Source organism: Halomonas borealis (assembly GCF_004798905.1).
In the GTDB taxonomy this organism is placed as follows: domain Bacteria; phylum Pseudomonadota; class Gammaproteobacteria; order Pseudomonadales; family Halomonadaceae; genus Halomonas; species Halomonas borealis.
In genome coordinates, this window is sequence record NZ_SDMO01000007.1 from 1 (window position 1) to 56,373 (window position 56,373).

Below are 56,373 nucleotides of genomic sequence, written 5' to 3' on the forward strand. Positions count from 1 at the left end.
GCGCGGCTGGCGAAACGCACCCGCAGGTGGAAGGGCGCCGACAGCGCCTCCTCATGGGTGAAGTCGATCACCGCCGGATCGGCGTCGCCCTCGGCATCGATGCCGGTGAGGCTCAGGGTGAACTGTAGTCCGCTACGATCGGCCATGTCAGCTGCCCTCCCCGCTGGCACTACCGATCACCACGCCACCGCAGTCCACCGCGTGATCGGTGAGCGCCACCGGTATGCCATCGACCAGAATGCTGCCCGAGCCGCCGGCGATGGCCCGCGGGTGCTGGCTGTGGTTCGGCTTGTCGTGAGGGGCCAGGGGATCGCCCTGGCGGGCCACCGGCTTGCCATCGATCATCACCGTGGGGCTGCCGGCGGTCACCGGCGTGGGGGGAAAGCCCTCGTGGTCGGTCCCGATATCCCCCAACAATACGAACTTGCGTCCCATGCGTCGTCCTCCTGCCGATGCGCGGCGCCGTTCAGGCGCCGTGCTTACGTTCGCGTTGATCGTTCCACTGCGCGGGGGCCTCGAAGCTGGCCACCCCGCCGGCGTCCACGTGCATGCGCTGGAAGCCGGCCGCCTCCAGGCTGGCCGGCGCCGCCCCAGTCAGCGGCATCCGGGTCTTGAGCGGCGTACCGCGTAATTCACGCCGGGCGGCCATCAGCAGCCGGGCGCCATGGCCACGGCCCTGCCACTGCGGTGCGATGAAGAAGAAGCGTAGCTGCCAGGCGGCCTCGTCATCGCGGCGGCACACCAGCAGCATGCCGAGCACCGGCCCGTCGCCGTGACGCAGCGCCAGCAAGCGGCCCTGCCAGTGTGCCACCTGCCCCGCCTCGCGCTGCAGCCAGAGCCCGCGATGGACCACGAACTCCAGCGAGCGACGCAGGGTCTCGAGGCGTGCCTCGTCGCGCAGCACCCAGGGAGAGAGCCCCTCCCCCTCGGCGCGCCGGGCGGCCTCGAGCAGCAACGCGACATCGTCCTCGCCGGCATCCACCAGCTCCGGGGCCGCGTCCTGCGGCGCGGGCTTGGCGCCGGCTGTTTCCCCGGGCGCGGCGTCGGCCGCGCCCAACCAGCGTTTCAGCGTCGTCAGCATCGCCCTACCCTCCTTCCGCGTAGAGGGCCGTGGGCAGACGGAAGCCCGCCACCAGCGGCCGGGTGAAGGGGTTTCGCGGCCCGTCGGCGATCAGCCGATAACGCATGCTGCCGCCATCGACCTCGAAGCTGATCTCCAGCTCGCGCTCGCCGGCGCCGGTGAGCTGGGCCTCGTCGAGCAGACGGAACCAGGCCCAGGGGCCGTCGCGACGCAGGGTGCGCGGCGAGTGATTGACCTGGCTCGGCACCAGGGTGACGCGGCTCTCGTTGCTGTCGCGCAGGCCGTTGGGCCAGATCATCGGCACCCGGCGGCTGGCGCCGTGGGCGTAGTCGATCAACTGGCCGTCGACGCTGATCACCCCGCGGCGCCTGTCGGCGCTCAGGCTCAGCGGCTCCAGGCTGAAGGCCACGTCGAGCACGCCGTCACGGTTGAGGTAGGCCTCGCGGATGCGCTCGGCTCGCTGCACGGCATCGAGCACCCCCTGGCGCAGCAGGGAATCGCCCTCGGCGTTGCGCAGGGCCTCCGGCGCGCCTTCGATGAAGGGCTGGAGGTTACGCTGATAGAAGGTGTCGAGGGTGCCGTCCGGGGCGAAGAATTCCTCGAAGTCGGCCAGTGCCACCTCGCGAGAGGCCTGGGGCGAGAGCGGATAACGGCCGGCCAGGCGCTGCTGGAAGGGCACCACGACCTCGTCCATCCACTGGCTTTCCAGGTGGCGTACCGCGCTGGCCATCAGCAGCTGCCAGCTCTGGTCGGCCAGGCTGTCGAGCATGCCGCCCACCGGCGCCGGGGCATCCTCGGCGATGCGCTGCAGCCGGGCGATGGGGTCCTCACCCTGCAGCGAGAGTCGGTCACGCGCCAGCAGGAAGGCCCGCTGGCCACGGTTGCTGGCCTCGTCGACCTGGCGCAGGTAATCGCGCAGCTCGGCAATCGCGGCCTTGATCTCGTCGAGGTTGGAGGGATTGTCGCCCCGCGCCTCGCTGAGCTCGTTGAGCGCGCTGAAGTGGCGCGCGATCTCGCTGGCCAGATCGTAACGCGGCGACTGCTGCAGGGCCTGACGGGCCGCCTCGTCGTCTTCCGGCAGTTGCGGATAGAGCTGGGTCTGCTCGCTCACCTCGCCGAGCAGGCGATCCAGCGGGCGGCTGGCCCCCAGCAGGCCGTCGGCGACCACCACCGCCTGATGGAGGTCGGGCAGCGGCACCAGGCGGATATCGGCCAGCGCCTCGCGCCAGGTGACGTGGTAGTCGCTGATGTAGCGCTCGCGCAGGGCATCCTGCAGGCGGCGACGATCGGCCTCGCTGAAGTCGATGTCGTCACGCTGGCCGAGCACCCAGGTGTCGATCAGGGCCAGCTCGGTGGCCTTATCCAGCCGGTCGAGGAAGTAGCCCTCGAAGCCGTTGCGGGTCAGCAGGCCCGGAATACGCACCTGCTCGGCGTCGTCGTTGCGCGCCATGAACACCAGGCTGAAGGCCGGGCCGACGCTCGAGCGCAGGTCCATCGGGGCGGCGCTGCCCTGCGAGATGCCGGCCTTGAGCGAGGCATAGACCCGCTCGGCCATGGGCTGGCGGGCGAGCTCGCGCTGAGCCGCCGCGATGCTGCCCTCGAGCGGCGCCATGGCCTCGCGGGCACCGGGTTCGTCGGCCTCGACATGCCCCGCCAGGTCGGTATAGGCCAGGGCGTAGTCGAGGTGCGAAAGCAGGCGGCGCTGGACATCCCCACGGCCGGGGAAGGCCTCCTGCCAGCGGTCTTCCATGAAGTCGTGGACGCGCTGGGCCTGGCGGCCGCTGGCATCGGCCATCATGCGCAGGATACGCAGCAGCGCCAGCTTGTCGTTGCTGCCCTCCGGGGCGCGGTTCATGTCGTCCATGATGCCGATCATCAGCGCCGGCAGGAACTGCTGCTCGAGCAGGCGCAGGTAGGCGTTGTCGACCTCGACGCCCAGCTCGTGGCCCTGGTAGAGACCCATGTCGGCCAGCAGCCAGGGGCGCGAACGGTAGTCGCCGAACTCCTGGGTGGCACCCAGCAGCCGGTCCAGCGGCTCGAGCAGTGCCTTGCCGGTGGGGTCGTCGCTCTGCCAGTTGCCGGGGCGCACGGCGAGGAAGGCCTCGGCCTTGTCTTCCACCGCCGCCAGGGCCTGGCCGTTCTTCTCATAGAAGTGGTACCAGCCGCCGACCAGCGCCGCGCCGACGAACAGGCAGGCCAGGGAACTGACGCTGCGCACCCGCCGCCGTCGGCGCGCCGCCCGGGCGTTGTCGCCGGCCAGTCCCGATTCCGGGTAGATGATGCGTTCGAACAGCTCCTCGGTGAAGTAGAGCGCCGAGCGGGTCGCCCGATGGGCCGGCTGGACGCCATCGTTCATGCCATAGCGCCGTGCGGCGGCATCGACGAAGGGGTCCTCCGGCACGCCCTGCTGGTAGACCGAGGTGAAGTAGGCGCCGCGCACCAGCGCCGCGGTGGAGAAGCGGTCGCTGGACAACGCCTCGCCGACGAAGCCCAGCAGCACGTCACGCAGGCCGGCCAGCTGGCGCACGAAGCGGAACACCGCCTCGCGCTCGTCGCGGTCGCGGCACTCGGCGAGCAGCGTCGGCAGCGTCTGGTTGAGCCGCTCGAGCATGCCGTCGTAGGCCTCGGCGAACTCCGACTCCCAGCGGCCGGGCTTGTCGAGCGACGCCGCCGAGAAGGTGAAGCCGAGCGGCGCCCGACGGGCGGCCCGGGAATAATGCCGGAAGAAGTCATCGAAGCCGTGCAGCAGGTCCATCTTGCTGAAGGTGACATAGACCGGCAGGCGGCTGCCGTGGCGCTCCATCAGCTCGCGCAGCCGCGCACGCAGCAGCGAGGCATAGGCCTTGCGCACCGCCACCTCGGCATCGCTGAGCCGCGCCAGGTCGAGCACCAGCACCACGCCGTCCAGCGGGCGCCGCGAGCGATGCCGCTCCAGCCAGTCGACGAAGTGATCCCACAGCCGGCTCTCCAGCTCGGCCGGCTCGCCGCCCTGCAGGGCGCCCTGGGTCAGCAGCTCGCCATCGGGATCGATCAGCACCGCCTTGTCGCCGATCCACCAGTCGAAGCCCAGCCGGCCGCGCTTGCCCTGGCCGGAGGCCTTCATCACGTGGGTCAGCGCGAAGTTCTGCCCCGAGCGATTGATCAGGCTGGTCTTGCCGGCATTCTCGACGCCCATGACCAGGTACCAGGGCAGCTTGTAGCGGGCATTGTGGCCGCCACCCAGGCTGTCGGTGAGCTCATGCAGGGTCGCGTCGAGGCTCTCCTCCTGACGCTCGATCTGGCCGAGCACCGGGTCCTGCTGACGCTGCTGCTCGTCATGGCGCTCGTCGTTCAGGGTGCGCAGGCGGCGCGCCAGGCGAATGCCCCACACCACCGCCACCACCCCGGCAAGCGCCAGGGTGGCCAACAGACGATTGACCCAAGGCCCCAGCGGGCGGCTATCGAAGGCCTGCCATTGCGGCCCCAGCCACCAGATCGCCACCAGCAGGGCGACCACCAGCAACCACCATAGCCAGGCGCCCAGGCGCTTCAGGCCCTTGGCCTTGTTGGCGTGCCCGCGCGCCTGGTTGAGCTGGCTGTCCGCCTGGGACATGCCCGGCACCCAGCGGCTCAGCCCCGCCTTTATTCGTCTCCACATGAGCCTTGCTCCCTCGTCCCTGTCGATTCCATCGGATCACCGTGATTCATGCCTCGAGCGCCGCCGCCAGCCGTGCCGGCAGGGCCGGTTCCCAGTGCTCCAGCTCGAGATTCGCCACGGCATCGTGCAATGCCTGATAGTGCTGACGGGCCAGGGCGGCGAGCCCGGCCTCGTGCAGCAGGTCGGCGCTGGCCAGGCGCCAATAGATGTTCTCGCGGGGCGAGGCGGTCGCCGCCAGCCCCTCGTCGAGCACCGCCAGCGCCGGCGCCAGCCCCTCCTCGGCGAGGCGCTCCCGGGCCGTTTCCAGTCCGGCCTGCCAGGGGTCGCCACCGCCCATCACCGCGGCCGGCGCCCCGGGGCCCGCCACGTCCGCCAGCCAGGTCTGCGTCTCGGCGTCGAGGAAGGCGGTGCCGTCGCTGAAGGTCAGCGCCTCGATGCCCGGCAGGCGGCCGATGAAGCGTGCCGTCTCGTCGCGGATCGCCTCGGCGCAGCGCGGATGCTCGAGCCGCCGCGCCACCTCGGCGCTCAAGCGATGCCCTTCCAGCCAGTAGGGGGCCAACGCCAGGCTGTTCTCGATGCGCCGCCAGTCATCCAGCGTCGGGCGCCCCGCCGCGGCCTCGCGATACTCCGCGATCCGATCGCCGGCCACCGGCGCAAGCTCGGTGCGCGCCCCGTCACGGGTCATCGGCAGCCCTTGAATGGCATGCCAGACCGCATGGCGACGCAGCCGGTAGCCCAGCGCCTCGCCGGGTGACTGCTCGTTGAGGAAATCGGCCATCTTGAGCAGCGCCTGACGATTGCCGCGATCGTTGCCGGACTCGAGCCGTGCCTCCGGGGCCCGAGCCGTCGCGGGCTCGGCCTCGGCCGAGGGCGTGGCGGTCGCCTCGCCGCCGGCGGCCTGCGGCGAGGAAGCGGGCGCGGGCGCCGATGCCGAGGGCGTGGCCTTCTCGAACAGGCGAGCCAGATCCGCCAACGGCTCGTCCGGCAACTCGTGGCCGGTCGCCCGCTCGCGTAGCCGGGCCAGCCCCTGGCGACAGGCGGCATGCTCCTCGGCGGCCCCCAGGAAATCCAGCCCTTCGGCGAGCGTCAACGCGCGCTGGGCGAACTGCTGGAACAGCTTGGGCCGGGCCCGCTTGCCACGCGGCCCGGCGAAGGGGTAGGCCTCCTCCCACCAGCCCTCGAGGGCGCCGGCCAGCAACTCCAGCGACAACGCGAATCGTGCCGGATCGCCGTCGTGCTGCAGGCAGTGCAGTAGGTGACCGAGCACCTTGAGATCCTTGCCGTGCTCGGCCAGCAGCCGCGCGGCCCGCGTCTCGGCGCCGTGCCAGTCGACCTCGCCGTGGCGCAGCGAGCCGACCTTCATCATCTCCTCGTCGAGCCAGTCGTAGTCCTCATGGTCGACGACCGGCTGCCCGACACCCTCGGCGATCGGGTCGAGCAACGCCGCGAGCTGGTGGTATTGGGTGATCTGCATGATGACTCCGTTACCAGCGACACATGGCGCGCAGCGGCTCGATCGCCGTGCGCCAGCCATCGAGATCGAAACGCAGCCCGTCGATGGCGGGCTGCTCGCTCGTCAGCCGCAACCGCTCGCCGCCGAGCAGGCGCTTCAGGGTACCGATGGCCGGCAGGCCCCGCCCGCCGCTGATCACATGGCCGTCGTCCAGCACCCGCCAGGTCTGCTCCAGGGTGGCGCCCTCGCCGTGCAGCGTGAGCGGCGCCCGCGAGGCCTCGATAGGGGCGTTCAGATGCAGCTGGAAACGGGTGATGGCGGCGTCGCAGCTGATCACCAGCAGCGGGCGCGGCGGCAGCGTGCCCAGTGCCGGCACGCTCATCAGCACCGTATCGGCGGTCTCGCCCACCCGCACGCCGAACGCGGCATCGTCCCGCCCGGCCTCCTGATCGGCGACCGCCTGCCACAACGGCGAGCGCGTCGGCGACGATTCGGCCACCCCCGAGCGCTCGAGGAACAGCGTGTCGTAGCACTCGAGCCGCCCCAGCCGGGAGGGCTGCTCGGCACACGCCTCGGCCGCCTGCAGGCGGGTGTCCTGAGCCGGGGTCGGGGCCGATGACAGCCCGGCGCCGAGCAGCAGGGCCAGGCCGGCCAGCCAGCGGGGGCGCGGGGCGGGAAGAAGGTCGATCGCGTTCATGGGCTATCCAGTTGCAGCAGTCGGCACTTGTGGGCCAGGGTCCGCTTGGGCAGGCCGAGGCTCTCGGCCGCCAGGGTACGGTTACCGTCGAAACGGGCCAGGCGCTGGCGGATCAGCGTCGCCTCGTAGTCGCGCAGCGCCCGACGCAGGTCGGCGACCTCCTCGTGGTCGGCCGCCGGGGTCGCGGCCGGCGCCGCAGCCTCGTCGTCGGCGGGTGGCGCCACGGCCTCGTCGGGCAAGGTCTCGGGGGCGATGTCCTCGCCGTCGTGGGTCATCGCGCAGGCGTAGTCGATGAGGTTTCTGAGCTCGCGCACGTTGCCGGGGAAGTCGCGCTCGGCGAGCGTGCGCAGCACCGCACGGCTCAGCCCCAGGTCCTCGCGCCCCTCACGCCGGCAGAAGTCGTCGATGAAGGCCTGGGTCAGCGCCGGGATATCGTCGCGGCGCTCACGCAGGGCGGGCAGCGTCAGCGGGAACTGGCCGAGGCGGTAGTACAGGTCGGCGCGGAAGGCACCCTCGCGGATGCGGCGATGCAACGGCTGATGAGTCGCCGCGACCAGTCGCAGGTCGACCCGCCGCTCACGGTCGTCACCCAGCGGGCGATAGCGCCCCGACTCCAGCACGCGCAGCAGCTTGGCCTGCAACGCCAGCGGCATGTCGCCGATCTCGTCGAGGAACAGGGTGCCGCCATCGGCCTCGCCGAACAGGCCTTCGCGGCTACGCTCGGCGCCGGAGAAGGCGCCCCGCGCGTGGCCGAACAGCTCGGCCTCGAGCAGGCTCTCGGGGATCGCCGCGCAATTGATCGCCAGGAAGGGGCCCGCGTGGCGCGCCGAGACCTCGTGGATGCCCCGCGCCACCAGCTCCTTGCCGGTGCCGGTTTCGCCCTGCAGCAACACCGCCAGGTTGGTCTCGGCGGCCCGCACCAGCTGGTCGCGCAAGGCGCGGATAGCCGACGACTCGCCGAGGATTCGCCGCCCGAGGCGTTCGCTGAGGGTGCGCCGGCGCGCGCCGTCGTTGAGCTCGGCCAGCGAGTCACGCAGGCGCGCCTGATGGCGGCGTTCGTCGTGCTGGCGGGCCAGCCAGGCCCACAGGCGGCACAACAGCGCCTCGAAGGCCTGGAAGTCGTCGCACTCACCGAGCGCCGCGATGCGCTCGGCGGGGCCGGCGAAGGCCAGCACGCCGAGCCATTCGCGCTTGCCATCGCGGGCACGCAGCGGTCGCACCGCCAGCCGCCAGGCCGCGGGCAGCCCGCCGATGGCCGCCTGGAAGGCCTCGTGGTCCAGCCGCGAGCGGGCCTCGCCGAGGCCCAGCACCAGCGGCCGACCGCCACGGATGGCATGGGCGTAGGGATGGCGGAAGTCATCACAGGCCAGGCGCGGCGCCTCGCCCTCCTCGCTCAGCCAGCGGCCGCTGGTATCCAGGCCGAGGCAGCGTGCCCAGGGCAGTGCCAGGCGCTCGCGCAGCAGCGTCACGGCGCGCCGACGCAGCTCGGCCGGCGAATCGCCCTCGACCAGCCGCAGCGCCTCAGCCATGCCGACCAGCGCCGGGCTCGGCGCGCACGCCTCGCCCCCTTCGAGCACGCCATCGCCTCTCACGTCACCCGACCTCCGCGGTGAAGCCCTGCGCGTCCACGCCGAGGGCGACATGGGTCACCGGCTCGTGACGCGCCAGGCGATCGAGCAACGCCCGCGATACCGGCGGCAGCAGCTCGCCGTCGATCACCGACTCGAGCATCCGGGCGCCGTTCTCGCTGCGCGTGGCGCGCTCGCAGATGGCCTCGGCCAACGCCGGCTCCAGCACCACCTCGGCCTGGCGGTGGCGATCACGGATGCGCCCGGCCAGGGTCTCGAGCTTGGCGGTGACGATGTCGTGGAGGATCTCCCGCGACAGCGGCAGGTAGGGAACCGTCTCCATGCGCGCCAGCAGCGCCGGCTTGAAGAAGTCGGCCAGCACCGGGTAGAGCGCCTCGTCCATCGCCGCGCGGTCGTCGGCATGACGCACCACGGCCTCATAGCCGAGGTTCGAGGTCATGAAGAACAGCACGTTCTTGCAGTCGATGGCGCGCCCTTCGCCGTCGGCCAGCTCGCCCTTGTCGAAGGCCTGATAGAAGAGGTTGAGCACGTCCGGGTGGGCCTTCTCGACCTCGTCGAGCAACACCACCGAGTAGGGCCGCTGGCGGATCGCCTCGGTCAGCAGGCCGCCCTCGCCGAAGCCCACGTAGCCGGGCGGCGAGCCGATCAGCCGCGAGACGGTGTGCTTCTCCTGGTACTCGGACATGTTGATGGTGGTCAGGAACTGACGGCCGCCATACAGGCGCTCGGCGATCTGCAGCACGGTCTCGGTCTTGCCCACGCCGCTGGGGCCGACCAACAGGAAGGCACCCAGCGGACGGCCGGGGCGGCGCAGGTCGGCGCGCGCGGTGAGCAGGTGGCGGTGCAGGCGCTCGATGGCCAGGTCCTGGCCCTTGACCTGCCGGCCCAGCTCCTCGGGCAGTTCGGTGAGGCGCGCCAGTTCGTCACGGGTCATGCGCTCCACCGGCACGCCGGTCCAGTCGCCGATCACCTGGGCGATCTGCGCCTCCTCGACGCTTGAGTTGACCAGCGCGAACTCGCTCTGCAGCTCGGCCAGGCGGGCCTCGTGCTCGGCCAGCGCCGCCGTCTGGCGCTCGCGGGCCTCGGCATCCTCGTGCTCGCCTGCGAGCAACCCGCGGTGTAGCGCCAGGATGGCGTCGACGGCGTCGCGCTGCTCGCGCCAGGCGGCCTCCAGGGTCGCGCGCTCCTCATCCAGGCCGGCCAGACGCTCGGCCAGGCCATCACGGTGCGCGGCATCGGGATGGCGACCCAGCAGCGCCTCGCGTTCTAGCTGGTCGTGTTCACGCCGGGCGGCCAGCTGCTCGCTCATCAGGTGGCTGAGCCGGCGCGGCGGGGTGTCCAGGGCCTGGGCCAGCCGCGTGCCGGCGGTATCCAGCACGTCGATGGCCTTGTCGGGCAGCTGCCGGCCGGCCAGGTAGCGCGCCGAGAGCTCGGCGGCGGCACGCAGGCCGCTGTCGCCGATCAGCACGCCGTGGGTCGACTCGTAGACGTCGCGCAGGCCACGCAGGATGACCAGCGCCTGCTCGACGTCCGGCTCGCCCAGGGCGACCGGCTGGAAACGCCGCGACAGCGCCGGGTCCTTCTCGATGTGCTTCTTGTACTCGCGCCAGGTGGTGGCGGCGATGGTACGCAGCTCGCCGCGGGCCAGCGCCGGCTTGAGCAGGTTGGCGGCGTCGGCGCCGCCCTCCGGGTTGCCGGCACCGATCAGGGTATGCGCCTCGTCGATGAACATCAGCGTCGGCACGGCCGCGTGCTTGACCTCCTCGATCACCGCCTTCAGGCGTTTCTCGAACTCGCCCTTGACCGAGGCCCCGGCCTGCAGCGCACCGAGATCCAACGATACCAGCTCCACGCCGGCCAGCGCCTCGGGCACTCGCCCTTCGACGATGCGCGACGCCAGGCCCTCGACCACGGCGCTCTTGCCGACCCCGGCGTCGCCGACCACGATCGGGTTGTTCTTGCGCCGCCGACCGAGGATGTCGAGCATCTGGTCGATCTCGGGGTCGCGGCACAGCACCGGGTCGAGCTCGCCGCGGCGCGCCTGCTCGGTCAGCGAGGTGGCGAAGCGCGCAAGCGCGCTGTCGTCGCCCGTCGGCGTCGGCGCGGCGGCCGCTCGCTCGCCTTCCGGCGCACCGGCCTCGGCGGAATCACCGGTCAACCGGGGGAAGTCGCGACGCAGCCGTTCGCGGTTGATGCCGGCCAACAGCCGCTCGCCCCGGGGGCCCAGGTAACGCTCGGCATGGTGCAGCAGGGCGGTGAAGATCACCCCGCTGCGCAGCTCGTGATGCCCGAACTCGGCGCTCGCCAGCAGCCAGGCATCCTGCAGCAGCTCGACCAGCAACGGCGAGAAGCTCGGCGTGGCCACCTCCAGGTCGCGGGGCGGGCGGGCATCCTCGGTGAGCGCACGGCGCAGCGTGTCGGGCGCGATATCCTCGCCGTCGAGCAGCACCCGCAGGTCGCACAAGGGCTGGTCGAGGAAGGCCAGCAACAGATGGGACACACCCACCTCGGGCGCCTGCTGTTCGGCGCACAGCGCCGCGGCGCCTTCGAGGCCCTGGCGGGCGATGGTGTTGAGTCGGCCGATCAGTGCCGATAGCTCTACCCTGAGCATGGTCTCTCCCGTGATGTCATAAGCGAAGCGGTTGTCCGAGCAGCCGAGCGGCTAGTCGATGATGCGTTCCAGCAGCAGGCCGAGCTGATCGGCCTGCTCCTCCAGCGACAAGGAGAAGCCGGCATAGACCACCGCCATGGCCAGGGCGAAGAGCGCGAAGATGCCCCACAGCGGCAGGCCATCGCCCTGGCGGCGCGCGGCGACGAGCACGTTGTCCAGCGGGCGGGTCAGGCCGTCCTCACCGGGCTCGTCGAGGGCCACCAGCTGGTCGCCCAGCTCGCGCAGCACCTGCTCGTATTCCTCGCGGCCATGCGGCATGACCTTGTAGCGGCCCTCGAAGCCCAGGCACAGGCACAGGTAGATGAAGGCCAGCAGGTCGCGGTAGCGACGCGGTTCCTGGCGCAGACGGGCGAGGATCGAGAAGACCTTCTCGCCGCCCCAGGTCTCGTTGTGGAAACGCGTCAGCAGCGAATGCCCCGCCCACTGACTCTGCTGGCCCCAGTCGGTGCTCATCACCGCTTCGTCGATGAACGAGCACAACACATAGCGATAGGCCAGCAGGGCCGGCCGGTCGTAGCCCTGCTCGGTCAGCTCGATCTCGATGGCGGCGATCTCGTCGACCACCTGGCGATAGAGGCGCTCGATGTCGTCGAGCCGCTCGAGCTGGCGGACCCTCACCACCATGCCGAGCAACGAGCTGGCGGCATCGACCAGCGGGTTGAGGTTGTGGCCACGCAGGCGAAACCAGTAGTCCTCATCGGCATCCAGGTGGCCGGCATGGCTATGGATCAGCCGTTCCAGGCCCTGGACGTCGATGCTGTCCTCGTGGCGACGGGCCGCGTCGCGGGTGGCGAGTTCGTTCATGGCTTAGCTCCTGATCGCCCAGAACTGCATGGCAAGTCCCGGGAAGTCGCCGGCGACGTGGAAGGCGAAGCCGCTGGCCCCGTTCAGCATGCTCCAGGCCTCGCTCTGGCGGTCGAGGCGGAAGTAGGTATAGCCGGCATGGAAGGGCAGCTGGCGCGGCGCCACCGGCAGCGGTTCGAGCGGAATGCCCGGCAGCTGCAGGCTGATGAGATCGCGGATGCGCTCGACGCTGGCCACCTTGGTCTGCTGCACGAACAGCTTGCGCAGGCGCTCCGGCGGCAGGTCCGCACTCACCGCGAGGATGAAATCGGCGTCGTCGAGCAGGCTGCGGTCGGCCAGGGTCGCGACCTTGAGCCCGAAGCGCCGCGACTGCAGCTCGATGGCCATGGCGCGCGGCTCGAGCACCGTCGACAGCGACTGGCGCAGGCTCTGCATCAGCGGCCGGAAGGCGGCGTCCGGGCGATCATGATCGTAGGCCGGGAACTCGGGCGGCAACCGCGACTCCGCGGTGAAGGTGGTCAGCTCGCAGCAGGTCTCGTGCATGTCGGCATACAGCCGCTCGGGATGCAGGTGGCCGAGCCGTGCCAGGTGTTGGAAACGCGGCTGGGCACGGTTGAGCGACTGCAACAACATGAAGTCGGCGACATCGGCGACCCCCGACTGATTGGGGGTGGCCAGGCGCTGCGCCAGGTTGCGCGCGCGCTCGCGCATCAGCCCGGCCATCTCACCGACGAAGCGCTGCAGCACCGGCGCCGCCTGGACGTTGAGCAGGGTCGGCAGGAAGGTCTCGTCGAGCACCAGGCTGCCATCCGGGCGCCGCTCGAGGATGCGCGCCACCGCCAGGCAGGCATAGGCACTGCGGTCCTCCTGCTCGAGCAGCAGCCGCGGGGCGACGCGCGCCAGGTCCAGGTCGGCCAGGTCGCCGACCCGGGAGTGCAGGTCACGCACGCCACGCGATTCGGCCCGATAGCGCGAAGGCAACGACGAGGTCTCCCAGTTCACCTCGGCGACGCCGTCGGTGGCCAGCGGCACGCCCAGGTAGACGACCTGGTTGGCCACCGAGGCATCGTCGATTTCCAGCGCCGGGGGCTCCAGATCGTCGTCGGGCAGGCGGAAGGGCGTGCCGTCGGGGAGCACGCCGCTGGCGTGGCTCAAGGCGATGCGCCCGAAGCTCAGATACTCGGTGTTGAGGGTCAGGGTCAGAAAGCCGTGCAGGTAGCCACCGACGCCGCGCAGGCGGGTATCGACCAGCCCTTCCAGGCTACGACGCTGCTGCTGGAAATGCTGAGGCTTGATGAACAGCCCCTCGCTCCAGACCACGGGATTGCGACTGGCCATCAGGTCTCTTTCCTCAGCGCGGCTTCGCGCTCCAGCAGGTGCACCAGCAGGTGGTAGTCGCGCCCTCGGGCGTCGACCTCCACCACCTTCTTCCACTGCGCCTGGTTGGGGCTGGCGTAGAAGGCGATGATGCCAATGTAACGAGTGTCTTCCTCGACCTCGAAGGGCTCGTAGAACTTGAACTGACCGGGCAACAGAGTGAAGTCGTCATGCGCCAGGTAGTTGGTGCCGAGCGCCTCCTCGAGATCCGCCTGCAGCTGGAAGTGATCGGCCGACATCAGCATCGAGTCGTCCTTGAGCTGCAGGATCTGGAAACGTAGCGGCGTGCCCTTGCCCTCGACATTGGGATTGATATTGGGGGCGGCCAGCATGCTCAGGTCGACCCGCGACGGGCGATCCTCCGGGTAGCCCACCGGGATCGAGGGATCCTTCAGTACCTGATAGGTCTTGTCGGCGGCCTCGAAGGTCGAGGCACAGCCGGCCAGCGTCACCAGCAGGCCGCCGAGTACCAGGCACCGCGCCAGCGACGCGGCCCCGGTCCAGCGGGGGATCATGCCTCCTCCCGCTGCTGGCGACGCAGCGACTGGTCGTAGGCCTGTTCGAAGACTTCCCAGAACAGCTTCTCGAAGCCTTGCTGACGGCCGGAGTTGAGCTCCTGGTAATAGTGGCGATACATCTCCCAGGCCCAACCGTTCTCGTCCTCGCCCTGGCGACCCGCCCCGCGATAGGCGTGGAAGCGCTTGAGCAGGGCGTCCGGCGAGAAGGCATCGAGGATCGAGCGCAGGCCACTACCGATGGCTTCCTCGATCGCCGCCTGGTGCTGCTGCTGATGCTCGAGGCATTCCGCCACCGCCGACGGCGCCGAGAGATGCACCGGGCTGCGCTGGGCGGAGAACAGCGTGGTCAGGGTCTGATCATAGGGCTGGCCGAGGCGCAGTGGGTTGTCCTCGATGGGCTGCAGGCGGCGATCGCGCAGCGGATAGCGGCTGCCGTCGTGGGACTGGTGCAGCGCCAGCAGGCCATCCACGGCGGCCTTGAGGGTACGCCCCGCCTCCTCGAGGAAGGCATGCTGCTCGGCGCTGTCGCGAAAGCGCAGCTCGCCACCCAGGGTCGTGAGCAGCGGCGAGGCGCCGATGTGGCCGCCCTCCCCTGCCGCCGGCTCCTGCCAGCGGTCCTCGAGCTGCTCGCCGACCGAGCGTTCCAGATCGTTCAACAGGCGTTCGTCCATGTCAGGGTCCTCGTAGCGTCGGTGACTCGGCGCGGCCGGTGCGCCGGCGGTAGCGCCCTGCCCATCCAGGGCATCGAGCAGTTCATGATGGTCGTCCTCGCCGGCGGTGCTCTCGTCGGCCAGCGCGGTCATGGGGTCCTGATGGCGCCGGGCCGGCGATGCCTCGCCCAGCGCCTCCAGGGGGTCGTGCTGGGGCCGCGGGACCACGGCGCTGGCCGGTGTCGGTTCCGCGCCGTCCAGCATGTCGTGTTCATCGTCGACCAGGGTCGCCAGCGGCTGCACCCCGGCGACATCGGCCTGGCGGTCGCCCAGATGCACCCGCAGGCGGTATTCGCCGACCTGCAGCTCGTCGCCATCGCGCAGCGCCACGCGGCGCTCGCGGCCGACCGGCAGGGTCGCTCGATTGACGAAGGTCCGGCCGCTGCGATCGATCAGGCAGAAACGCCCGTCCAGGCGCTGGATCTCGGCATGCCCGGGGCGTACCCGGCCGGCGTGGTCCTGCAGCAGCCAGTCGTCGCCCCCCGCACTGCCCAGGGTGCCGCCCTCGGCCGGGAAGACGTGGCTGCTGGTGGAACGACCCTCGAGCCGTTCGCTGTTGGTGACCACCAGGGTGATGGCCTGCTGCTGGGAGAGCGTCACGTTCATGGGGTTCACCGTGTCATCTGAATGCGTACCCGGCGGCGCCGGGCCGCCGCATCGGCCTCGGGCTTGACGAAGGTCGTCCAGCCCAGTTGGCAACTTCCCCCCTCGCCCAGGCGCATGGGGGTCACTTCGCGTTCCAGGAGCTCGAGCTCCAGGTCGTAGGCCAGGGGCTCGCGCAGCACGAACTCCATCAGCGTGCGCAGCGCCTGGTGGTCGCGACCATCGGGCAGGAAGTCGCGGAAGCGGCTCAGGTCCAGGCCGCGCAGGCAGAGCGCGAACTTGCCGCTGATGTCGTCGACCCGGCTGCCGACGACCATGTCCTCGCCCAGGGTCGAGCCACCGAGGCCGGTGCGGCTGCGCTGGTCGGGCGGAATCTCGACCCAGCGATGCACCCAGGACTCGACCTCGACCCCGTCGAGGTCGAAGCAGTGGCCGACGATGCCCGCCACCACGTCCGGCGAGCGTGAACGACCGGCCAGCAGGCCGGCGTAGGCCAGCATCTTGCTCCAGTTGATCGGCGTCTCGCCGCGCAGCCGCTCGTCGGCGAGCCCCACCAGGGCGAAGATCGCCGCCGAGAAACCATCCTCGGCGCCGTCCTGGTAGCGCACGTGATGGCGATACTTGCGCCAGCCACGATGCAACAGCGACAGCACCCGGTGGTTGAAGAGGTCCAGGAAGTCGCCGGCCGCGCCCTCGCGATGGGCCTCGGCGTGGGCCATCGCCTCCAGGTAGTAGCCGGGCAGCGGCGACTGGGCGCCCTGCAGCCCCAGGAAGCTGACACGCATGGTGTAGCGCCCGGCATCGAGGGGCGTGAGGGACACGATGTCGCTGCCCGGGAAGCCCAGCGATGCCGAGGCCTGGAAGCGCACCCGCTCGGCGGCCGGATCGGCCTCGCGGTCGCCCTCCAGGTCGTCGCCATGGTGCCGGTGGAGCAACTCCACCAGCTGGTAGAAATCGTAGCGCCGGGCCCTGTCGACCAGCGGAGCGAGCGCTACATCAGGGGCTGCTGGCCCGACTGCAAGGTCCATGCGTAGCGCTCACGGTTATGAAGATTGATGACGTGCAACTCGTGGAAGGAGTTGATGCTGGCGTACAACGAGAAGAACCGGGACAGCACGCTCGAGAACAGGAACAGGCTGCCCTCGTCGCCGAAGGCCTCCTGGTCCAGGGTCATCTCGGAACGCAGCCCGCGCACCGGCAGCCCGCGGTACAGCCGGTCCACCGGCTGGGTCTGGATGTCGATGATGCCGGCCAGACGCTTCTGGGCGATGCGCTCGGCCTGGCGGTCGACCAGCGCGCGGAAGTCGTAGACCCGCAACACCGAGCACAGCGCATCGCGGTCGAGCAGCGATAGATAGTTCAGCGACAGGTTGGAGATCAACGTCCACAGCAGGCTGCCGTCCAGGGTCGGCCGCATCGCCGGGGTCGGCCTGGTGATGTTGCGAAACTCGGCGAAGGCCGGGCTGTCTTCGGTGGGCACGCAGATATCGCCCACCGCCAGCCGCTCGGGCAGCTCGCGGTTGCTGCAGGTCAGGCTCAGCGAGATGGTCTCGCGCAGCCCCAGGCAGGCCTGCTCGTCGCCGCGCACGAAGCCGATGTCATGGTCGAAGCCATCGCCACGCAGGCTGTCGCGGACCCGCACCCGGTAGTAGCGCGCCTCGCGGTTGCGGTCGCGCTCGATCTGGTGCTCGAAGCTCTCGAACGGCACATAGCGACGCGGCTCGCCGCGAATGCGGCCGCTCTCGCTTTCCAACCAGCCCTCCACGCGGTCGACGCTGAACACTTCAAAGTGCGACGGAAAGCGGCTGCTGGGGCGAATGCGGTATTCGCTGCGCTCGCCGCTGAGATCCACCGGATCGGCGTCGTGATCGAAGAGATTGATCGCCGGGGTGCAGTACAACGCCAGGCTCGCGTCGCTCACCCGGGCGTCCGCCGGCAGGGTGCGCGAGAAGGTGAAGCGCAGCGTCACGCGCTCGGCCGCACGCGCCGGCAGGAATTCCCCCAGGCGCTGCAGGTCGAAGAACTGGAAGGCCTCGGGGAAACACAGGTATTCCTGCAGGATGCGATAGCCCTGATAGACGTTGCGCGGATACGGCAGCAAGGCATCCTCGGCGGCGAAGCCCACCGGCACCAACAGGCGCGTGGGCAACGCCATGCGCTGGCCGTCGACCTCCAGCTCGAGGCCGGCCAGGTAGTGGTTCAACCACAGGTAGAGGGTGCGGGCCGTGTAGCCGTTGCCGCCCAGGTGCAGGCGCAGATCATTCACGCCCAACGCATCGAGGGGCTGGTCGCTGTGCACCGCCAGGTCGAGCTCGACCACCGAGGCTTCCCGGGAATGATGGGCCGAGACGCCATCGTGGGCCAGCGGGTAGAGCGTCAGCTCGTGACAGGTGCGAAATCCGCAGGCCGTGCCTTCTACCTCGCGGCTGGACAGCGCCGTGCCGCGTGACACCGTCTGGGCGCCGCTCAGGCCATGCCAGTGCGGGGTGAACTGCATCACCGTCATGCTCGGCACCGGGCGCAGGTAGTTGGGCCACAGCATGCCGATCAGCGAATGAGTCAGTTCCGGAAACTCGTCGTCGACCTTCTCGCGCAACCGCCCGGACAGGAAGGCGAACCCCTCGAGCAGGCGCTCGACGTCGGGATCGGTGCTCTGCTCGGACAGGAAGCGACTGAGCCCAGGGTTGCTCTCGGCAAACTCTCGGCCCTGGCGCTTCAGGAAGTCCAGTTCGTCCCGGTAATAGCGGTTCAGCATATCGGTCTCAGTTCAGGCACTGGTAGCGCTTGTCGTTGAGCAACAGGTCGATGGTGGTCTGGGTCGACTCGCGGCCCATGTCCAGGGTCGCCTGGACCTGGAAATGCAGCTGCAGCGGGCTGCTGTCGTTGGGCAACGTCTCGACCTGGACGCGGCTCACCCGTGGCTCGAAGCGTTCGATGCATTCGCGGATGGCACGCTCGACCTTGAGCTCGAGGTCCAGCACCCCGAGCGTGGCGTCGTTGAAGTCGAGCAGACCCAGCGCCGGGGCACACTCGCTATGCCCCGGATGGCTGTTGAGCAGGTCGACCAGATGGCGCTTGATGGAGACCAGGGTGGCCTCGGCCGCCTCGTCGCCTGTCGGCGCCGGACGTGCCGGCGCCGACAGGCGTTCGAACAGCCGGGCGCCGGACGGTCCGCTTCGATCCCTGAAGGCGGTCATGAACTCAATCCTTGTCGAGGCGTCCCACCAGCGACAGCTCGAAGTTGGCGCCCATGTACTTGAAGTGCGGACGCACCGCCAGCGACACCTGATACCAGCCCGGATCGCCCTCGACGTCGGAGACCTGCACCGAGGCGGCGCGCAGCGGGCGACGGCTACGCACGTCGGCCGGCGGGTTCTCCTGGTCGGCGACGTACTGGCGGATCCAGGTGTTGAGCTCGCGCTCGAGGTCCTGGCGCTCCTTCCAGGAGCCGATCTGCTCGCGCTGCAGCACCTTGATGTAGTGGGCCAGGCGATTGACGATGAACATGTAGGGCAGCTGGGTGCCGAGCTTGTAGTTGGTCTCGGCCTCGCGCCCCTCGGGCGTGTTGGGGAAGGACTTGGGCTTCTGCACCGAGTTGGCGGAGAAGAAGGCGGCGTTGTCGCTGCCCTTGCGCATGGTCAGCGAGATGAAGCCTTCCTCGGCCATCTCGAATTCCCGCCGGTCGGTGATCAGCACCTCGGTGGGGATCTTGCTCTGCAGCTGCCCCAGCGCCTCGTAGGTGTGCACCGGCAGGTTCTCCACCGCCCCGCCACTCTGCGGACCGATGATGTTCGGGCACCAGCGGTACTTGGCGAAGCTGTCGTTCAGGCGCTCGGCGAGCAGGTAGGCGGTGTTGCCCCACAGGTAGTCGTCGTGGCTCTCGCTGACCGACTCCTCGTAATGGAAGGACTTGACCGGGTTCTCCACCGGATCATAGGGCATGCGCAGCAGGAAGCGCGGCGCGGTCAGCCCCAGGTAACGGGCATCCTCGGACTCGCGCAGGCTGCGCCAGCGGGCATACTTGGGCCCCTCGAAGATCGCCTTGAAGTCCTTGATGTTGGGCAGCTCCTCGAAGCTGTCGATGCCGAAGAAGCTCGGCGCCACCGAGGACAGGAAGGGCGCATGCGACATGGCCCCCACCGAGGCGGTGTACTGCAGAAGCTTGATGTCCGGCGTCGACGGCGTGAAGTCATAGTGGCCGATGATCGACGCCACCGGTTCACCACCGAACTGGCCGTATTCGGCCGCATAGACGTGCTGATAGAGCCCGCTCTGGCTGATCTCGGGGGCGAACTCGAAGTCCTCGAGCAGCTCCTCCTTGGTGGCATGCAGCACGTTGAGCTTGATGTTCTCGCGGAAATCGGTGCGATCGACCAGCAGCTTGAGGCCGCGCCAGGCCGATTCCAGCTGCTGGAACTCCTGGTCATGGATGACCTCGTCGACCTGATGGCCGATCTTGCGGTCGAGCTCGACGATCATGCGGTCGACGACCGACTTGTTGACCTGCTGCTGCTCATCGTTGCTCTTGAGCAGCTCACCGATGAAGGCCGCCACGCCCTGCTTGGCCACGTCGTAGCCTTCGTCGGCCGGCGCCATGCGGGTCTGGGCCATCACCTGATCGAGCAGGGAGACGTCTTCTTCGGTGCTCTCGGCCGCCTGGGCCTGGGATTGCTTGGATTCGCTCATGATGGGGCCTCGCCTCCGTGCGTGGGAAATCAGGAATCGCTCGTGGGGGATTCGTCGTCGAGCAGTTCGAGCTCGTTCAACAGCTGATCCCGAGCCTCCGGATTCTCGATCAGCGCCTGCAGGCGCTCGCGGAAGGCCGGCACGTTGCCCAGCGGGCCCTTGAGCGCGACCAGCGCCTCGCGCAGCTCGACCAGCTGACGCAGCTCGGGCACCTGGCGGGCCACGCTGTCCGGCGCAAAATCCTGCAGCGAGTTGAACTGCAGGTCGACACCCAGCTCGCGGCCGTCTTCCTCGGCCCCTTCCTCGAGGCGGTTCGGCACGCTGGTCTGCAGGCCGAGGCCGGCCTCGCGCATCACCGACTGGAAGTTGTTCTTATCCACCGAGACCGCCTCGCGCTCCTCGATGGACGCCTCCTCGGCGCCCCCCTTGAAGTCGCCGACCACCAGCAGCTTCTGGGGCAACTCGGTCTCGGCCTGCTGATCACCGGTAGCGGGCACGTACTTGATATTGATGCGCTCTTTGGGCGCAACGGACCCTTCTTTAGACATGGCGAACCTTCTCCCTGCGAATGACGACTCGAGTTGAGATTGCCCCAGCCCATCGACGCCGACCCGCTCGCTCGAGCGGATCGGCGCACGCAAACCTCGGCAAACGAACCTCGGCCCGCCGACTGGCGACAACAGCACCCATCGACAGGCTTGAAAAGAGGTCGCGAGGGTATCATCAATCCACACGGGGAAGCAGGTCGCCGACCGAACGGTCAGGAATGTTGCAGACCTGTATCAAGTCGCCATATAAGCCGTAAAAAAACGCGAACTTCTCTTAATGGCGCGAAAATTAGACACATATATGTGTGAATTTGTTAACAAACCTTCCGTGTAAGAGATATCGCACACAACTTTAGCCAAATCGCTGACAGCCCCCATGCCGACCATCGGCGATGGCGAGCCGCTCCCTCGCGACCGGCGGGCACGCCATGGCCAGGCCCTCAGGCGCGCGGCGTGGCGAAGGCCATCACCTCGGCCACGCTCGCCTTGGCGAGCGCCAGCTGAATGAGCCGATCGAGCCCCAGGGCCACACCGCTGCCCGCCGGCAGGCCGGCCTCGAGCGCCGCCAGCAGGCGCCGATCCACGTCGACCTCGGGTAGGCCCTGCGCCCGCCGTTCGGCGTTATCCTCATCGAAGCGGGCACGCTGCTCCTCGGCATCGGTGAGCTCGTCGTAGCCGTTGGCGAGCTCGAGCCCCTGGCGATAGGCCTCGAAGCGCGAGGCGACCCACTCGCCATCCTCCGGGTCGCGATGGCGCCGGGCCAGCGCCGCCTGGCTGGCCGGGTAGTCCTGCACCACGTCGATGCCCTCCCAGCCCAGCTGCGGCTCGATGACGAAGCTCATCAACAGGTCCAGGCAAGCGTCGCGAGGCGCCTGCGCCATGTCGAGCCCACCCCGCTCGGCGGCCAGACGGCGCAGGCCCGTCAGCGGCTCGCGGAAGGGGTCGAGTGCGAGGTAGTCGCGAAACAGCTCGCGATAGCGCCGGCACCGTACCGGCCCGGGATCCGACGACAACACCCTCCGGATCAGCGCGGCGGTCTCCGCGATCAGGCCCTCCAGGTCGAGGCCGGGGCGATACCACTCGAGCATGCTGAATTCGAGGTTATGGCGCCCGCCGACCTCGCCGTCGCGGACGCTGCGGGCGATCTGGAAGATCGGCCCGCTGCCCGCCGCCAGCAGCCGCTTCATGTGGAACTCCGGCGAGGTCTGCAGCCATAGTCGCTCGCGGCCGGCCGGCGTCGCGGCTTCACAAGACAGCGAGGCCAGTTGCACATCGGTGCTGCCACCGTGGCCCAGCACCGGTGTTTCCACCTCCCACACACCTCGCTCGGCGAAGAAGGCCCGCACCTCGCCGAGCAGGCGCGCCCGCTCGTGCAGCGTCGCGATCTCGGCGGTGGGCTGCCAATCAACCGTCATCGATATGTCTCCTGAGACAACAAAAGGCCACACCCGAGAGAGTGTGGCCTTCAAGTACAAGCACCCTATGCTCACTGAACGGTCGTGGCTCAGAGCGTCATGAGCGTAGATAAGACAAGGCGACACCAGGCGAGCCAGCGAAGTTGACGCTCGTCAATGAGCATGGCGAGCCTGATGTCAACGCCGTATCACCGAGCGCAATAACTCTGACGACGAACCGTCAAGCGCGGGAGACGTACTCGCCGGTACGCGTATCAACCTTCAGCACTTCACCCTGGTTGATGAACAGCGGCACGCGCACCACGGCGCCGGAGGACAGGGTGGCCGGCTTGGAGCCGCCCTGGGCGGTGTCGCCCTTGAGGCCGGGGTCGGTCTCGGTGACCTCGAGCTCGATGAAGTTCGGCGCGCTCACGACGATGGCCTTGTCGTCCCACAGGGTCACGGTGTAGACCACCTGCTCCTTGAGCCACTTGTCGGTGTCACCCAGCGCCTTCTTCTCAACGGCATACTGCTCGAAGGACCCGTCGGTCTGCATGAAGTACCACATGTCGCCGTCGGTATAGAGGTATTCCATGTCCAGCTCGAGGACATCGGCGCCTTCCAGGGAATCGCCGGACTTGAAGGTGCGCTCTCCGACGCGGCCGGTCATCAGGTTACGCAGCTTGACGCGGTTGAAGGCCTGGCCCTTGCCGGGTTTGACGTAGTCGTTTTCGAGGATGGCACAGGGGTCACCATCCAACATGACCTTCAGACCGCCCTTGAATTCGTTGGTAGAATAGTTCGCCATGATGATCGTTCCATATTCCAGCGCGCCGACGGCGAATGCCCCAGGCGCGAGCAAGCAAATGACAGTGGCCGAGGGGCAACCCCTCGCTCGCCTCGAAGTGTGCCCCGCATGATAACCCGAAGCCCGATTCCTTTGCAGTGCCGGCCCGCCACCCCCGAACCCGGCGCCTGGCAGGCGCAACTCGCCGGCGCGATCCGCGACCCGCGCGAACTGTGCCGACGCCTGGACCTCGACGCTGACTGGTGGCCCGGCGCCGAGTCCGGCCACGCCTTGTTCGAGGTGCGTGTGCCCGAGGCCTATCTCGCCCGCATCCGCCTGAGCGACCCGGCCGACCCGCTGCTGCGCCAGGTACTGCCGCTCGGCGAGGAAGCCGACGCCACGCCCGGCTACGTGGCCGACCCCCTCGAGGAGGCCGACCACACCCAACGCCGCGGCCTGATCCACAAGTACGCCGGCCGAGTGCTGCTGATCGCCAGCCCCGCCTGCGCGGTGAACTGCCGCTACTGTTTCCGGCGCCATTTCCCCTACGAGGAGAACGCGCCATCGCGCGCCCAGTGGCAGGAGACGCTCGCCTACCTGCACGACGACGACTCGATCGGCGAGGCCATCCTCTCCGGCGGCGACCCGCTGGCGGCCAGCGACCGCCAGCTCGCCTGGCTGGTGGAACGCCTCGAGGCCATCCCCCACCTCAAGCGGCTGCGCCTTCACACCCGGCTGCCGGTGGTGATCCCCGATCGCATCGACGGCGCCCTGCTCGACTGGCTGGGCGGCACGCGGCTGCAGAAGGTCATGGTGCTGCACATCAACCATGCCCAGGAGATCGACGAGCCGGTGATCGAGGCCTGCCGCCGGCTGCAGGCGGCAGGCGTGACGCTGCTCAACCAGAGCGTGCTGCTGCGCGGCGTCAACGACGATGCGGCGACCCTGGCCGCGCTCTCCGAGCGGCTGTTCGAGGCCGGCATCCTGCCCTACTACCTGCACGTGCTGGACCCGGTGAGCGGCGCCGCCCACTTCGACGTGCCCGACGACGAGGCCCGCGCGCTGGTCGCCGAGCTCAGGACACGGCTGCCCGGCTTCCTGATGCCGACGCTGGTGCGTGAGATCCCCGGCGAGGCCAGCAAGACGCCGCTCTAGACAGCCAAGCAGCAGCGTGAAACCGCTCGATGCAAACGCAAACCCCGAAGGCTAGACCCTCGGGGTTTGCTTGTCGCTCGGCGCTTGTCGCTGTCAGGCCAGCGTTTCGGCGGTGACGTTGGCCGCCGGGGCTTCGCTGGAATGCTGGCGGTTGATCGCGCTCAGCACGCCTTCGATCGAGGCACTGGTGATGCTCTCGTCGGTCCCCACGCCAAACACCGCCTCGCCGTTGACGCGCACCTCCACGTAGGCGATCGCCTCGGCGTCCGCGCCCTGGCCGCGGGAGTGCTCGTGGTAGTCGATGATCTCGACATCATGCCCCTCGCTTGCCAGCGCCTTGACGAAGGCCGCCAGCGGCCCGTTGCCCTGCCCCTGGATGGCGCGACGCTCGCCGCCCTCCTCGATGATGGCCTCGAGGGTCACCGTGGGGCTGTCCGGCTCGGAGGCCATGCGGTGGCTGACCAGGCCGAAGGGCCGGTGCTGTTCCAGATACTCGTCGACGAAGGCCTGATAGATCATCTCGGAGGTGACTTCGCGGCCCAGCCGTTCGGCCACGTCCTGCACCACCTGGCTGAACTCGATGGACAGCCGGCGCGGCAGTTCGATGCCGTGCTCCTGCTCCAGCAGGTAGGAGACGCCTCCCTTGCCGGACTGACTGTTGACGCGGATCACCGCCTCGTAGCTACGCCCCACGTCGAGCGGGTCGATCGGCAGGTAGGGCACCGCCCAGATGCTGTCCGGATGCTCACGGCGCTCGGCCATGCCCTTCTTGATGGCATCCTGGTGGGAGCCGGAGAAGGCGGTGAACACCAGGTCGCCGACATAGGGATGGCGCGGATGCACCGGCAGCTGGTTGCAGTATTCCACCTCGCGCATGATCGGCGTGATATTGGAGAAATCGACGCCCGGGTGCACGCCCTGGGTATAGAGGTTCATGGCCAGGGTGACGAGGTCGACGTTGCCGGTACGCTCACCGTTGCCGAACAGGCAACCCTCGACTCGGTCGGCCCCGGCCATCACGGCGAGCTCGGCGGCCGCCACGCCGGTGCCACGGTCGTTGTGCGGATGCACGCTGACGATCAGGTGATCGCGCTTGGCGACGTGACGGCAGAACCACTCCACCTGGTCGGCGTAGTTGTTGGGCGTGGCGCACTCCACGGTGGCCGGCAGATTGACGATCATCGGCGCCTCGACGCTGGCGCCATAGGTAGCCTCCACGGCGTCGACGATCTCCACCGCGAAGTCCATCTCGGTGGTGGAGAACAGCTCCGGCGAATACTGGAAGGTCCAGTTCGTCTCCGGCGCCGCCGCCATGTGCTCACGGATGCGGGCGGTGGCATCCACCGCGATCTCGATGCACTCGGGCCGGCTGACGTTGAACACCACGCGGCGGAAGACCGGGTCGGTAGCGTTGTAGACATGCACGATGGCGTTCCTGGCCCCCTTCAGCGCCTCGAAGGTACGCTCGATGAGGTGCGGACGGGCCTGGGTGAGCACCTGGATGGAGACATCCGCCGGCACCTTGTCGTCCTCGATCAACGAGCGCACGAAGTCGAAGTCGGTCTGGGAGGCCGAGGGGAAGCCGACCTCGATCTGCTTGAAACCGATCTTCACCAGCAGGTCGAAGAAACGCTGCTTGCGCTCCTGGTCCATGGGGTCGATCAACGACTGATTGCCATCGCGCAGGTCGACGGCGCACCACTGGGGCGGCGCCTCGATGCGCCGACTCGGCCACTGGCGATCGGGCAGATCGACGGCCACGAAGGGACGGTACTTGGTGGAAGGGTTATCGAGCATCATGGCGGCGTTCTCCCGGGGGCGTTTGACGGATTCAGAAACGACGACGCCCCGCCTGCCGGAAGGCAGACGGGGCGTCGTCGGAGCGTTCGGGGATGATCATCGTGACGCCTACCGGTCGGCTGACAGGCGAGACATGGGGAGGGATGATCCTGGGTCTGGCGGTAACGGTGCGGGACATGTGACAACCTCGAATTCGACCTGGACAAGAGGGCGATGCAGACGGCATCGCCCGGCGCGCTCAGCGGCGGGCTAGTAGTCGTAGGTCGAGAACGAGGTTGTGCGATGTCGTATTCATGACGCTAGCAAATCAGCCTGGCGGCGGCGTGTCAACTCCCCCACGCCGCCCGGGAGGCATTCAGGTGGCAACATCGGCCGTGCCGAGCAGGGTCAGCAGGTCGCGGGCATGCTCGGCCGCCTCCTGTCCGAGGGTCGTGAGGTAACCGCCATCGGGCTGGGTCACCAGGCCCTTGTCGTGCAACCGGCGCGTGGCCTCGATCATCTCCGGCTCGGCGCTGGAGTGCACCTTGATGCCCTCCTGATGATTGGTCGGGTTGAACAGGCCGAGCACCTTGAGCTCGTCGAACACTTGCGGCGTATAGCGGGACTGGGACATGGCGCCTTCCTCGTTATTGTCGTGAGCGTTCACCCGACGCTACCCCCGCTGGCCCGACGACGCCAGCGAAAATCGTCTCACGCTGCCTCGAGATCGCCTTGCCGATAACCGATCAGGTAAAGCACGGCATCCAGCCCCAGGGTGGAGAGCGAGTGCCGGGCCTGCTCGCGCACCAGCGGCTTGGCACGGAAGGCGATGCCAAGGCCGGCCGTGGCCAGCATCTTGAGGTCATTGGCGCCATCGCCCACGGCGATGGTCTGCTCCATCACCAGCCCCTCGCGCTCGGCGATCTCGCACAGCAAGGCGGCCTTGCGGTCGGCATCGACGATCGGCTCGCGCACCTCGCCGGTCACCTTGCCGTTCTCGATCACCAGCTCGTTGGCATGGACTTCGTCGAAGCCGAGCCGCTCCTTGAGGTGCTCGGCGAAGTAGGTGAAACCGCCGGAGAGAATCGCGGTGCGATAGCCCAACCGCTTGAGCTGGCTCATCAGCCGCTCCAGGCCATCCATCAGTGGCAGCTGCTCGGCGATCTCGGCGAGTACCGACTCGTCGAGGCCGCGGAGCTTGGCCATGCGCTCGCGGAAGCTCTGCTGGAAGTCCAGCTCGCCACGCATGGCACGCTCGGTGACCGCGGCCACCTCATCATAGACGCCGTGACGGCGCGCCAGCTCGTCGATCACCTCGGCCTGGATCAGGGTCGAATCCATGTCGAAGCACACCAGGCGACGATGGCGACGCCAGATGGAATCTTCCTGCAGGGCGATATCCACGCCATACACCGCCCCCAGCGCCAGGGCCTTCTCACGCAGGGCCTCCAGGTCGATCTCGTCGCCACGTAGCCAGCACTCGACGCAGGCACCCTGGATGGCGTCATGCTCGCCGGGCACACCGCCATCCAGCGGCTCACGCCCGGACAGGCGATGAATCGACTCCACGGTCAGGCCCTGCTCGGCGGTCAGCACGCCGACCTCGGCCAGGATGCCCGCCGGCAGATGCGGCGCCAGCAGCGTCAGGATCAGCCGCGGCTGGCTGGCCTGCACGCTCCAGCGGTGATAGTCCTCGGCGCCGACCTGGATCGCCTGCACATCGAGGCCCAGCCGGCCACCGGCCGCGGACAGCGCGCCCTCCAGGTCGCTGTCGTGGTCGAGTCCCACCAGGGCCTCCAGCGACACGATGCCGAAGGTCACGCTCTGGTTGATGTCCAACAGCCGTGCGCCGCTGTGGGCCAGGGCGCGACCCAACCCGGCCAGCTGGCCGGGCCTGGCGGGGCCGCTGGCGCGAATCAGTACTCGTCTTGTCATGATGCCCTCGTGTCATGCGTCGCCACGAGCCTCGGGGCTTGCCACGCGCCCCGACGCCCGACGTTCAAAACCCGAAACTGGAAGCCCGCGGCTCAGGCGTCTACCTCGAGCCGATCGACCTTCTGTAGCCCCCGGGGCAGCTTGCTGCCACGCCGGCCCCGCTCGCCACGATAATAGTCGAGTTCACTGGCCTTGAGCGTCAGCTTGCGCTTGCCGGCATGCACCACCAGCGCCTGGCCCGGCGCCAGCAGCGTCAGGTCGCGCAGGAACTCCTCGCGCCGCGCGGCTCGCGCGCCGGGAATATCGAGCATCTTGTTGCCCTTGCCCTTGGCGAGCCCGGGCAGCTGATCGAGCGGGAAGACCAGCAACCGCCCCTCGTTGGACACCGCCGCCACACTGATGTCCTCGCCTTCCGGCACCGCCCGGGGCGCGACCACGTTGCAGCCCTGCGGCACGCTGAGCACCGCCTTGCCGGCCTTGTTCTTGCCGGTCAACCCCTCGAGGGAGGTCACGAAGCCGTAACCGCCATCCGAGGCCAGCAGGTAGCGGGTCGCCGGCGGCGCCAGCAGCAAGCCGGCCATCAGGGCGCCGGCGGCGACGTTGACGCGACCGGTGACCGGTTCGCCCTGGCTGCGCGCGCTGGGCAGGTTGTGGGCGGCCAGGGTATAGGCGCGGCCGGTATCGTCGAGCAACACCAGCGGCTGGTTGGTCTTGCCGCAGGCGGCGAGGTGGAAACGGTCGCCGGCCTTGTAGGACAGCCCGGTCGGATCGATCTCGTGACCCTTGGCGGCCCGGATCCAGCCCTTCTCGGAGAGCACCACCGTGATCGGGTCGGCGCCGAGCAGCTCGACCTCGGACAGCGCCTTGGCCTCCTCGCGCTCGACCAGCGGCGAGCGACGCGCGTCGCCGTAGTCGGCGGCGGCCTGGCGCAGTTCCTGCTCGATCAGGTCGGTGAGCGCGGCCTCGGAGCCGAGCAGCTCCTCGAGCCTGGCGCGCTCGGCCTCCAGGTCGTCCTGCTCGCCGCGGATCTTCATTTCCTCGAGCTTGGCGAGATGGCGCAGGCGCAGCTCGAGGATCGCCTCGGCCTGGCGCTCGCTGAGCCCGAAGGCCTCGATCAACGCGGCCTTGGGCTCGTCCTCCTCGCGGATGATGCGGATCACCTCGTCGATATCGAGGTAGGCCGCGAGCAGGCCCTCGAGGATATGCAGGCGGTCCTGCACCTTGCCCAGGCGATGCTCGAGGCGCCGGCGCACGGTGCTGCGACGAAAGCGCAACCACTCGCCGAGCAGATCGGGCAGCGGCATGACCCGCGGCCGGCCGTCCAGGCCGATCACGTTCATGTTGATGCGCACGTTCTTCTCGAGGTCGGTAGTGGCGAACAGGTGCGCCATCAGCGCCTCGATATCGACCCGGTTCGAGCGCGGTTCGATGACCAGTCGGGTGGGCTCCTCGTGGGTCGACTCGTCGCGCAGGTCGGCGACCATCGGCAGCTTCTTGGCCTGCATCTGGGCGGCGATCTGCTCGAGCACCTTGGCGCCGCTGACCTGGTAGGGCAGCGCGGAGATCACCACGCTGCCCTCCTCCAGGCCATAACGCGCGCGCATCTTCACCGAACCGCGGCCGCTCTCGTAGATCTTGCGCAGTTCGCGATGCGGGGTGATGACCTCGGCATCGGTGGGGAAATCCGGCCCCGGCAGGCGCTCCATCAGGTCGACGGTGGTCGCCTCGGGGTGGCGCAGCAGGTGGCAGGTGGCATCGACCACCTCGCCGACGTTATGCGGCGGGATGTCGGTGGCCATGCCCACGGCGATACCGGTACCGCCGTTGAGCAACACATGCGGCAGCCGCGAGGGCAGCACCACCGGCTCCTGCATGGTGCCGTCGAAGTTGGCGGTCCAGTCCACGGTGCCCTGGCCGAGCTCACCGAGCAGCACCTCGCTGAACTTGGACAGCCGCGCCTCGGTGTAGCGCATGGCGGCGAAGGACTTGGGGTCATCGGGACTGCCCCAGTTGCCCTGGCCATCGACCAGCGGATAGCGATAGCTGAACGGCTGGGCCATCAGCACCATCGCCTCGTAGCAGGCGCTGTCGCCGTGAGGGTGGAACTTGCCGAGCACGTCGCCGACGGTACGCGCCGACTTCTTGTACTTGGCGCTGGCATTGAGCGCCAGCTCGCGCATGGCGTAGACGATGCGCCGCTGTACCGGCTTCATGCCGTCGCCGATGTGCGGCAACGCCCGGTCGAGGATCACGTACATCGAGTAGTCGAGGTACGCCTTCTCGGTGTATTCGCGAAGCGACAGACGTTCGACGTCGCCCTCCGCCACCTGGATATCCATGGTCATACGGTATGCCCTTGGTCAGGGTTCAAAATCGATGTCTTCACCACCCGCGACTATTCCGGCGACGGGTCGTCGGGGAGGCGCTGTGAACCCCTCCCTGGGCGCTACCTTTTCCCTCCCTGGAAAAGGACCTCCCCTTCGCCCCGTCCCCGGCGCCGCTCGCCTTGGCATGTGGCTCGGTGCTTGGCGCTTAGCCCTATACCTCTATCTCGGCGAGATTGCCGTAGTCCTCAAGCCAGCTCTTGCGGTCGGCGGCGCGCTTGCGGGCCAGCAGCATGTCCATCATCTCCAGGGTGCCGTCGCCTTCCTCACGGGTCAGCTGCACCAGCCGACGGGTGTCGGCGGCCATGGTGGTCTCGCGCAGCTGCAGCGGGCTCATCTCGCCCAGGCCCTTGAAGCGCTGCACGTTAGGCGTGCCGCGCTTGCCTTCCAGGCGCTTGAGGATCGCCGCCTTCTCGCTTTCGTCCAGGGCATAGAACACCTCCTTGCCCAGGTCGATGCGATACAGCGGCGGCATGGCCACGAACACGTGGCCGGCGTCGACCAGCGCCGGGAAGTGGCGCACGAAGAGCGCGCACAGCAGGGTGGCGATGTGCAGGCCGTCGGAGTCGGCATCGGCGAGGATGCATATCTTGTGGTAGCGCAGCTTGGCGAGGTCGTCGCTGCCCGGGTCCATGCCGATGGCCACGGCGATGTCGTGGACCTCCTGGGAGCCATAGATATCCTGGGCCTCGACCTCCCAGGTATTGAGGATCTTGCCGCGCAGCGGCAGGATCGCCTGGCTCTCGCGGTCGCGGGCCTGCTTGGCGCTGCCGCCGGCCGAGTCGCCCTCGACCAGGAACAGCTCGCTCCCCGCCGGGTCCTGCCCGGAGCAGTCGGCCAGCTTACCGGGCAGTGCCGGCCCCGAGGTGACCTTCTTGCGCGCCACCTTCTTGGCGCTCTTCTGGCGACGCTGAGCGGCGCTGATCACCAGCTCGGCGAGGGCCTCGGCCTGGTCGACGTGGTGGTTGAGCCACAGCGAGAAGGCGTCCTTGACCACCCCCGAGACGAAGCCGGCCACGGTGCGCGACGACAGCCGTTCCTTGGTCTGGCCGGCGAACTGGGGCTCGAGCATCTTCACCGAGAGCACGAAGGCGACGCGCTCCCAGAGGTCCTCGGCGGTCAGCTTGACGCCACGGGGCAGCAGGCTGCGGTAGTCGCAGAACTCGCGCAGCGCTTCGAGCAGGCCGGCGCGCAGGCCATTGACGTGGGTGCCGCCCAGCGGCGTGGGGATCAGGTTGACGTAGCTCTCGAGCAGCGGCTCGCCGCCTTCCGGCAACCACTGGATGGCCCAGTCGACGCCGTGCTCATCGTCGGCGAAATGGCCGACGAACGGCGAGGCCGGCAGCACCTCATAGCCGTCGGTGGCCTGGGCCAGGTAGTCGCGCAGGCCATCCTGGAACTGCCACACGTTCTGGGTGCCATCGGCCTCGATGAGGGTGACCTCGAGCCCGGGGCAGAGCACCGCCTTGGCACGCAGCAGGTGCTTGAGCCGTGACATCGAGAGCCGCGGCGAATCGAAGTAGCTCGTTTCCGGCCAGAAGCGCAGGGTGGTGCCGGAGGCCCGCTTGGCGGCGGAGCCGATCACGTCCAGCGGCGAGGCCAGCTCGCCGTGCTCGAAGGCCATGCCATGACGACTGCCGTTCTTTTGTACCTCGACCTCGAGGCGACGCGACAGGGCATTGACCACCGAGACCCCGACGCCGTGCAGCCCGCCGGAGAAACGGTAGCTCGACGACGAGAACTTACCGCCGGCGTGGAGCTTGGTCATGATCAGCTCGATCCCGGAGACGCCATGCTCCGGGTGGATGTCGATCGGCATGCCGCGACCGTCGTCGCTGACCTCGACGCCGCCGTCCTCGAACAGGCGTACGCCGATCTTCCCGGCGTGACCGGCCAGCGCCTCGTCGACGCTGTTGTCGATGACCTCCTGCACCATGTGATTGGGGCGCGCGGTGTCGGTGTACATCCCGGGGCGTTTGCGCACCGGTTCGAGCCCGGCGAGCACCTCGATCGAGCTGGCACTGTATTGGGTCATGGCGTCGTCTGTGTCCTATGCATGTTCGAATCCGCGCGCTCAACCACGGGGTGCCACACGCCCGGCTTCCAGGGCATGGCCCCCGTGAGCGAAGATCGCCGGCAGGTAATCGGCCAGCACCGAGAAGCCGTGATCGCCGCCGGGCTGGAGGATCATCCTGGCACCGCGATAACACGCGAAGGCGTCGCGACAGTCCAGGGTCTCATCGGCGGTGCCCAGCAGCAGCAGGTAATGGGCCGGCGTGAGGCGCCCGGGCGTCATCGCCTCCAGCGCCCGGCGATGTGCCGCCTCCACCATGAAACGCTGCCCATGGTAGGGATTGATGAAGGCCTCGCCGATCCACCCCGCCATCAGGCGCGCCGGGGCCACCGCCGGATTGATCAGCGCCGCGGGTAGGCCATGGCGCTCGGCGAGCACCGTGGCCAAAAATCCCCCCAACGAGCTGCCGACCACCAGCGGGCACGCGCCCAGCTCGGCGAGCCGATCCTCGGCCTCGTTCAGGGCCCCGTCAGGACGATGCGGCAGGTCCGGCGCCGCGCACGGCAACCCGAGCGCCGCGCAGGCTGCGCGCATCAGCGCCGCCTTCGGCGAGGCGGCGCCGCTGTTGAAGCCGTGCAGGTAGAGAACGCCGCTGGCCGGCTGGCGCGGCAGAGCGGCGTTCAGCATACCCGAAACCCTGTATAAATGGCCAGCCTGGTTGCACAGCTTCCAGCGGGCTTGGAACGGAGCCCGCGAGGGGCGCCGGAGACGGGTCGCAAAAAGAGTCCTACGCCATGGATGGCGTCGGTAGCGCCCTGGGTGGGGGGCACAGCGCCCCCTCGTAGCCCCGTCGACGGGACGGACCCAAGCGATAACCGAACAACGCTTGCTCTAACCATCGGCTTCTTGATCGACCACCGGCTCGGCCGCCCATACCGCCTCGATCAGCCCCCGGGTGGAGGCATCCATGCCATCGAGGCCGGCCTCACGCTGGAGGATGCGCTGGGTCTCGCCGGCCAGGGTCTTGCCCAGCTCCACGCCCCACTGGTCGAAGGGATTGATGTCCCAGATCGTCGCCTGCACGAACACCTTGTGCTCGTAGAGCGCGACCAGCGCGCCCAGGGTCTCGGGCGTGAGGCGATCGAGCAGCAGCGTGCTCGACGGCTGGTTGCCGCGGTAGCGACGATGCCCCGGCCGCGGCCCGTCCTCGGCCACCGCGGCGTCGCCGAGCATCAGCGCCCGAGACTGGGCGAAGCAGTTGGCCAGCGTCAGGCGATGCTGGCCCATCAGATGATCACGAGTGGCGGGGTCGGCCACGTCGTCGTAGCGCGCCTTGGGGGCGATGAAGTCGCATTCCACCGACTGGGTGCCCTGGTGAAGCAGCTGGTAGAAGGCATGCTGAGCATTGGGCCCGAGCTGGCCCCACAGCACCGGGCAGGTGGAGTAATCCACCCCCTCGCCGTCGTGGTTCACCGACTTGCCGTTGGACTCCATCTCCAGCTGCTCGAGATAGGCGGCGAAGTACTCGAGCCGGCCGTCATAGGGCAGGATCGAGTGGGCGCGAATGTCGAGGAAGTTGACGTTCCAGATCCCCGCCAGGGCCAGCAGCACCGGCAGGTTGTCGGCGAGCGGAGCCTCACGGAAATGGCGATCCATGTCGTGGGCCCCGGCCAGCAGGCCGCGGAAATGCTCCATGCCGACGGCCAGCGCGATGGGCAGGCCGATGGCGCCCCACAACGAGTAGCGTCCGCCGACCCACTCCCAGAACTCGAGCTGGTGATCGTCGGCGATGCCCCATTCGCGCATCTTCTCGGGGCTCGCCGAGACGCCGATGAAATGCTGACGCATCAGCAGCGCGTCATCGACGCCTTCCTGGCGAGCGCCACCCAGCAGCCGTGCCTTGAGCCAGTCCCGCGCGGTACGCGCATTGGACAGGGTATCGATGGTGGTGAACGACTTCGACGACAGCACGAACAGCGTGGTCTCGGGATTGAGGCGCGCCAGGTAGTCGGCCAGCTGCGAACCGTCCATGGTCGAGGCGAAGTGCACGTCGATGCGCTGCTCGACCTTGGGGCGGTAATCGGCCAGGGCATGGGTGACCATCAGGGGCCCCAGGTCGGAGCCACCGACCCCGAGGTTGACCACATCGCTGATGGGCTTGCCGGTGGCGCCACGCCACTGCCCGGCATGGAAGCGCTCGACCATGGCTTCCATGCGGTCCAGAGTCGCGTGTACCGAGGCCACCAGGTCCTCGCCTTCGACCATGAAGCGCGCATCGGCGGGCAGGCGCAGGGCGGTGTGAAGCGCCGGGCGGTCCTCGCTGCGATTGACGCGTTCACCGGCCAGCAGCCCACGAATCGCCTCGGGCACCTCGGCCTCCCGGGCCAGGTCCAGCAGCAGCTCGAGGGTCTGATCGGTCCAGCGCTGCTTGGAGAGATCCAGCGTCAGGCCGGCGGCGCTGCGGCCGAAGGCCTCGAAGCGGCCGGGCTGCTCGACGAACAGGTCGCGCAGGTGCCGCCGCCCCATGCCGGCGGCATGCTCGGCCAGGGCGCACCAGGCCCGCTGCTGATCGATCGGGGTATGGCTCATGGGTTTCCTCCTGACATCCTGTCGTGCAGCCGAAAACGGGGGAGCGTAGAATGGCGGGCTTCCAGCCCACGGATCCTTGCCTATGTGTGACGCATCTTACCGTGACGCCATCTTTACGACACCCCTGGACCGGGTGGCGCGCTTTTCCTTCGACGAGCGGGTGGTGTCCTGTTTCCCCGACATGATCCGCCGCTCGGTACCGGGCTACGGCCAGATCCTGGCCATGCTCGGCCCGCTGGCCCGGCGCCACCTGCGCCACGGCGGTCACGTCTACGACCTGGGCTGCTCGCTGGGCGCCTCCGGCCTGGCGCTGGCCGGCCAGCTGCCGCCCTCGGCATTCCGCTATACCGGCGTGGACCTCTCGCCGGCCATGGTCGAACGCGCCCGGGAGACGCTGGCCGCCGAGACCCCCGATCACGACCTGACGGTCATCGAGGACGATATCCGGCGTCTCGACTACGCCCCCTCGGGGATGATCCTGCTCAACTTCACCCTGCAGTTCTTGGCCCCGGAGGATCGCGACGCCGTGATCGCCAGGCTCTTCGATGCCCTGGAACCCGGTGGCGTGCTGGTGCTCTCCGAGAAGATCAAGGCCACCGACGAGCAGGACAACGCCTGGCTGGTGGAGCGCTACCACGACTTCAAGCGCGCCAATGGCTACAGCGAGCTGGAGATCAGCCAGAAGCGCACCGCGCTCGAAAACGTGCTGGTGCCGGACACCCTGGAGGCGCACCGGGAGCGGCTGGCCCGCGCCGGCTTCACGCGTTCGCTGGTGTGGTTCCAGCACCTGAACTTCGCCTCATTGATCGCCTTCAAGGAGGACTGAGGTGCCGATTCCCGACACCCATCGCCCGCTCTACCGGGCCTTCCTCGACCAAGGGCTCGACACCTGGCTGGCCCGGCTGCCCGAGCAGCTGGCCCGCGGCCTCGACCGCACGCGCTTCGGCGACCTGCCGGCCTGGGAGAAGGCCGTGGCCAAGCTGCCGCCGCTGCCGGAGGGCCGTGAGGTACGGCTCGACGCCGACCACGTCACGGTGGACGCCGACCTCGATGCCTCGCGACGCCGCCAGAGCGAGAGCCTGCTGCGTGCGCTCGCACCCTGGCGCAAGGGGCCCTTTTACCTCGGCGGAGTGCACATCGACACCGAATGGCGCTCCGACTGGAAATGGCAGCGAGTGGCTCCGCACCTGGCGCCGCTGGCCGGCCGGCGCGTGCTCGACGTGGGCGGCGGCAACGGCTACCACGCCTGGCGCATGGCCGGCGACGGCGCCGGCTTCGTGCTGGTCATCGATCCCTCGCCGCGCTTCTACTGGCAGTTCCAGGCGGTGCGTCATTTCGTCGGCGAGGCCGACGGCGGCGCGGTGCACTTCCTGCCGGTGGGCATCGAGGACGTGCCCGAGGAGCTCGCCTTCTTCGACAGCGTGTTCTCGATGGGCGTGCTCTACCACCGCCCCTCCCCGCTGGAGCATCTGGCCCAGCTCAAGGCCGCGCTGCGCCCCGGCGGCGAGCTGGTGCTGGAGACGCTGGTGGTCGAGGGCGACGCCACCACGGTGCTGCTGCCCCCCGGCCGCTACGCCGCCATGCCCAACGTCTACTTCCTGCCCTCCTCCGCCGCCCTGTGTCGATGGCTCGAGCGAGCGGGCTTCGAGAACGTGCGGGTGGTCGACGAGGCCGACACCTCACTCGATGAGCAGCGCGCCACCGAGTGGATGACCTTCCAGTCGCTGGCCGACTTCCTCGATCCCGCAGACCCGAGCCGCACCCGCGAAGGTCACCCCGCGCCGCGTCGCGCGGTGCTGGTCGCCAACCGCCCCGGCTGAGCCCGGCCGAATGGCAGGGCCGAGGCGATGTGTTACCGTGATGATGAACGCTACACACCGCGCCCCTTGCGGGCACCGAACGCCAGGGGCGCGGTGATCATCGAGAAGGAAACTCGTCAAGCAAGGAGTGCCATCATGGGCTTTCTATCGTGGATTCTATTCGGCCTGATCGCCGGCATCCTCGCCAAGTGGATCATGCCGGGCAAGGATCCGGGCGGTTTCATCGTCACCATCCTGATCGGGATCGCCGGCGCCTTCGTCGGCGGCTGGCTGGGGGCCTTCATCGGCATCGGCTCGATGGGCGACTTCAGCCTGGGTAGCTTCATCACGGCCATCGTGGGCGCCCTGGTCCTGCTGGCCGGCTACCGGATGCTCAAGAAGGCCTGACACACGGCCCGGCAAGCACGCGAAAGCCGCTCCCTACGGGGAGCGGCTTTCTTCATGCCTGGCGGATAGCCCGGCGCGGGCCGCCACGAGACGCCCTGCCCTCAGGCACCACGGGCCTCACCGGAGCCGTGGCGCCGGCTCGAACGCCTACTCGAGCAGGTCGCGAACGTCCCGGGCCTGCCAGTGCGGGAAGTACTTGCGCACCAAGGCGTTGAGCTCGACCTCGAACCCGGCCCAGTCGACCTCGCCCGCCGCCACCTCGGCACCGGCCTCGGCGGCGCCACGGATCATCCCCGCGCCCACGGTGATGTTGGACAGCCGATCGATGACGATGAAGCTGCCGGTGCCCGGGCTGCGGTCGTAGGCATCGAGCGGCACCTCGCCGTTCAGCGCCACCCGGCAGCGGGCGATGGCATTGAGCTCGAGCCGCTCGGCGGCGTGCCGCGCCAGGGTGTTGACGTCCACCTGGTGGTGGATGGTCTCGACATGGCCGGCCACCGAGCGCCCGGCGAGGCGAATATCAACCTCGCGCCCCGGCTCGAGGGCCTGCTCGCTCATCCACACGATGTCGGCGTCGAAGGCCGCGGCCTCGGTCACCTCGGCATCGGCGGCGACGATCCAGTCGCCGCGCGAGACGTCGATCTCATCGGCGAGCGTCACGGTGATCGCCTGGCCCGGCCAGGCATCCTCCAGGTCGCCATCGAAGGTCACGATGCGCTCGACCGTCGAGACCTTGCCGGAAGGCAGCACCTTGATCGCCTGACCGGGGCGCAGCACGCCCGCCTCGAGGGTGCCGGCATAGCCACGGAAGTCCAGGTTCGGCCGGTTGACGTACTGCACCGGCAGGCGCAGGTCGGTGAGGTTGTGGTCGTGGCGCACCTCGACGCTCTCGAGCAGCTCGAGCAGCGCCGGGCCGGGTTTTCCATCGACACGATACCAGCTCATCGCCTCGCTCGGGTTGACGACGTTGTCGCCCTTGAGCGCCGAGAGCGGCACGAAACGGATGTCCTCGGCACCCAGCTGTTCGGCGAAGGCACGGTATTCGGCGACGATCTCATCGAAGCGCGCCTGGCTGTAGCCCACCAGGTCCATCTTGTTGACCGCGATCACCAGGTGGCGAATGCCCACCAGGTCGGCGATGAAGCTATGCCGCCGGGTCTGGGTCTGCACGCCGTAGCGGGCATCGATCAGGATCACCGCCAGGCCCGCGGTGGAGGCCCCGGTGGCCATGTTGCGGGTGTACTGCTCGTGGCCCGGGGTGTCGGCGATGATGAACTTGCGACGGTCGGTGGAGAAGAAGCGATAGGCCACGTCGATGGTGATGCCCTGCTCTCGTTCGGACTGCAGGCCGTCGACCAGCAGCGCCAGGTCGACCTCCTCGCCGGTGGTACCGCTCTTCTTCGAGGCCTGGGTGATGGCCGCCAGCTGGTCGTCGAAGATCATCTTGGAGTCGTGCAGCAGCCGCCCGATCAGCGTCGACTTGCCGTCATCGACGCTGCCGCAGGTGATGAAGCGCAGCAGGTCCTTGGTCTCGTGCTCGTGCAGGTACTGCTCGATGTTGTCGGCGATCAGTGTCGATTGGTGTGACATTTAGAAATACCCCTCGCGCTTCTTCTTCTCCATGGAGCCGGCCTGGTCATGATCGATGGCGCGGCCGCTACGCTCGCTGGTACGCGTCAGCAGCATCTCCTGGATGATCTCGGGCAGCGTGGTGGCTCGGGACTCCACCGCGCCGGTCAGCGGATAGCAGCCGAGGGTCCGGAAGCGCACCCACTTCTCCTCCGGCACCTCGCCCTCCTCCAGCGGCAGGCGCTCATCGTCGACCATGATCTGCATGCCGTCGCGCTCGACCACCGGGCGCGGGGCGGAGAAATACAGCGGCACGATGGGGATCGACTCGAGGTAGATGTACTGCCAGATATCCAGCTCGGTCCAGTTGGAGAGCGGGAAGGCGCGGATCGACTCGCCCTTGTTGACTCGGGCGTTGTAGAGGTTCCAGAGCTCCGGGCGCTGGTTCTTGGGGTCCCAGCGATGGTGCTTGTCACGGAACGAGAACACGCGCTCCTTGGCGCGGGTGGCTTCCTCGTCGCGGCGCGCGCCGCCGAAGGCGGCATCGAAGCCGTACTTGTCCAGCGCCTGCTTGAGCGACTGGGTCTTCATCACGTCGGTGTAGCCGCTGGAGCCATGGTCGAAGGGGTTGATGCCGGCGGCACGCCCTTCCTCGTTGATGTGCTCGATCAGCTCCATGCCGGAGTCCGCGGCCATGCGATCGCGAAAGGCGATCATCTCGCGGAACTTCCAGGTGGTGTTGACGTGCATCAGCGGGAACGGCGGCGGGCCGGGATAGAAGGCCTTGCGCGCCAGGTGCAGCATCACCGAGGAATCCTTGCCGATGGAGTAGAGCATCACCGGGTTGGCGAACTCGGCCGCCACCTCGCGAATGATGTGGATGGATTCGGCTTCCAGCTGCTGCAGATGCGTCAGCCGCCGTGGTGTCAGGCCGGCAGTAGCGCGCTGGCCCTCGGCCGTGTCGGCACTCTCGCGTGTCGGTGCATGGAGACTGTTCATGGCCCGGCTACCTCGCATGACGTGGGCGGGAAAGGATCATGCGCCGAGCGTACCGCCTCCTCGGAAATAACGTAAAAGAATTAATATCTATCTTTTTATATTAATTGGCGCTATTTCGACTTCACGCCTGTTCGACGCGCTCCACCCAGGTGGCGAGCCCCTCGCGCCCCAGGTCGATGACCCGAAAGCCGGGGCCCGCGGCCTCGTCCACGGCGAAGTCCGCGGAACCGGGCAGGAACTGGTCGCTGGTCGAGGGGCAACCGTAGACGGGGATGCGCCCGCTCGACACGGGGCCATGCCCGGCGAAGGCCTGATGCACATGTCCACAGAACACCGCCTCGATGTGCGCATGACCGGCAAGGCTCTCCCAGAAGGCCGCGGCGTCTGTCAGGCCCAGCGCATCCATCCAGGCGGAGCCCACCGCCACCGGTGGATGATGCATGGCCAAGAGCGTCGGCCGCCCATCCTCGGCGAGCCGGGCACGCAACGCCGCCAGGCGCGTCTCGCCGAGGGTGCCGGCCGCCTGGCCGATGCACTGGGTGTCGAGCAGCAGCAGACGGCGCCCGCCCAGATCGAGGGTGTCATGCAGGGGACGACGATCGGCCATCAGGCCCGGCTCGTCGTGATTGCCGGGCAGCCAGCACCAGGCACACGCAAGCGGCGCGAGCAGCCGCTCGGCCTCGGCATAGGAGGCCGCGGTGCGGTCCTCGCTGATGTCGCCGGTCACCACCACCCGGTCGGGGCTCAGCCTGGCGGCGGCCTCCACCACGCGTTCCAGCTGGCGGTGTGGCACGCCATGACGCGAGCGCGCCTCGGGGTCGGCATGCAGGTGGCAGTCGGTGATCTGGATCAATCGCATCGGGCCGGGGTCCTTGGGGGCGGCCCTGGGCGAGGCCGTCGACGGTCGGAAGGGACGGTGGGCGTCAGGGCAGTTCCGGCAGGTCCATGGAATGGCCGTGGGCCAGGCCATGGTCGAGCCATTCGCCGAGGAAGCGGTTGAGCTGCAGCTTCTCGTCCGGCTGGTGCATGCGCGCGTTGGGGTAGCGATAACGGCCGTCGAAATGCCGCTGGCGCTGGAAGTCGTTGACCTCGGCCATGCGCACGTCGTGATAGAGATGCACGCGCATCCGCGGCGCCTCGAGCACACCATCGAGCAGGCCACGCTGAGAGACCCTCACGATGCTGGTATAGGGGGCTCGCTCCAGCAGCTCCAGGCACAATGCGCCGACCCGGCGCCCATGGCTGACCAGCTCCACCTCGCGGGTCTCGTCGACCGCCATGTCACCCAACAGGCGACTCAGCCGCACATAGTTGGCGGTGCACTCGCCCTGCAGGGTCTTCAGGTCCGTCACATAGGCGTTTCTCGACACGCTATCTCCTCGCTCGCAATGAGGCCCGTTCCGCCGCCAGCCAGTGGAAGGCGATCAGGCACATGGCATTGTCGAGTCTTCCGGCCTGCATGAGCTCCCGAGCCTGGGCGAAGGAAAGCACATGCACCCGGATGTCCTCGTGCTCCGCGTCGAGGCCATGAATACCGCCCAGGCCTCGGCTATCGATCAGCGCGCAGAACAGCGTGACGCGCTCATCGCAGGCCCCGGGGCTCGGGTAGTAGGTATGCAGCTCGAGCAGCTCGCCCACCGAGCAGCCGGCTTCCTCCTCGGCCTCGCGGCGGGCGACGTCGGCGCGGCTCTCGCCGCGTTCGGCAAGCCCGGCCACGATCTCGAGCTTCCAGGGCGAAGCCGGGTCATCCAGGGCGGCCGGGCGGAACTGCTCCACCAGCACCACGGCGTCTCGCTCCACATCGTAGAGCAGCACGCCCACGGCGTCATGTCGACGATGCACCTCGCGCACCAGCGGGGCGCTCCAGCCGCCCTCGAAGAGGCGATGGCGCAGATGCAGTTCCTCGAGCCGGAAGAAGCCCTGGTGCAGGCAGCGTCGTTCGCTCAGCGCCACGTCGCCGGCGTCGAAGGGCGCGGCCCGCCATGCCTCGGGCGCCTGGCGTGGGTCGTGTTCCGACATGCTCTCTCCGATGTTCGCGAAAGCTCCCATTATCGTGGCCCAGGCAGGGCCTGCCAAGCTCGCCGGCGGCCGTCCGCGTCGGTCTTGCGAGGCGGGCTAGTCGTTGTCGAGGCGCTCGATCATCGCCTGCGCCTGGTCACGCAGCGCCGCATCGGAGGCCTTGCGCCCCTCGCGCAGCGGTCCGTTCACGGCACGCCGGGCATGGGCCAGCGCCTCGGCCTCGCGCCCCTCGTCCTCGAGGAAGGCCGCGTAGTAGGCGTTGACGTCGATGCCTTCCGGGCGAATCGTCTGGGCGCGGCGGAACATCCGCTCGGCGGTCTCCTCATCGCCGAAGGCCACCGGCCACCCCGGGGCACGAGCGTAGAGCGCGCCCAGGGTCACGTAGGCCGAGCCTTGGTATCCTCGAGGATCTTTCTCGAGGGCCGCCTCCAGCACCCGACGCGCCTCCTTGGCCGCCCCCAGGGCGTCCAGGCCGCCGCTCTCTCGAGCCAGTGAGGCCAGGACGATGCCCCGCCAGACGCGCGGCCCGACGGCCTCGGGATGAGCCTCGCTCAAGGCCTTCGCTTCCATGGCGAGGGCGTCCAGGGCCGTGGCGCGGCGCGCCTCCGGCATGGCCGTGGTGGTGTGCTCCCAGCGGCTGCGCAGCGAGAAGAGCTCGTCCTCCCAGGCCAGGGCGGTGACCCATGGCGCGAATGCGAGCCCCGTAGCGAAGGCGATGGCGAGCAGGCGGCGTACGAACATGGCGCTATCCTCATGCGGGTGGTAGTGCGGCGTCTCCCTGGAAAATGTAACGAACGTTTGAATTAATCGCCAGCTCGGCCACACGCTGTCCCGGCGTTTCACAATGGCGTATGTTTGCCCGAAATCCCGCAGGAGACCAACGCCGATGAAGGGCCGTAACATGACGCGCTGGCGCGATCCGGCCAAGGACCCGCGCCAGGAACCCAAGAGCAACCTGATCACCGTCGAAGGCGCCGACCGCCTGCGCGGTATCCTCGACCATCTATCGCGGGTCAAACGCCCTGCCCTCTCGACCAAGGTCGGCGAGGCCGCCGCCCTGGGCGATCGCAGCGAGAACGCCGACTACACCTACAACAAGAAGGAACTCAACCGGGTGATCGCCCGGATCCGCTACCTGACCAAGCGGCTCGACGAGCTCCAGGTGGTGGACCGGCTGCCCGAGGACACCGAGCGCGTGTTCTTCGGCGCCTTCGTGAGCCTGGAGGACGAGGACGGCGAGGAGCTGGCGCTACGCATCGTCGGCCACGACGAGACCGACACCACCAAGCGCTGGATCAGCGTCGATGCGCCGCTGGCCAAGGCGCTGCTCGGCAAGCATCTGGACGACGAGGTGAGCGTGGCCGCCCCCGGCGGCGAGACCACGTACCTCGTCACCGCGATCGCCTACCGCGACCCCCGGGCCTGATCAGCGCCGGGTGGCCTGATAGACCCGGAAGCGTCGATCGTCAGCGAGCACCTCGAAGCCACCGAAGGCGCGTTCCAGCAGATCGGGATAGGGCAGGAAGGCATTGGCCACCAGCACCAGCCGGCCGCCGGGGCGCAGGTGCTCGGGGGCCTGCGCGATCAGCCGGCCCGCGGGGCCATAGTCGATGGCACGATCCTGATGGAAGGGCGGGTTGCTGACGATGGCATCGAAGCGCCGCTCCTCGAGGCCCTCGAAGACGTCGCCGGTCAACACCTCGCCGGTGAGCCCGTTGGCGGCCAGGGTGCGCCGCGTGGCTTCCACCGCGAAACCGTTGACGTCGACGGCGGTCACCCCGTGACCGCGACGCGCCAGCCAGGCGGCGAGGATGCCATCGCCGCAGCCCAGGTCCAGCACCTCGCCCGAGGCCGGCAGGGCCTCGGGCAGCCGCTCGAGCAGCCGCCGCGACCCGTCGTCCAGCTTGCCGTGGCCGAACACCCCCGGATGGCTCGCCAGGGCCAGGCGCTCATTGCCGATGTCCGCCTCGAACGAGGTCCAGGCCGCGTCGGGGTCGAGGGCGACCCGATCGAGGCGCGAGGCGAACAGGCTGCAGCGCCGCGCGCTATCGACCTTGCGACATCCCAGGCCCAGTGCCGCCAGCACCTTGAGCACCCGCTTGATGCCGCCCTGATTCTCGCCCACCACCTGCAGCGGCGTGCCCGCCGGCAGCCGCGCGCACAGCCACAGCAGCCACCACTCGCCCAGGGCATGAGCCTTGGGCCAGAACAGCACGACCCCGGGCGGTGCCGGGACATCGTCGGCGAAGGGCGAGAGCGCCGGCCGGCCACGCGCCTGCCAGGCCGTCAGCAGCGCCTGGTCGGCGGCCATCAGGGTGCCCTCGCCGCCTTCCAACCAGGCATCCCGGGGCGGTGCCACCCACAGCCAGCCGCGATAGTCGGCGTCCTGGCGTTGCAGCAGCTGGCAGACGGGGGTCTCGGCATTCATCGCTCGGGCTCCTCGGGGCGAATCAGGGTATACAGCAGGTAGCGGCCCAGCCGCCAGTGGGGGTCGACGCGGCAGTACTGCCACTCCAGCGCCAGCAGGTCGCGACGCTCGGCCTCGCTGTGGGGTGGCTGATGCAGGTAGTCGTGGAAGACACGCAGCCCGGCCGTGGCCCGCACCTCGAGCCCGACCTCGCCGGCCCAGGCGACGATCTGGTCATGGGTGAGCGGCGAGATCGGCGTCAGCCGCTTGCCTCGCCCCTGGCCTTCCAGCTGGTCGGCCAACGCCTTGGTCAGGTTGCCCTTGGTCACGTTGGACAGGCGCAACGCATCGCGATTGAAGACCATCAGCGACAGCTGCCCACCGGGCGCCAGCAGCCCGGCCAGGGTGGCCAGCGCCGCGCGAGGATCGCCCAGCCATTCGAGCACCGCATGACAGGTGATCAGCGGCCAGGGGCCCGGCGCCTCGAGGGGTAGCGCCTGCAGCGGCGCATCGAGGCAGTGCACCCGGCGGCCTTCCAGGGCCTTTCGGGCGCGCTCGCGCATCTCGTCGGCGGGTTCACACAGTGTGACGACATGGCCGCGCTCGGCGAGCCAACCGGCCAGCTGGCCGAGGCCGCCGCCGACCTCGAGGGCCGGCTGGCCCTGCAGGGCCAGCATCTCGGGCAGCAGACGGTCGAGCAGCGCCAGGCGCAGCTCGCCGCGCAGGCCGCCATAGAGGCTCGCCGCGAACTTGTCGGCCAGACCATCGAAATGGCGATCGCCCGCCGGCGAGAGACAGGAAGGGGAAGGATCGGACATGCCAGCCGCCGATTGCATCGAAGGCCCCATTCTAACCGCTAACGCCGGCCCGAGGCAGGCCGACGACGACTTTATCTTGCCCGCTCAGGCGCTTATACTAGCGCCCGTTTCGCCCTCTTAGCTCAGTTGGATAGAGCGGCCGCCTCCTAAGCGGCAGGTCGCAGGTTCAAATCCTGCAGGGGGCGCCACGCCCTCCCCTATATCTCCCGAGTTTCTCGTCCCCTGCGTGGCCGAAGCCTGGCCGACGCCGGCGCCTCGACGCCGACGGCCGGGAAGACGACTCAGCCTTCGCCACCCCGACGGTCATAGCCGTTGTCGAGGAAGGGGTAATCGGTGTAGCCCTCGACCCCGCCACCATAGAAGGTCTCGGGGTTCGGCGCGTTCCAGGCCGCCCCGGTACGAATGCGCTCGACCAGGTCGGGGTTGGCGATATACGGCCGGCCGATGGCCACCGCATCGGCGATGCCCGCCTCGATCAGGCGCTCGGCGCGCGCGGCGTCATAGTGGCCACAGAAGATCAGGCTGCCGGAGAAACGCTCGCGCATGCTGCGGCGGAAGTCGTCGCTGAACTGGATCTCGCCGCCGGCCCAGTCGGGCTCGTTCAGGTGCAGATAGGCGATGCCACGCGCGGACAGCTGCTCGGCCAGATAATGCGCCATGGCTTCCGATTCATCGTCGGTGAGGCCGAACAATTCGATGAAGGGCGTCAAGCGTACGCCGACACGCTGCGGCCCGACCTCCTCGGCGACGGCGTCGATGACCTCCAGTGGGAAGCGCGCCCGGTTCTCGAGCGAGCCGCCATAGCGGTCGGTACGCCGGTTGCTGCCGGTGGCCAGGAACTGGTTGAGCAGATAGGCGTTGGCCGCGTGTACCTCGAGCATATCGAAGCCGGCCCGGTCGGCACGCCGTGCCGCCTGGCGATAGTCCTCGACGATGCCCGGCAGCTCGTCGGTCGCCAGCGCGCGGGGCGTGCTGGTGAGATGACGCCCGGCGCTGCCGTCCGGGAATTCGACGAAGCACTGTGCGCCCTCGCCACGCAGGGCGCTGGGTGCCACCGGGGCCTGGCCGTCTGGCTGCACCCATTCGTGGGACACGCGGCCGACGTGCCAGAGCTGCAGCGCGATGCGCCCGCCCTTGGCGTGCACCGCCTGGACGACGCCCTTCCAGCCCTGCTCCTGCTCATCGCTCCAGATGCCCGGTGTATAGACATAGCCACGCGCCGTGGGCGAGATGTTGGTCGCCTCGCTGATGATCATTCCGGCGCCGGCCCGCTGGCCATAGTAGGCCTGCTGCGCCTCGCCGGGCACGCTGTCCGGCGTACGAGCGCGGGTCAGCGGCGCCATGAGGATACGGTTGGGCAGCGTCAGTTCGCCGAAGCGCAGCGGGGCCAACAGGGTATTGGCGGACATGTCACGTCTCCTTGCACAGAATCGGGTGGAATCCTCTCGCCGATCTCAACGATGAAGACCAGCGCGGTCTGAGCAAGGATATGGTGACGAATCACCGGGCGGACAACCCCTTCGCTGTCTATTGTTTAGCCAAGCAACAAGATCCGCGTCAGCCGTCGGCGGTCGCCGCGCAGCGCACGGCGCGGTTACGGCCTTCTCGCTTGGCACGATAGGCGGCATCATCGGCGCGCCCGATGATCGTGTCGATACGCTCATCTTGCGGCTGGAAGCTGGTCACCCCGAGGCTCAGCGTGACCCTGAACGCGCGCCCCCGATGAGTGACCTCGATGCTTCCGACCCCGCGAATCAGCGCCTGGGCGGCCTTGTCGGCCTGCTCGACGCTACAACCCGGCAGCAGCACCGCGAACTCGTCGCCGCCCTGGCGAGCCACATGGTCGCTGCGGCGCACCTCCCCGGCCACCGCCCGGGCGATGCGACACAGCATGGCGTCACCCAGCGCATGACCGCCCTCGTCATTGAGCGGCTTGAAATGATCCAGGTCAAAGAGGATCAATGACGAAGGCGTGCCAGTCTTGCGCCAATCGGCCAAGGCCTCATCGAGACGCCGCTCGAAACCACGCCGATTGAGCAGGCCGGTCAGCGGATCGTGCTCCGCCTCCCACTGACGCAGGGCTTCCTCCTCGCGTCGTTGGGTGATGTCCTTGACCGTGCCCACGAAGCCGATGATGCGCTCGCCGATCGCCACCCGGCGGGCATGCACCTCGAGCCAGAGTTGCTCGCCATGGCGGTGGCCATAGCGATATTGCCGCTGGAAATCCTGCCCGCTCTGCATGCTGAAGTGCCACAGGTCGCGCGCCGACTGGCGGTCGTCCGGGTGGATATGACGCATCCACTCCCCTTCACAGGTCTCCGACTCGTCGAAACCGACCAGCTCGACCAGCGCCGGGGTCATGTAGGTGATATTGCCTCGCGTATCGGTCACGAACATGCCGGCGGGGGAGCTGGCGAGCACCGCATCCAGGAACGCCTGGCGGTCCTCGAGGCGGGCCAGGGCGTGGCTCCGCTCCACCTCGACCCGGTTGAAGGTCTCGGCCACCTGCTGCAGTTCATGCATTCGGGTATTCAGCGTGACCTGGCCGCGCCTGCCCTGTCCGACCTCCTCGATCTGGGACTCCAGACGCAACAACGGGCGCAACGCCAGCCACAGCAGCCACCCGGTCACCGGCAGCATCAACCCCGCGAGCGGCAGGATCCACCAGCCGAGGCGCCACCACCATCCCTCGAGCGGCGCCATGACCTGGTGTCTCGGCAGAGTGACGCCGACCACCCAGTTCGCCGGCCAGATCTGCCGATAGGCGAGGTACGCCGATGTCCCGTTCGCCAGCACTTCCTCGGCCTCGCCCTCCCAACCGAGCAGGGCCAGGTCGCGCCAAGGCCCGGCCTGGCTATCGGGCACCGACTCGAGCACCCTGTCGCGCCGTGGATGGTACAGGAAGGTCCCGGAAGCGCTCATGACCGTGGCATAGCCTTCCCGCCCCAGCCGCAGGCGATCCAGGCGCCGGAACAGGCCATCCCCATTGAGCCTCACGACACCGCCCATCAGCCCTGCGAAGCGCCCGTCATCGTCCCGCCTTGGCACCACGAACAGCACCACCGGAACCCCCCGCGGCAGGGACAGGATCGGTTCGCTGACATGGGGGCGCCGGAAGGCACGGACCTGCCGGAAGTAATCGCGAAACGCCAGGTCGACCCCATGCAGGCGAACATTGTCCGGCCAGGTCGCCGTCAGGCGCCCCGTCGAATCGGTGACGATGAGTTGATCGAACCACTCGAGCAGGCCGTCGCTATGCTGCAACGCCTCCGAACTCGCGATCGTCTCCGACTCCAGGCGTGTCGACAGCCGCGTGAGGGCATCGAGGCGAGAATCTACCTGTTCGGTCAGGTCATTGGCGATCAACCGCGCCTCATAGCGCAGGTGGGTATGGTTCGACGCATCGAGCAGGGTGTCGCCGGTCCGCCAACCGAAGACCAGCAGCAAGGCCATGCCCACGACCCAGGTCGCGATCATGCCCAGCATCAAGCGGCCCTTGAGAGATAGGGCGAGACGCTTGCAGGTCGACCATCGAAACAACACGCCACCACCTCCTTGTGACAGGGCCAGAGCAATGTATCAGGTAAGCCTTATCAATATAGCCGGCATCACAGTCGAAGCGAATAGCGGCGTTGTCATACGGAGCCGACCGACCGTCGGGCCCGCGGCATCATGCCTGACGCCGAATGGTCGGCGAATGCGCACCACTCACCGACTCTCGGGCCAAAATGTCGCCCGGGAGCGGCGAGCCATCGACATCTCTGCTATACCTTATATGTACCTCTGCTAATCCAGCTGTAAGGAAAGCGGTAGCGCAGGTACGAAGCTACGCCAATCCTGGCAAAGGACACGTTCACCCACACGATCATGAGGTACCCCATGACCATCAAGCAGACACTGCTCGCCAGCACCATGGCCACGTTAATGCTGGGCGGAACCGCCTTCGCCATGGAATCCGAGGTGCTCGAGGAGAAGATGGCCGAGATCAATCAGAAGGCCGAAGAAGGCGCCGCCGAGGATCGCGTCGCCGCCCTGGAGCAGCAGGTGGAAGACCTGCAGGAACTGATCCACATGATGATGGAAGAAGACCAGGCCAACTGATTTCCCCTCCTTCCTGGGGCGCCTCCGGGCGCCCCTTCATGCGCCCGGCGCTCAGCGCTTCTCCACCCGCAACTCATAGTTGTTGACGCCCTCACGGGCGGTGCCGAACTTCTGGCCCTGCACGCGGACCCTGTAGCGGCCCGGCGCCAGCTCGGTGGTCATCTCGACGTCACCATCGAACCCCTGCCCGGCGCCTTCGGCGACCACCCGGCCCGATTCGTCCAGCACCTCGAGCTCGATGCGGTAGGTATCCTCGTAGCCCGTCGGATACGTGGAGGTGGCGATGTCGATCTTACCCGGCTCGGCCACGTTAAAGGTCAGCACCTCGCCACGGGCACGAATCTTGACGTCGGTCACGATGGTTTCGAAACCGGACCGTGCTTGCGGCTCCGCCTGCTCGGCTGCCTGGGCCGTCGAGGCGTCATGGCTCGCGGCGCTATCCACGGCCTCCCTCGATGCTCCGGCCGCCGCGCCAGTCGAGGCCCCCACCGCTGCACCGGCCGCTGCACCTGTCGTCTCACCGGTCGATGCCGTCTGAGTCGCGGAGGCCCCACCACCCAGCGTCGCCACGGCATTGTCGCCGCGCACGAACACCGAGTCGCCACCCTGGCGATTCTCGCCGGTGAAGAAGATGCCCTCGCCGTCGCTGACGCCCTCCTCAATGACGCGCCCCTGGTCGTCCAGGCCAGCCACGTGCACGGAGTAGCCGTCGCCGGCCCGCCCACGGGTGCCGAAGCGCTGCGCTTCCACACGCAACACGTAGTCGCCAGGCGCCAGCCGCTGGCGCATTGCCAGCCCGCCATTCTGGCCCATCGCCTCGCTGCGGGCGATCACCTGGCCCTGGGCATCCTCGAGTACCGCGGCGATGCGGTAGTCATCGGGATAGCCGGCACTCACCTCGCTGGAGAAGCGGTAGTCGCCCGCCTCACTCACGCTGAAGGCATGTTCGTTGACACCACCGAACAGGAAGCTGCGGCTATGGGCATCGGTCTCGGCGTTGAAGAAACCGGTGAGATCCATCCCCTTGCCTTCCTCGCGGAAGCGCTCCTCCATCTCGCTGGCCAGCGCCGGCGCGGCGCTGAGCGTCACCCCCAGCGCCAGCAGGCTCGCGGTCATGATCGGCCGTTTCATAACACCTCGCTTACTCGTTCGTCGCTTTGCAATGAAAAAAGCCGACCCCTGGGGATCGGCTTTCGATGTTCAACCCATAAGCAGGATACCCCTGCCGCCTGGATCAGAACAGGTAGGTGACACCCACGCCCATGCCGTCACCTTCATCTTCGTCTTGGTCACGCCAGGCTGCCTCGACCCAGGTATACATGGCGTCGGAGATGTTATAAGTAGCACCGAGGATGACTTCATTACGGTTATCGTCGTCGTTATCGTCGTCATTCGGTTGGTTGTTGGCATTCACTTCGGTGATACCTTCACCGCCTTCGTCGACATACTGGTAGGCGGCGTAGACATCGCCCATGCCGTAACCGTAGCGAGCACCAACGCCATAATAATCAGTATCTTCGATGTCATCACGATCAGACTCGAAGCGCTCGTACTTAACGGCCATGCGCAGGGCATTGATGGTGTACTGAGCGGTCACACCATAGCGATCACCGAATTCTTCGCCGTTATCGAAACCTTCCTGAGTCACTTCGTAATTATCGAGGTTGTCGTAGACACCCGCGATGGAGAAGCCACCGATAACGTACTTGGCACCACCGAAGAAGGAGGCATTACCGGAGTCCGTAACGTTCTCGCCTTCTGCGCTACCCTTGTACTGGGTACCCACGGCAAACTGCAAACCGCTGTATACTGGCGAGGTGTAGGTCACCTTATCGGTCTCTTCAGCACCGTTAATGTAGGTGTCGGAAAGATCGAAGTATTCGTTGTTAGTAACCGGATCCTGGATCCAGTCATCCATCAAGGAGTCGTAGGAACCGAGGCGCACATCACCGAAGTTGCCCTTCAGGCCGACATAGGCGGTGTCGCCAGAGTCTTCGGAATCATTGGCGGTTTTCATCTCATCCGCCTGGATGTCGTCGAACTCGAGCTTCAGGTAGCCGGTCAGACCGTCGTAGATGACGTGCTCGGCGGCGAAGCCGAAGGTGGTGCCGTTGTCACCAATCTGGTCGTCGCTATCGCCGTTTTCGTCCTTGATATTGGTGTAGGCAATCTGGATGTTGCCGTAGATGTCAAGCTTGGTGCCGTCCTGGTTGTAGACGGTGGCGGCCTGGGCGCCGGAGGCGGCCATGGCACCGGCGATGGCAGTCGCTAACAGTGTCTTTTTCATTGCGATAATCCTTTTGACTAGCTTGCTGTTTCGATCGATGGCCGCGCGCTCTTTTCGAGTCTTTGCGGCGGGTTTGCCGGTCTTGGTGCCGGTTCTCGTTGTTGCCCGGCCCCTCTACGGGGAGTGGCAGCAGCGAGCCTGACCACGGCGAAACCTTGTTATAGTCCAATGCTCGCAGAAGGAACTCTATACCGGGATTTACGAGAGCGCAACAAGAAAAAAACACTGTTTTCCTTCATCACATCCCCCGCTTGCCGCAGCGTCCATCCACGATCGCGACACAGGCACCTATCAGCGCGCCTCTGCACGGCTACCCGTATCGGACCGGCGATGCGAGGCACCACGCCTCGCATCGCCGGGGCCTGACACGACGTTCAGTCGCGATGAGCGGAGTTATCATGCCCCGGGGATATGACGCTTTCAAGTCAGACGAAGGGGGCATAGCGCCTCACCGTCAACGCTCCGGGGCCGTTCAGCGATCGTTATGGCGGGCCTTCAGCTCGTCGAGCTTGCGATGCAGGCGGTCATCGGCGGGCTCATCCGGCTGCGACGGGGCCGACGAGACAGGCTCGGCGGCCTCGGCACTGCCCTGCGGCGGGGCTCGCCGCTCGCCACGCGGCCGAGGCGAGGAACGCGGCTTGGTGGGCTTGCCCTTGCGCCGCCGTTCGGCCTGCAGGCGCTCCAGCTTATGCCGGGCATGCTCGGCGGCGCCGTGATCCACGCCCCCGGCGGGGGCGCCGTTCAGGTCGATGCGCTCGGCGCCCTCGCGCACGGCCTTGAGATAGCGCGGCAGGTTCACGTAGCAGGCCAAGGCGCGGCGCACCAGCTTCTCGGGCCAGGGCTCGAGGGCGCTCAGGTCTTCGTGGATACCGACCTTGAGCGGCCGGGTATGCCCCTTGAAGAACGCATCACCATAGCGCCGATACCACTGCGACAGCAGCGCCTGAGGAGACGGCGCCTCCGCGGCGGGGGCATCGCCAGGCGCCGGCCGATCATCCCCGGCGGCAGGCGTGGCGCTCTCGAGGGCGGGCGACGCCTCGGCGGCCGACGTGACGCTCTCAGGAGCGGCCGGCGCCGCGGCGCGATGGTGGCCCATCAAGGCGGAAAGCCCTCGGGCCTGGCGCGGCGGCGGCTCGTCCGCGGGTGGGCTCCTGTCATCGAGCCGCGCCTTGAGGCGCTGAGTGTACGCCTCGAGCTCGCGGTTCTGTTCGTCGAGCTCGCGGTTCTCCTCGGCCAGCTCCCGCTTCGCCTCCACCGACTCGGCCAGCGTCGCATCGAGCGCCGCGAGGCGGCCTTCCAGCTCATCGCGCTCCGCCAGAGCCGCCTCGGCCCGGGCCTGCAGTTCGGCGTTACGGGCCTCCAGGGCCTGACGTCCTTGTTCCAACTCGCCCAGGCGGGTCTGCAGGGCGTGATGCTGCACCCGAGCTTCGGTGCGGGCCTCGAGCAGGGCATCGAGGCGCGATTCCAGGGCCGTCATGAGACGACGGGGGCGTTCATCGATCAACTCCGGATCCTCCATGCATGCCCGGGGAGAAGACAACATCCTTCGCGCGACTGGCCGGCAGGCCCGCGGCGCCAGTCGTCAGTCTGTGTCACTCCGGAGCGTCTGGCAAACCCCGGCGACGGTATTCCACGAAGTCATAGGCCGGCTGCCCCTCGGTGGGCTCGCCCGGCACGCGCTGGCACTCCTGCCAATCGACGGCGTCAAGGTCGGGGAAGCGAGCATCGCCCTCCAGTTCGACGGCCACCTCGGTGAGATACAGCCGGCTCGCCTTCGCCAGTGCCTGGGCATAGATCTCGCCGCCGCCCATCACCATGATCTCGTCGACGCCATCGATGGTGGCCTGCTGGTCGGCCAGCGTCAGCGCCGCGTCCAGGTCATGGCAGACGCGCACGCCTTCGGCCTGAAAGCCGGCATCCCGCGTCACCACGATATTGAGCCGCCCGGGCAACGCCCGGCCGATGGACTGGAAGGTCTTGCGTCCCATGATCAACGGCTTGGCCTGGGTCATGCGCTTGAAGAACTTGAGGTCTTCCGGCAGGTACCAGGGCAGCTGGTTGTCCACGCCGATGACATGGTTCGTGGACAAGGCGGCGATCATCGCCACCGGGATCAGCGTGTCGTCGTTCATACGGCCACCTTCGCCTTGATATGAGGATGCGGCTCGTAATCCGCGATGGCGATATGCTCGAAGCGAAAGTCGAACAGACCCGTGACATCGGGGTCGAGCTCCAGGCGCGGCGCCGGCCGCGGGGTCCGCGACAGCTGCTCCCGGGCCTGCTCCAGGTGATTCAGATAGAGGTGGGCATCGCCCAGGGTATGAATGAAGTCGCCGGGCTCGAGGCCGGCCACCTGGGCGATCATCCGCGTCAGCAACGCGTAGCTGGCGATGTTGAAGGGCACCCCGAGGAAGATGTCGGCGCTGCGCTGGTAGAGCTGGCAGGAAAGCTTGCCATCGGCCACATAGAACTGGAACAGGCAGTGGCACGGTGGCAGCGCCATCTCGTCGACCAGCGCCGGGTTCCAGGCCGAGACGATCAGCCGTCGCGAGCGCGGGTTGTGGCGGATCTGCTCCAGCAAGCCCGCGAGCTGGTCGACGTGGCCGCCTCGCGGGTCCGGCCAGCTGCGCCACTGATAGCCGTAGACCGGCCCCAGCTCGCCGTTCTCGTCGGCCCATTCGTCCCAGATGCGCACCCCGTTGGCCTTGAGATAGGCGATATTGGTGTCGCCGGCCAAGAACCACAGTAGCTCGTGGATGATCGAGCGCAGGTGCAGCTTCTTGGTGGTGACCAGCGGGAAACCGCGCGACAGGTCGAAGCGCATCTGATGACCGAACAACGAGCGTGTACCGACGCCGGTGCGGTCGTCACGCTCCACGCCGTGATCGAGCACGGCGCGCATCAGGTCCAGGTAAGGCTGTTCGAGGGCGGGAGGAGCGTTGGCAGTCACGGGCATGGTCGGCGGCTGAGAAGTGGGCCTTGCATTCTACATGCCCGGACCCTGGCCGCCCATCCCGGCTACGCGCCTCACGCCTCACGCCTCGGCGTCCACCGGCCGCCCACGCGACCAGCTCATCAGCACCACGCCGGCGAGTATCATCGGCAGCGACAGCAGCATGCCCATGGTCAGCCAGTCGAAGGCGATGAAGCCGAGCTGCGGATCCGGGCGGCGCACGAACTCCACGCCGAAGCGAAAGACGCCGTAGAGCACCAGGAACAGACCCGAGACCAACCCGCGCCGACGCGGCGTGGCCGAGACCCACCACAGCACGGCGAATAGCACGACGCCTTCCAGCAGGGCCTCATACAGCGACGAGGGATGACGCGGTTCGGGGCCCTGGCCGGGAAAGACCAGCCCCCAGGGTAGTTCCGTGACACGCCCCGGCAGCTCATGATTGATGAAGTTGCCGATGCGCCCGGCGCCCAGGCCGATCGGCACCAGCGGGGCGACGAAATCGGTGAGGGTAAAGAACGCCAGCCGTTTCTTCCTCGCGAAGCATAGCGAGGCCACCAGCACGCCGAGCAAGCCGCCATGGAAGCTCATGCCGCCGTCCCACACGCGCAGCACCCACAGCGGGTCGGCGAGCCATTGATCCAGGCCATAGAACAACGCATACCCCAGCCGCCCGCCGAGCACCACACCCAGCGCGGCATAGAAGATCAGGTCGCCCACGTCATCGCCGTTCAGGCCGATGCGCGACGCGCGACGGCGCCCCAGCCACCAGGCGGCAAGAAAGCCGATGACGTACATCAGGCCATACCAGTGGATCTGGAGCGGCCCAAGCGCGATGGCCACGGGGTCGATATCGGGGTAAGGCATCATGGAATCCTCGGAAGCTGGAAACCAAAGGGTCCCCATCCGCCCGCGCCGGGTCAAGGCCTTGCTTAACGCTTCACGTTTGCTCCGTAAAGCGTTAAATCAGGAACTTGAGCCCGACCACCGCCAACAGCCCGGCGAAGGACAGGCGCAACAGGCGTGCCGGCAGACGATGCGCCAGCCGCACGCCGACCCGCGCGAAGGGCACGCTGGCGACCACGATGCCGACCAAGGCCGGCACCATCACGTAACCCAGGGCGCCGGCGGGGAGGCTCGGCTCGCCCCAGCCGACGACGATGAAGGTCGTCGCACCGAAGGCGGCGATCGGCAAGCCGCAGGCCGAGGATGTGCCCACGGCCCGGGTCATCGGCGCGCCGCAGCGCGTCAGCCAGGGCACGCACAGGGTGCCGCCGCCGATGCCGAACAGCGCCGAGACGCCCCCGATCACCCCGCCGGCCAGCCCCATGACGCCTCGGCGGGGAGGGCGCTGCCCGGAACGAGGCCCGAGCCCCAGCGCCATCTTCGCGGCCACCGCCAACAGGAAGACGCCGAACAGGCGACCCAGCGCACCACCGGATAAGCCGTCGGCGACGAAGACGCCGGCGATGGCGCCCAGCACCAGCCCCGGCAGCAGCGCCAGGAATCCGTCGCGATCGACGCTACCGCGGCGGTAATGCCCCCAGGCCGAAGAGGCCCCGGTCACCACGATGGTCGACAGCGAGGTGCCCACGGCCAGATGCATGAGGTTCTCCGGCGCCACCCCCTGCAGCTCGAAGGCGAACACCAGGGCCGGCACGATGATCAATCCGCCGCCGATGCCGAACAGCCCTGCCAGGGTCCCGGCCAAGCCGCCCAGCAGCACATACCCCGCGCCCAGCATCAGCACACTCATGCCTGCTCCTCGCGAGCCAGCCGGCCGGGCAACCAGTGCCGCACTCGGTCCAGCAGGTCCTGGGGGCGATAGGGTTTGGCCAGGTAGTCGTCCATGCCGGCCTCGCGGAAGCGTCGGCGATCCGCATCGCCAGCGTTGGCGGTTAGCGCCACCAGCACGCTGCGCGGCCGCCCCGGACGCTCGGCTTCGCGAGCCCGCCAGGCATGGCAGGTCTCCACGCCGTCCAGGTCGGCCATGTAGATATCCAGAAACACCAGGTCGAAGGCGGCGGTATCCAGGCAATCGAGGGCCTCGCGGCCGCTGGTAGCCGTGACCACCTCCAGCCCCTGCCCTTCCAGCACCTTGCGCGCCAGCATCAGATTCACCGGACCATCATCGACGACCAGTATGCGGCTGGCCGGGCGCGGGGCCGCCCCCGACTCGTGCGATTCGGGGTCGCCGAGATTCTCCAGCAACACCGCGGTCTCCGCCAGCCGCTCCTGCAGCCGCTCGATGGCCACGCGTTCGGCGGCGCCGTCGCAACGCTGCCAACGCTCGCCTCGCAGGACCTCGGACACGGCCTCCATCAGCGGGTTAAGCATCTGCTGAAGGTGGCTGAGATAGCCGGACTTGAGCCGCGACTCCTCCTGGGCACGCACACGCCCGGTCTCGAGCTTCGCCAGGCGATCATGCTGGGCCTGCAGGTCGTCATTGAGGCGGCGTTCGGCGTCTCGCGCGGCGTCGAGGTCGGCCTGACAGCGCTCGCTCATGGCATCGCACAGCTCACCCACGGCCTCGAGTCGACGCTCCAGGGGCAGATCGGGGTCGACGAGTCGCCCGCCCTCGGAGCCTCCTTCGCCGTCACCT

Annotated in this window: 49 protein-coding genes and 1 tRNA gene (1 of these 50 only partly in view); 7 read left to right on the forward strand and 43 right to left on the reverse strand. The window is 68.2% G+C overall.

The window, feature by feature from the left end:
• Positions 1-147: 147 nt before the first annotated feature.
• From ETC07_RS08470 to efp, 18 genes are all read right to left on the reverse strand, one after another.
• Complete coding sequence (locus ETC07_RS08470) at positions 148-435, reverse strand: type VI secretion system PAAR protein (protein WP_136248078.1); 288 nt, start codon at positions 433-435, stop codon at positions 148-150.
• Positions 436-466: 31 nt separating this feature from the next.
• Positions 467-1,081, reverse strand: a complete 615-nt coding sequence (locus ETC07_RS08475) for a GNAT family N-acetyltransferase (protein ID WP_136248079.1) — start codon at positions 1,079-1,081, stop codon at positions 467-469.
• A 4-nt stretch (positions 1,082-1,085) separates the two neighbouring features.
• On the reverse strand, positions 1,086-4,718 hold the full coding sequence (gene tssM, locus ETC07_RS08480; RefSeq protein WP_136248080.1) for a type VI secretion system membrane subunit TssM: 3,633 nt from the start codon (positions 4,716-4,718) through the stop codon (positions 1,086-1,088).
• A gap of 46 nt (positions 4,719-4,764) precedes the next feature.
• A complete protein-coding gene (tssA, locus tag ETC07_RS08485) occupies positions 4,765-6,192 on the reverse strand; it encodes a type VI secretion system protein TssA (protein WP_136248081.1) in 1,428 nt (475 codons plus the stop codon).
• A 10-nt stretch (positions 6,193-6,202) separates the two neighbouring features.
• The gene (gene vasI / locus ETC07_RS08490; protein WP_136248082.1) at positions 6,203-6,868 is read right to left on the reverse strand and encodes a type VI secretion system-associated protein VasI; all 666 of its coding nucleotides are present in this window, start codon (positions 6,866-6,868) and stop codon (positions 6,203-6,205) included.
• Entirely contained in the window at positions 6,865-8,460 is a 1,596-nt protein-coding gene (locus tag ETC07_RS08495; RefSeq protein WP_240724597.1) for a sigma-54 interaction domain-containing protein, read from the reverse strand. The genes vasI and ETC07_RS08495 overlap by 4 nt, the downstream gene beginning before the upstream one ends.
• A gap of 1 nt (position 8,461) precedes the next feature.
• Complete coding sequence (gene tssH, locus ETC07_RS08500) at positions 8,462-11,068, reverse strand: type VI secretion system ATPase TssH (protein WP_136248084.1); 2,607 nt, start codon at positions 11,066-11,068, stop codon at positions 8,462-8,464.
• A gap of 51 nt (positions 11,069-11,119) precedes the next feature.
• Positions 11,120-11,932, reverse strand: coding sequence for a type IVB secretion system protein IcmH/DotU (gene icmH / locus ETC07_RS08505; protein WP_136248085.1), 813 nt, complete (start codon positions 11,930-11,932; stop codon positions 11,120-11,122).
• Positions 11,933-11,935: 3 nt separating this feature from the next.
• Positions 11,936-13,270, reverse strand: a complete 1,335-nt coding sequence (gene tssK / locus ETC07_RS08510; protein ID WP_136248086.1) for a type VI secretion system baseplate subunit TssK — start codon at positions 13,268-13,270, stop codon at positions 11,936-11,938.
• Positions 13,270-13,824, reverse strand: a complete 555-nt coding sequence (gene tssJ, locus ETC07_RS08515) for a type VI secretion system lipoprotein TssJ (protein ID WP_136248087.1) — start codon at positions 13,822-13,824, stop codon at positions 13,270-13,272. The genes tssK and tssJ overlap by 1 nt, the downstream gene beginning before the upstream one ends.
• A complete protein-coding gene (gene tagH, locus ETC07_RS08520; RefSeq protein WP_136248088.1) occupies positions 13,821-15,143 on the reverse strand; it encodes a type VI secretion system-associated FHA domain protein TagH in 1,323 nt (440 codons plus the stop codon). Before tagH ends, tssJ begins: the two co-directional genes overlap by 4 nt.
• 5 nt (positions 15,144-15,148) lie before the next feature.
• The gene (gene tssG / locus ETC07_RS08525) at positions 15,149-16,168 is read right to left on the reverse strand and encodes a type VI secretion system baseplate subunit TssG (protein ID WP_136248089.1); all 1,020 of its coding nucleotides are present in this window, start codon (positions 16,166-16,168) and stop codon (positions 15,149-15,151) included.
• The gene (tssF, locus tag ETC07_RS08530) at positions 16,132-17,895 is read right to left on the reverse strand and encodes a type VI secretion system baseplate subunit TssF (protein ID WP_136248090.1); all 1,764 of its coding nucleotides are present in this window, start codon (positions 17,893-17,895) and stop codon (positions 16,132-16,134) included. Before tssF ends, tssG begins: the two co-directional genes overlap by 37 nt.
• Before the next feature lie 7 nt (positions 17,896-17,902).
• Positions 17,903-18,337 carry a type VI secretion system baseplate subunit TssE gene (gene tssE / locus ETC07_RS08535; protein WP_136248091.1) on the reverse strand — a complete coding sequence of 145 codons (435 nt, stop codon included), beginning with the start codon at positions 18,335-18,337 and terminating at the stop codon, positions 17,903-17,905.
• Positions 18,338-18,341: 4 nt separating this feature from the next.
• Positions 18,342-19,826 carry a type VI secretion system contractile sheath large subunit gene (tssC, locus tag ETC07_RS08540; RefSeq protein WP_136248092.1) on the reverse strand — a complete coding sequence of 495 codons (1,485 nt, stop codon included), beginning with the start codon at positions 19,824-19,826 and terminating at the stop codon, positions 18,342-18,344.
• 29 nt (positions 19,827-19,855) lie between these two features.
• A complete protein-coding gene (gene tssB, locus ETC07_RS08545; protein ID WP_136248093.1) occupies positions 19,856-20,374 on the reverse strand; it encodes a type VI secretion system contractile sheath small subunit in 519 nt (172 codons plus the stop codon).
• Between the two features lie 440 nt (positions 20,375-20,814).
• Positions 20,815-21,789: an EF-P lysine aminoacylase EpmA gene (gene epmA, locus ETC07_RS08550; RefSeq protein ID WP_136248094.1), complete on the reverse strand. Its 975-nt coding sequence runs from the start codon at positions 21,787-21,789 to the stop codon at positions 20,815-20,817.
• 220 nt (positions 21,790-22,009) lie between these two features.
• A complete protein-coding gene (efp, locus tag ETC07_RS08555; protein WP_136248095.1) occupies positions 22,010-22,576 on the reverse strand; it encodes an elongation factor P in 567 nt (188 codons plus the stop codon).
• 108 nt (positions 22,577-22,684) lie between these two features.
• On the opposite strand from efp, the gene epmB reads away from it, so the two are divergent.
• Positions 22,685-23,710, forward strand: a complete 1,026-nt coding sequence (gene epmB, locus ETC07_RS08560) for an EF-P beta-lysylation protein EpmB (protein ID WP_136248096.1) — start codon at positions 22,685-22,687, stop codon at positions 23,708-23,710.
• Positions 23,711-23,803: 93 nt separating this feature from the next.
• Here the strand turns inward: epmB and leuA are convergent, their stop codons facing one another.
• From leuA to pgi, 7 genes are all read right to left on the reverse strand, one after another.
• Positions 23,804-25,510, reverse strand: coding sequence for a 2-isopropylmalate synthase (leuA, locus tag ETC07_RS08565; RefSeq protein WP_136248097.1), 1,707 nt, complete (start codon positions 25,508-25,510; stop codon positions 23,804-23,806).
• Between the two features lie 355 nt (positions 25,511-25,865).
• On the reverse strand, positions 25,866-26,123 hold the full coding sequence (locus ETC07_RS08570; protein WP_136248098.1) for a TIGR02647 family protein: 258 nt from the start codon (positions 26,121-26,123) through the stop codon (positions 25,866-25,868).
• Between the two features lie 77 nt (positions 26,124-26,200).
• On the reverse strand, positions 26,201-27,424 hold the full coding sequence (gene serB, locus ETC07_RS08575; protein WP_136248099.1) for a phosphoserine phosphatase SerB: 1,224 nt from the start codon (positions 27,422-27,424) through the stop codon (positions 26,201-26,203).
• Positions 27,425-27,516: 92 nt separating this feature from the next.
• Complete coding sequence (gene parC / locus ETC07_RS08580) at positions 27,517-29,769, reverse strand: DNA topoisomerase IV subunit A (RefSeq protein ID WP_136248100.1); 2,253 nt, start codon at positions 29,767-29,769, stop codon at positions 27,517-27,519.
• A gap of 193 nt (positions 29,770-29,962) precedes the next feature.
• Positions 29,963-31,843 carry a DNA topoisomerase IV subunit B gene (parE, locus tag ETC07_RS08585; RefSeq protein ID WP_136248101.1) on the reverse strand — a complete coding sequence of 627 codons (1,881 nt, stop codon included), beginning with the start codon at positions 31,841-31,843 and terminating at the stop codon, positions 29,963-29,965.
• A gap of 39 nt (positions 31,844-31,882) precedes the next feature.
• Complete coding sequence (locus ETC07_RS08590; protein WP_136248102.1) at positions 31,883-32,509, reverse strand: YqiA/YcfP family alpha/beta fold hydrolase; 627 nt, start codon at positions 32,507-32,509, stop codon at positions 31,883-31,885.
• 204 nt (positions 32,510-32,713) lie between these two features.
• Positions 32,714-34,411: a glucose-6-phosphate isomerase gene (gene pgi / locus ETC07_RS08595; RefSeq protein WP_136248103.1), complete on the reverse strand. Its 1,698-nt coding sequence runs from the start codon at positions 34,409-34,411 to the stop codon at positions 32,714-32,716.
• 82 nt (positions 34,412-34,493) lie between these two features.
• Here pgi and cmoA point away from each other — a divergent pair, with 82 nt between their 5' ends.
• The 3 genes from cmoA to ETC07_RS08610 all read left to right on the forward strand — a co-directional run bounded on the left by cmoA (position 34,494) and on the right by ETC07_RS08610 (position 36,618).
• Positions 34,494-35,237, forward strand: a complete 744-nt coding sequence (cmoA, locus tag ETC07_RS08600) for a carboxy-S-adenosyl-L-methionine synthase CmoA (protein WP_136248104.1) — start codon at positions 34,494-34,496, stop codon at positions 35,235-35,237.
• 1 nt (position 35,238) lies between these two features.
• Positions 35,239-36,231: a tRNA 5-methoxyuridine(34)/uridine 5-oxyacetic acid(34) synthase CmoB gene (cmoB, locus tag ETC07_RS08605; protein WP_136248105.1), complete on the forward strand. Its 993-nt coding sequence runs from the start codon at positions 35,239-35,241 to the stop codon at positions 36,229-36,231.
• A gap of 135 nt (positions 36,232-36,366) precedes the next feature.
• Positions 36,367-36,618, forward strand: coding sequence for a GlsB/YeaQ/YmgE family stress response membrane protein (locus ETC07_RS08610; RefSeq protein ID WP_136248106.1), 252 nt, complete (start codon positions 36,367-36,369; stop codon positions 36,616-36,618).
• Positions 36,619-36,765: 147 nt separating this feature from the next.
• On the opposite strand, the gene cysN is transcribed toward ETC07_RS08610, so the two are convergent.
• The 6 genes from cysN to ETC07_RS08640 form a co-directional block, all read right to left on the reverse strand.
• Positions 36,766-38,208, reverse strand: a complete 1,443-nt coding sequence (cysN, locus tag ETC07_RS08615) for a sulfate adenylyltransferase subunit CysN (protein WP_136248107.1) — start codon at positions 38,206-38,208, stop codon at positions 36,766-36,768.
• The gene (cysD, locus tag ETC07_RS08620; RefSeq protein ID WP_240724598.1) at positions 38,209-39,186 is read right to left on the reverse strand and encodes a sulfate adenylyltransferase subunit CysD; all 978 of its coding nucleotides are present in this window, start codon (positions 39,184-39,186) and stop codon (positions 38,209-38,211) included.
• A gap of 121 nt (positions 39,187-39,307) precedes the next feature.
• Positions 39,308-40,045 (reverse strand): metallophosphoesterase, encoded by a 738-nt coding sequence (locus ETC07_RS08625; RefSeq protein WP_136248108.1) that lies wholly within the window; start codon positions 40,043-40,045, stop codon positions 39,308-39,310.
• Between the two features lie 64 nt (positions 40,046-40,109).
• On the reverse strand, positions 40,110-40,556 hold the full coding sequence (locus ETC07_RS08630; RefSeq protein WP_136248109.1) for a DUF1249 domain-containing protein: 447 nt from the start codon (positions 40,554-40,556) through the stop codon (positions 40,110-40,112).
• Position 40,557: 1 nt separating this feature from the next.
• Positions 40,558-41,205 (reverse strand): NUDIX domain-containing protein, encoded by a 648-nt coding sequence (locus tag ETC07_RS08635; protein WP_240724599.1) that lies wholly within the window; start codon positions 41,203-41,205, stop codon positions 40,558-40,560.
• A 96-nt stretch (positions 41,206-41,301) separates the two neighbouring features.
• On the reverse strand, positions 41,302-41,946 hold the full coding sequence (locus ETC07_RS08640; RefSeq protein ID WP_136248111.1) for a hypothetical protein: 645 nt from the start codon (positions 41,944-41,946) through the stop codon (positions 41,302-41,304).
• Between the two features lie 145 nt (positions 41,947-42,091).
• Here ETC07_RS08640 and greB point away from each other — a divergent pair, with 145 nt between their 5' ends.
• Entirely contained in the window at positions 42,092-42,631 is a 540-nt protein-coding gene (gene greB / locus ETC07_RS08645) for a transcription elongation factor GreB (RefSeq protein WP_136248112.1), read from the forward strand.
• On the opposite strand, the gene ETC07_RS08650 is transcribed toward greB, so the two are convergent.
• Both ETC07_RS08650 and ETC07_RS08655 read right to left on the reverse strand, forming a co-directional pair.
• On the reverse strand, positions 42,632-43,633 hold the full coding sequence (locus ETC07_RS08650) for a methyltransferase (protein ID WP_136248113.1): 1,002 nt from the start codon (positions 43,631-43,633) through the stop codon (positions 42,632-42,634).
• Positions 43,630-44,430, reverse strand: coding sequence for a methyltransferase domain-containing protein (locus ETC07_RS08655; protein WP_136248114.1), 801 nt, complete (start codon positions 44,428-44,430; stop codon positions 43,630-43,632). The genes ETC07_RS08650 and ETC07_RS08655 overlap by 4 nt, the downstream gene beginning before the upstream one ends.
• A gap of 111 nt (positions 44,431-44,541) precedes the next feature.
• Between ETC07_RS08655 and ETC07_RS08660 the strand changes: the two genes are divergently transcribed.
• A tRNA-Arg gene (locus ETC07_RS08660) sits at positions 44,542-44,618 on the forward strand.
• Positions 44,619-44,711: 93 nt separating this feature from the next.
• On the opposite strand, the gene ETC07_RS08665 is transcribed toward ETC07_RS08660, so the two are convergent.
• Positions 44,712-45,839 (reverse strand): alkene reductase, encoded by a 1,128-nt coding sequence (locus tag ETC07_RS08665; protein WP_136248115.1) that lies wholly within the window; start codon positions 45,837-45,839, stop codon positions 44,712-44,714.
• A 148-nt stretch (positions 45,840-45,987) separates the two neighbouring features.
• Complete coding sequence (locus ETC07_RS08670) at positions 45,988-47,973, reverse strand: sensor domain-containing diguanylate cyclase (RefSeq protein WP_306462089.1); 1,986 nt, start codon at positions 47,971-47,973, stop codon at positions 45,988-45,990.
• Between the two features lie 336 nt (positions 47,974-48,309).
• On the opposite strand from ETC07_RS08670, the gene ETC07_RS08675 reads away from it, so the two are divergent.
• Positions 48,310-48,531 (forward strand): hypothetical protein, encoded by a 222-nt coding sequence (locus tag ETC07_RS08675; protein ID WP_136248116.1) that lies wholly within the window; start codon positions 48,310-48,312, stop codon positions 48,529-48,531.
• 51 nt (positions 48,532-48,582) lie between these two features.
• Here ETC07_RS08675 and ETC07_RS08680 read toward each other — a convergent pair whose 3' ends face one another.
• The 8 genes from ETC07_RS08680 to ETC07_RS08715 all read right to left on the reverse strand — a co-directional run.
• Complete coding sequence (locus tag ETC07_RS08680; RefSeq protein ID WP_136248117.1) at positions 48,583-49,662, reverse strand: hypothetical protein; 1,080 nt, start codon at positions 49,660-49,662, stop codon at positions 48,583-48,585.
• Positions 49,663-49,765: 103 nt separating this feature from the next.
• Positions 49,766-50,818 carry a porin gene (locus tag ETC07_RS08685; protein WP_136248118.1) on the reverse strand — a complete coding sequence of 351 codons (1,053 nt, stop codon included), beginning with the start codon at positions 50,816-50,818 and terminating at the stop codon, positions 49,766-49,768.
• Positions 50,819-51,290: 472 nt separating this feature from the next.
• Positions 51,291-52,322 carry a ProQ/FINO family protein gene (locus tag ETC07_RS15910; RefSeq protein ID WP_240724600.1) on the reverse strand — a complete coding sequence of 344 codons (1,032 nt, stop codon included), beginning with the start codon at positions 52,320-52,322 and terminating at the stop codon, positions 51,291-51,293.
• Positions 52,323-52,410: 88 nt separating this feature from the next.
• Positions 52,411-52,950 carry a dihydrofolate reductase gene (locus tag ETC07_RS08695; RefSeq protein ID WP_136248119.1) on the reverse strand — a complete coding sequence of 180 codons (540 nt, stop codon included), beginning with the start codon at positions 52,948-52,950 and terminating at the stop codon, positions 52,411-52,413.
• Positions 52,947-53,774, reverse strand: a complete 828-nt coding sequence (locus ETC07_RS08700; RefSeq protein ID WP_136248120.1) for a thymidylate synthase — start codon at positions 53,772-53,774, stop codon at positions 52,947-52,949. The genes ETC07_RS08695 and ETC07_RS08700 overlap by 4 nt, the downstream gene beginning before the upstream one ends.
• Before the next feature lie 78 nt (positions 53,775-53,852).
• On the reverse strand, positions 53,853-54,641 hold the full coding sequence (lgt, locus tag ETC07_RS08705) for a prolipoprotein diacylglyceryl transferase (RefSeq protein WP_136248121.1): 789 nt from the start codon (positions 54,639-54,641) through the stop codon (positions 53,853-53,855).
• A 91-nt stretch (positions 54,642-54,732) separates the two neighbouring features.
• On the reverse strand, positions 54,733-55,527 hold the full coding sequence (locus tag ETC07_RS08710; protein WP_136248122.1) for a sulfite exporter TauE/SafE family protein: 795 nt from the start codon (positions 55,525-55,527) through the stop codon (positions 54,733-54,735).
• Positions 55,524-56,373: the 3' portion of a response regulator gene (locus ETC07_RS08715; protein WP_136248123.1), read on the reverse strand. Its footprint extends 296 nt past the window's final position; 850 of the gene's 1,146 nt are visible here — the last part of the coding sequence; its start codon lies off the right edge, out of view — the gene reads right to left on this strand; its stop codon occupies positions 55,524-55,526. The genes ETC07_RS08710 and ETC07_RS08715 overlap by 4 nt, the downstream gene beginning before the upstream one ends.

Excerpts from the sequence above, each read along its gene's own strand:
- tssB (WP_136248093.1), bottom strand. The coding sequence starts at position 20,374 with ATGTCTAAAGAAGGGTCCGTTGCGCCCAAAGAGCGCATCAATATCAAG.
- icmH (WP_136248085.1), bottom strand. The coding sequence starts at position 11,932 with ATGAACGAACTCGCCACCCGCGACGCGGCCCGTCGCCACGAGGACAGC.
- ETC07_RS08635 (WP_240724599.1), bottom strand. The coding sequence starts at position 41,205 with ATGTCGGAACACGACCCACGCCAGGCGCCCGAGGCATGGCGGGCCGCG.
- leuA (WP_136248097.1), bottom strand. The coding sequence starts at position 25,510 with ATGATGCTCGATAACCCTTCCACCAAGTACCGTCCCTTCGTGGCCGTC.
- ETC07_RS08590 (WP_136248102.1), bottom strand. The coding sequence starts at position 32,509 with ATGCTGAACGCCGCTCTGCCGCGCCAGCCGGCCAGCGGCGTTCTCTAC.
- ETC07_RS08475 (WP_136248079.1), bottom strand. The coding sequence starts at position 1,081 with ATGCTGACGACGCTGAAACGCTGGTTGGGCGCGGCCGACGCCGCGCCC.
- tssK (WP_136248086.1), bottom strand. The coding sequence starts at position 13,270 with ATGGCCAGTCGCAATCCCGTGGTCTGGAGCGAGGGGCTGTTCATCAAG.
- ETC07_RS08655 (WP_136248114.1), bottom strand. The coding sequence starts at position 44,430 with ATGTCCGATCCTTCCCCTTCCTGTCTCTCGCCGGCGGGCGATCGCCAT.
- ETC07_RS08640 (WP_136248111.1), bottom strand. The coding sequence starts at position 41,946 with ATGTTCGTACGCCGCCTGCTCGCCATCGCCTTCGCTACGGGGCTCGCA.
- cysD (WP_240724598.1), bottom strand. The coding sequence starts at position 39,186 with ATGAACAGTCTCCATGCACCGACACGCGAGAGTGCCGACACGGCCGAG.
- tssJ (WP_136248087.1), bottom strand. The coding sequence starts at position 13,824 with ATGATCCCCCGCTGGACCGGGGCCGCGTCGCTGGCGCGGTGCCTGGTA.
- ETC07_RS08570 (WP_136248098.1), bottom strand. The coding sequence starts at position 26,123 with ATGTCCCAGTCCCGCTATACGCCGCAAGTGTTCGACGAGCTCAAGGTG.
- serB (WP_136248099.1), bottom strand. The coding sequence starts at position 27,424 with ATGACAAGACGAGTACTGATTCGCGCCAGCGGCCCCGCCAGGCCCGGC.
- pgi (WP_136248103.1), bottom strand. The coding sequence starts at position 34,411 with ATGAGCCATACCCCGATCGATCAGCAGCGGGCCTGGTGCGCCCTGGCC.
- tagH (WP_136248088.1), bottom strand. The coding sequence starts at position 15,143 with ATGAACGTGACGCTCTCCCAGCAGCAGGCCATCACCCTGGTGGTCACC.
- tssG (WP_136248089.1), bottom strand. The coding sequence starts at position 16,168 with ATGGACCTTGCAGTCGGGCCAGCAGCCCCTGATGTAGCGCTCGCTCCG.
- ETC07_RS08675 (WP_136248116.1), top strand. The coding sequence starts at position 48,310 with ATGACCATCAAGCAGACACTGCTCGCCAGCACCATGGCCACGTTAATG.
- tssC (WP_136248092.1), bottom strand. The coding sequence starts at position 19,826 with ATGAGCGAATCCAAGCAATCCCAGGCCCAGGCGGCCGAGAGCACCGAA.
- tssM (WP_136248080.1), bottom strand. The coding sequence starts at position 4,718 with ATGTGGAGACGAATAAAGGCGGGGCTGAGCCGCTGGGTGCCGGGCATG.
- ETC07_RS08685 (WP_136248118.1), bottom strand. The coding sequence starts at position 50,818 with ATGAAAAAGACACTGTTAGCGACTGCCATCGCCGGTGCCATGGCCGCC.
- ETC07_RS08625 (WP_136248108.1), bottom strand. The coding sequence starts at position 40,045 with ATGCGATTGATCCAGATCACCGACTGCCACCTGCATGCCGACCCCGAG.
- tssH (WP_136248084.1), bottom strand. The coding sequence starts at position 11,068 with ATGCTCAGGGTAGAGCTATCGGCACTGATCGGCCGACTCAACACCATC.
- ETC07_RS08680 (WP_136248117.1), bottom strand. The coding sequence starts at position 49,662 with ATGAAACGGCCGATCATGACCGCGAGCCTGCTGGCGCTGGGGGTGACG.
- cmoA (WP_136248104.1), top strand. The coding sequence starts at position 34,494 with ATGTGTGACGCATCTTACCGTGACGCCATCTTTACGACACCCCTGGAC.
- cysN (WP_136248107.1), bottom strand. The coding sequence starts at position 38,208 with ATGTCACACCAATCGACACTGATCGCCGACAACATCGAGCAGTACCTG.
- parC (WP_136248100.1), bottom strand. The coding sequence starts at position 29,769 with ATGACCATGGATATCCAGGTGGCGGAGGGCGACGTCGAACGTCTGTCG.
- ETC07_RS08695 (WP_136248119.1), bottom strand. The coding sequence starts at position 52,950 with ATGAACGACGACACGCTGATCCCGGTGGCGATGATCGCCGCCTTGTCC.
- epmB (WP_136248096.1), top strand. The coding sequence starts at position 22,685 with ATGATAACCCGAAGCCCGATTCCTTTGCAGTGCCGGCCCGCCACCCCC.
- vasI (WP_136248082.1), bottom strand. The coding sequence starts at position 6,868 with ATGAACGCGATCGACCTTCTTCCCGCCCCGCGCCCCCGCTGGCTGGCC.
- tssA (WP_136248081.1), bottom strand. The coding sequence starts at position 6,192 with ATGCAGATCACCCAATACCACCAGCTCGCGGCGTTGCTCGACCCGATC.
- efp (WP_136248095.1), bottom strand. The coding sequence starts at position 22,576 with ATGGCGAACTATTCTACCAACGAATTCAAGGGCGGTCTGAAGGTCATG.
- ETC07_RS08650 (WP_136248113.1), bottom strand. The coding sequence starts at position 43,633 with ATGAATGCCGAGACCCCCGTCTGCCAGCTGCTGCAACGCCAGGACGCC.
- epmA (WP_136248094.1), bottom strand. The coding sequence starts at position 21,789 with ATGACGGTTGATTGGCAGCCCACCGCCGAGATCGCGACGCTGCACGAG.
- greB (WP_136248112.1), top strand. The coding sequence starts at position 42,092 with ATGAAGGGCCGTAACATGACGCGCTGGCGCGATCCGGCCAAGGACCCG.
- tssE (WP_136248091.1), bottom strand. The coding sequence starts at position 18,337 with ATGACCGCCTTCAGGGATCGAAGCGGACCGTCCGGCGCCCGGCTGTTC.
- parE (WP_136248101.1), bottom strand. The coding sequence starts at position 31,843 with ATGACCCAATACAGTGCCAGCTCGATCGAGGTGCTCGCCGGGCTCGAA.
- tssF (WP_136248090.1), bottom strand. The coding sequence starts at position 17,895 with ATGCTGAACCGCTATTACCGGGACGAACTGGACTTCCTGAAGCGCCAG.
- ETC07_RS08470 (WP_136248078.1), bottom strand. The coding sequence starts at position 435 with ATGGGACGCAAGTTCGTATTGTTGGGGGATATCGGGACCGACCACGAG.
- ETC07_RS08700 (WP_136248120.1), bottom strand. The coding sequence starts at position 53,774 with ATGCCCGTGACTGCCAACGCTCCTCCCGCCCTCGAACAGCCTTACCTG.
- ETC07_RS08710 (WP_136248122.1), bottom strand. The coding sequence starts at position 55,527 with ATGAGTGTGCTGATGCTGGGCGCGGGGTATGTGCTGCTGGGCGGCTTG.
- ETC07_RS08610 (WP_136248106.1), top strand. The coding sequence starts at position 36,367 with ATGGGCTTTCTATCGTGGATTCTATTCGGCCTGATCGCCGGCATCCTC.
- ETC07_RS08665 (WP_136248115.1), bottom strand. The coding sequence starts at position 45,839 with ATGTCCGCCAATACCCTGTTGGCCCCGCTGCGCTTCGGCGAACTGACG.
- lgt (WP_136248121.1), bottom strand. The coding sequence starts at position 54,641 with ATGATGCCTTACCCCGATATCGACCCCGTGGCCATCGCGCTTGGGCCG.